Origin of the sequence: Fusobacterium sp. SYSU M8D902 (assembly GCF_040199715.1) — a bacterium.
Lineage (GTDB): Bacteria > Fusobacteriota > Fusobacteriia > Fusobacteriales > Fusobacteriaceae > Fusobacterium_A.
Genome location: NZ_JBEFNA010000017.1, coordinates 1 through 50827, shown reverse-complemented (window position 1 = coordinate 50827; position 50827 = coordinate 1). Strand labels below are relative to the sequence as shown.

The following is a 50827-nucleotide window of genomic DNA, read 5'->3' as shown; positions in this document are numbered from 1 at the left end:
ATTTCTTTAATAAGTTCTTTAGGTAATAAAGACATAAAAAAACCTCCCTTGATATTAATTAAATTATACTTATAATTTATCAATAATCAAGAGAGATTTTTATTTACACAAAATTTTTTATACTATCGCGAGATATATTAAACTTACTCTTTTATTCTTTGAATAAAAATTAATTCTAGTTTATTCTATTTTTTTATCTTATGTTATCTAGTAAAAAGACTTTTAAAATAATTTTGAGCATTCTCAAAATCTTTTTCATTAGGGTGGGATTTAGCCCCTTCAATTCTTTCCAATCTCTCAGGTGTTAAAGGATGAACTAATTTTAGAGGGAATTTTCCCATTTTTTCAACAAGTTTAGGATCAATTTTTCCTCTACATAGGAATCCACCAAGAAGGTTATTATTTTTATTACATAATTCTGTAACTCTTTCAAATACTTTTTTTCCGTGATCTGATTCTGGTTCAGCCCCTAATGTTCCAATAAATGCTATCTCTTTTTTAGAGAGTTTTTTAATAAATTCTCTAGTTCTTTTGTCAGCAGTACCCTTATCAACCCAAAAACCAATTATAAATCTATTAAAGCTATCTATATCCAGCTCTTTTATATCAGAAATAGAGACAATACTCTTTTCTCCTTCGATAATTTCATAGACTTTTTCACATACCATTTTTGTATTCCCTGTTAAAGAGGAATAAACCACCAATGTATTCATTTTTACCCCCATATAATTATTTATTATCAATCATTGATTCAACTAAAGTTGCAGTAATGCTATTTCCCCAAAATACACCGTCTAAAGTATATTCCATTGTATCATCAGTTAGTACTATTAATCCTTTTTTCTCAAAGTCCTTTAAAATATGATAGATTTTATCATAAGACTCTTTAGCTAATTCTTTGATCTCGCTAAGATTTATTTTTTTATACTGTAATATACCTGAAAGTTTTTTTACTCTAAATTTTAACTCATTATCATAAGCATAGAAAGTTATCAATTTATTTAGATGGAAAAATTCATAATTAGAAACTCTTCCACCAGCACCTACACCAATAGCAATTAGATCGGAAGATGAATTGACATTTTTAATGTATCTGTATTCATCTTTACCATTTGTTATTTTAGTATGCTCTAATATTGAGTAGCCATTTGAAAGAGTAATATCTAAAAATTTATCGTGTAACTCCTTATCTCTTGCTAAATTATATCTAAAGATAACTTTATTTTCAGATCTATCTTTTGAAATTTGAGATCCCTCTTGTATCATTAAGGAATAGAAACTAACACTATCTACACCTAATTCACAAGCAAGTTTTGCATCAGTTTCAATCTCTTCATCAGTTTGGTCAGGATAGTTATAGATGATGTCAATACATATAAGTCCTTTAAATCTTTCTCTGATCTCTTTTATTCTATTAGTGATATACTCTTGTTCATAAGTTCTATTGAGTAACTTTCTTCCTCTGTTAGAAAAAGTTTGTATTCCGATACTTATTCTATTAACTCCATATTTCTCCATTATTTCTAATTTTTCCCAAGTTAAATTGTGTAAAGTTGTTTCAAAAGTAAATTCACAATTATCAGAAATATTGAAATTTTCTCTTAAAGTAGAGAGTATCTTTTCAAGTTGGTGAGCTTTATATATTGTAGGTGTTCCACCACCAAAAAATATTGTTGTGATATTTTTCTCTTTTATGTAGTTTTTTTCTCCATATTTTTTAAACTCTTTGCAAAGATAATCTGTATAGTCATTAAGATCATTATCAATCTGTTTTCTATTCATATTACAAAATGAACAAATTTTATCACAATATGGAGTATGTACATATATTCCACCCTCTTGTGTGATAGGGTTCTCTTTTAATATTTTATTAAATGTAAATGGTGTTACTATTTTTCTACCCATTTTTTTATCAATAATATTTTTTACATCATGGTGTGATTTATATCTTATATCAAACATTTGGTGCACTCCTTCTTATTTTTAAATTGATAGCTTATTAGATAACAATATGAATTAATTTATTATAATACTCTATTAGATATAATACATTAATTAAAAAAATATGTCAATGACTAAAAATTTAAATAGGAAATATTTGAAATTAAAAATAATTATCTAGTTAAAAAATTAAGAAATAGAAATAAAACTAGAATAAAATGGCACATATAGCATAAAATTTAAAGGATATTAAAAAAAATTAACGAATAATATCATAGAAGGGAGAGTTTAAATTACTTCTTAATTCAATAAAAAGTATTAGACTAAAGCAGGAGGGAGTATGAAAATAGTAACAAAAGAGTGGGCTCAAAAATTTGAAGAAGCAGAGTATTTAAATGATATTTTAGATGGATTAAAAGAGATACAGGAAAAAAATGGATATACAGATAAAGAGATGGATGAAGATTTAGATGTAGCACTTTGGAGAGCTTATGTCTACAATAATATGGATAGTTATGATTTTTATGAACTCTCAGAAAAAACTCTTGCCAGAGTAAAGGACAAGGGGGTAAAAAGTGGCATCTGGTGTTATAGGTACTCTTGTGCACTAGTCTATCTTAGAAGATATGATGAAGCATTAGAGTATAGTAGATTAGGAACAGAAGTTGAGCCAGATTATCCATGGGGGTGGTTACAACTAGGTAGACTTTGCTACAAATTTAATTTGTTAGATGAAGCTTTTAAGGCAATTGATAAAGGACTAGAACTTGTACCAAATGATTATGAGTTTTTAACTTTAAAAGATGATATAGAAAATGATAGAGGTTATGTCTATACAAATTCTCATTACATAAATGAAGAGACTGATAAAAATTCCCAAGATAGACTTATAAGTATTGATGATGAAAGAGCATATAATGAGTTTTTAAATAAGAGCGAGTTGGAAAAGAGATTAGATATACTACATAAAGAGGACAAAAATCAAGAGATAATAGATATAATAACAAGTTTACCTAAAGAGGAGCTAAATTATATTATTTTAGGAAAACTAGCAAGGGCGTATAACAATAATGATCAGTATGAAAAAGGATTGGAAGTTTTACTCTCTTTGAAAGAGGAGGGAGAAAAGGACTCTCTTTGGAATTTTCGTGCTGGTTACTCTTGTTACTATTTGGGAAAACTTGAAGAAGCAGAGAGCTATTTTAAAAAAGCTTTAGAAATAAATCCTAATGAACCTGATGCAGAGATGCTTTTAAGATATACCTATTCTGATTTAGGAAACAGAAAATTTGAAGAGGGTGATAATGAGGGTGGAATAGATTTTTACAAAAAAATGTTGGACACTATAAAAAATGATAGGGATCTAATATATGTAAAGTCTGAATTGGCTTGGGCATATGATCATATAGGTGAGTATGAAAACTCTTTACAATGTTTAGATGAGGTTACGAAGTTGGGAAGAGATGACATTTGGGTACATTCAGAATTAGGGTTTTGTTTAGGTGGATTAAAGAGATTTGATCAAGCTATTCTAGAGTTTGAAAAAGCAATAGAAATGGGAAGAGCAGATGAATGGGTATTTGAGAGATTGGCTGTTTGTTACAGAGAGATAGAAAATTACGATAAGGCTTTGGAGAACTATGAGAAAGCTTTAGAGATTGAACCAGATGAAATATATGTAATCTCTGAATTAGCTTGGATCTATGACAATGTAAAAAATGATACTGCTAAAGGATTAGAATATCTACAGAGAGCAAAAGAGTTAGGAAGAGATGACATCTGGATAAACTCTGAATTTGGGTGGGTGTATAACCATAGTCAAAAAAATCAAGAGGCTTTAGAATTTTTAGAAAAGGCAAAAGAGTTGGGTAGAGAAGATGGTTGGATATATTATGAACTAGGTTATGCCTTAGTTAGATTGAATAGAGTAGATGAGGGACTAAAAAATTATTTAAAAGCAAAAGAGCTAGGAAAAGATGATATAGGAACGAATGTTGAGATAGGATACTGGTTAAATGCTACAGATAAATCAGAAGAAGCTTTACCATATTTAGAGAAGGCTAGAGAGTTAAGAGGTGAGGCTGATATTTGGATTGATTCTGAATTGGGATTTACTTTTGATAGATTGAAAAGATATGAAGATGGTTTGGTATATTTGAAGAAAGCTGAGGAATTAGGAAGAGATGATGAGTGGTTATTTTCAGAGTTAGGTTTCTGTTTAAAAAATCTTGAAAATTATGAAGAAGCTTTAGAGTATTATTTAAAGGCAGAAGAAAAGGGAAGAACAGATGAATGGCTCAACTTAGAAGTGGGAGAGATATTGGGAGAGTTAGAGAGATATGAAGAGGCTATTATAAGATTACAACATCTTCTTTCTCTTGAAGATTCAGACAAGACATTTATAAACTCTCAGATAGGATATTTTTATGGAAGGTTGAATAATGCACAAGAAGCTTTAAAATATCTATACGAAGCTGAAAAGTTGGGAAGAGATGATATTTGGCTCTACTGTGAAATAGGTTGGAATTTAGCTGACGAGTCTATAAAGAAATATGAAGAGGCATTGGAGTATTTAGATAGAGCTGTAAAATTAGGAAGAGATGATGTTTGGATCAATGGACAGTTAGGATTTATCTATAGTAAATTAGAGAGATATGAGGAAGCTATTACTTATTTTGAAAAGGCTAACTTTATGGATACAGAGGATAGTTGGTTGATTTATCAATTGGGATCAATCTATAGAAAAAGTGGTGAAGTTCTAAAGGCTATAAAAATATTGGAAGATTCTTTAGAAAAGAATCAATTTAAAGGTTGGGTAGAACTAGAATTAGCTTGGTGTTATGCTCTTATAGATGAGAGAGAGAAGGCACAAAAATATTTAGACGAAGCTCACTTATATATAGAAGGAGAGATTTTAAACTCAGAAGAGTTGAAAAAAGATGTAGAAAATATTAAGAAACTTATTCAATCAATGACTCTATTATCATAAAACTAAGAAAACTCTAGCTTTCGCTAGAGTTTTTTTGTATAATTAATATTATATAGGAGTTTACTTTGCCATATTTAAGTCATAAATAAAAAGTATACTCATATTGAAAAATAGGATGAAAGGAGTTAAATATGAATATAAGATTTTTTGGAAATATAGATTTGAACGAAGATTATCACGAGACTGAGATTCATCTATTGGAAAAAAATATCTCTTTAGATCTAAATTTAGAAGAAGTTTTAGGGAAAAAAGATTGGATATTAGAATATGATGAATATGTCTCAAAACTATCTAGTTATAAAGAAAATATAGAAAAAAGATTGAATGGGGATTTTGATGATTGGGGAGTTACAAAAGAGTGGATAGATTGGCATATAGAAGAATTTGATAAAAGTACTGTAGAAAAGCTTGTAAAAAATTTAGATAACAATATGCAACTAGATGAAAAACTTTTAACAAGAGTGAATTTAGTAAGAGTAGGAATATACCCAGGATATGAAGATTATGCTATATGGGATTTTATGCTTGATGGGAAGATTAGTGACCAAATTTTAGTAGTGATTACTAACAATAGAGGAGAAATTTTAGATATAACTTGGGAAAGTTAAGGAGGACTTATGGAAAATAAAAATTTAATAAATGGATTTATACTTTTTAAGGATAAAAATTGTGATTTTACTGCAATTCAGAGAAATTTAAAAGCTGATTGGAATATAGAGTTAAATAGTGAGATAAAAGATGGGGCAACAGTATTTAATGTAGGAAATACTATGGTCACACTTGCAATGATACAGGCACCAGTTCCAAATAACGAAGCAGAAGAAAATGCTAAAAACAATATTTTTTGGGAGAATGGAGTACAGTTAACATCTGAGCATCAATCACATATGATAGTAACTGTAAGTGGTGGAAAGGATAGTGTAAAGAGTGCAAAATTATTTGTAAAAATAGCATCTAGCATCTTAAAATTAGAAAATACAATTGGAATATATAAATACCCTACTGTTATCCCTTCTGATATCTATATTGAAGTTGCAGATGAGATGAAAGATGATGGATTCCCTGTTTTGAATATGGTGTATATTGGAATGTATAGAAGTGATAATGGAATTTGTGGTTATACAGAGGGACTTAAGTATTTTGGAAAAAAAGAGATAGAAGTTTTAGATACAGATGTTGAAGTTTTTGAATTATATGAGTTTTTAATAGATATAGCAAATTATGTAATTACATCTGATGTAAAATTAAATGACGGTGAAACAATTGGATTCTCTGCAGAGCAGAAGCTACCAATAACTTTATCTGAAGGGGTAGCCTTAGAGGAAGATACTTTGAAAATTGAGTTCAATAATGAAAATAAAGGGGAGTAAATAATGGCAAATATAAGTGAAGATAAATGGTATGATACATTTGAAGAGTACTCAATAAAATTTGGTGAAGTAAGACCTGATTACAAAAAATTAAAAAAAGAGGAAGCTGAGATGGGAGCTCTATTTAATATGGAGTTAGATATGCACAATGGTGGATTTTTACAATTTTATTGCAATTGGGGATATGAGGCCTATATCTATGCTTTGAGAGGATTGGAATCTATTGGAGCTTTAGAAACTAAAAAAATCTTAGAAAAGCAGTATGGAGTCATTGCTAAGTTGAAAGATGATAAGAGAATAGATGAGTTATGGGCGATTCCTGAATTTTTAAAAGAGAGTGAATTAGATAAGATTGAGAGTTTGGATGAGGAGTACTGGGAGGATAAAGAGAGTATAATGGATAGAATGTATACTCACTATATAGAAGAAAAGTAGTGTTAAATATATATTCAGAAAGGGAAGATAAGTATGTGGATTTGGTTTTTTATAGGAGTGGCCTTTATTGTAGTTGAGTGTTTAGGCTTTGGATTGATTTCAATATGGTTTGCTATAGGAGCTTTTGTAGCAATGTTCTTTACAGATCTTCCAGTGGATTATCAATTTTATATTTTTATAGCTGTATCAGCTTTATCCTTACTTTTAATAAGAAAAACAGCAGTTATTCATTTAAAAGGAAAGGGGAAAGAGCTAGATAGAATTACAAAAGCTAAGGTAAAAATTGAAAATCTAGAAGAGAGAGGAAATAGGGATATATACATTGTAAAACTAGATGGGAAGATCTGGGAAGCTATTTGTGATGAGAAGTTAGAACTTAATGAGATTGCTCAAGTAGAAAAGATTCAAGGGAATAAATTAGTTTTAACTAAATTAAAAAATTGTACCAATGAATAATTTATCTTAAGGAGGAAAAGATTATGTTTTTTATATTTTTAATTATCTTAATAACAATAATACTTTTAGCAGTACATGTAAGGATTGTATCACAGTCACAAGCTTATGTAATTGAAAGACTTGGAGCATATCTTACTACTTGGAGTGAAGGATTGAATATACTTATTCCATTTATAGATAGAATTGTAAAGAAAATATCATTAAAGGAGCAAGTAATAGATTTTCCACCACAACCTGTAATTACAAAGGATAATGTAACTATGCAGATAGATTCTGTTGTTTATTACCAAATTACTGACCCGAAACTATATACTTATGGTGTTGAAAGACCTATACAGGCTATAGAGAATTTAACAGCCACTACTTTGAGAAATATAATAGGAGAATTGGAGCTAGACCATACTTTGACATCAAGAGATACTATTAATACAAAAATGAGATCTATACTTGATGAAGCAACAGATCCTTGGGGGATCAAAATAAACAGAGTGGAATTAAAAAACATCATACCTCCTGCAGAGATTCAAGATGCTATGGAGAAGCAGATGAAAGCTGAAAGAGAGAGAAGAGAGTCAATATTGAGAGCTGAAGGACAGAAAAAATCATCTGTACTAGTTGCAGAAGGAGAAAAGGAAGCAGCTATATTAAGAGCTGAAGCTAAAAAAGAAGCTGAGATAAGAGAGGCTGAAGGAAAAGCAGAGGCTATATTAAAAATTCAAAGTGCAGAAGCAGAAGCGATTAGACTTTTAAAAGAGGCTGGAGCAGATAAGTCGGTTCTTACATTAAAAGCTATGGAAGCATTTGCAAAAGTAGCAGATGGAAAAGCAACTAAGATAATTGTTCCAAGTGATCTACAAAATATTATGACTTTGAGTGAGCTTTTTAATGAAAGTAAAAAAGAGGTTAAATAAAAATTAATAAAAAAGTTCGATTAACCAAAAGGCTGATCGAACTTTTTTTAACTATTTTAAATTAGAAATAGCATTAAAAATATTATTTAAAGCTTGTTCTAGAACTGCTCTAGGGCAGGCAAAATTTAATCTGATATAACCACTTCCCTCTTCTCCAAACCAAGTACCATAATCTATAGCAATTTTAGCTTTTTTTTCAAAGAACTCTAACATATCCTCATCTTTTAAAATTTTCGAAAAATCTATCCAAGCAAGATATGTACCTTCAGGTAGATGATAGTTGATCTCAGGAAGTTTTTCTTCTAGGAATGTTTTTATAAAATGTCTATTGGAATCTAAGTATTCAATAACTTGTTCTAACCACTCTTCACCATAAAGATATCCAGCTTTTACCCCTTCTATTCCAAATGAGTTTGGAGTTTCCATTCTAATATTACTCAAATAACTCTGGAATTTGTCTTTTAAATCTTTGTTTGGGATAAAGATTAAAGAAGTTTGTGTTCCAGCAATGTTAAATGTTTTAGTAGGAGCTGTACAGATAAAAAGTTTATTAAAGAATTTTTTATCTAAATTTAAAAATGATGTAAAGGTAGATTCTTTAAAAATCAAATCTGAATGTATCTCATCAGAGATAATGAAAACATTGTGTTTTAGACAGATATTAGCAATTTTTTCCAATTCCTCTTTTTTCCAAACTCTTCCAACAGGATTGTGAGGATTACAAAGAATAAAAAGCTTAATATTATTATCTACAATTTTTTTCTCAAAATCTTCAAAATTCATAGTATAATAACCAGCATTGTCAACTAATGGATTTAAAATAACATTTCTTCCACACCCTTCTGGAATAAGTTTAAAAGGCGGATAAACAGGAGTTTGAATAAGAATATTATCTCCAGAATTAGTAAAGTTTTGAATAATGAGACTGATAGCTGGAACAACTCCATTAGTATAAACAATCCAATCTTTTTCAACTGAGCAGTTTTTTCTTCTTCTATTCCATTGAATAATAGAGTTATAATACTCTTCATCAGGAAGTGTATATCCTAAAACACCATGATCAATAACTTTTCTCATTGAATCTAATATAGGTTCAGCCACTTTAAAATCCATATCTGCAACCCAAAGAGGAAGTAGATCTGTATGTCCATTAAAAATAGTTTGATATAGTTTTGGATTCCATTTTTTAGAATTAGTTGTTTTTCTGTCAATTATCTCATCAAAATTATATTTCATAAAATTACCTCCCAATATGTATCTAATGAGATTGTAACATATTTTTATGAGAAAAAATAGAATAAGTTAGAAATAAAAATAAAAATGTAGTATAATAGTGATACAGAGAGAATAGGAGGTTTTTATGGACGAAATAAAACAACTTGTTGAGATTATAAAGAATAGTAATTATATAGTTGTGTTTACAGGAGCAGGGGCGTCTACAGACTCAGGTTTGGCAGACTTCAGAGGAAAAGATGGTTTGTATAAACAGAGAGATTTTATGGGCTTTGAGCCTGAAACTATTTTAAGTCATGATTTCTTTTTTTCTCATAGAGATATTTTTGATAGATATTTAGAAGAGAAATTATCAATTAATAATATAAAGCCTAATATGGGGCATAAAGTTTTAGCAGAGCTAGAAAAACTTGGAAAGGTAAAAAGTGTAATTACACAAAATATTGATGATTTACATCAAGAGGCAGGTAGTAAAAATGTTTTGGAGTTACATGGTACATTAAAAAAATGGTATTGTATAAAATGTAACAAAAGAGATACAAAACCTTTTATTTGTGAGTGTGGTGGAATTGTAAGACCAGATGTGACTCTTTATGGAGAGATGTTAGACGAAGAGGTTACAAAATTAGCTATAAAAGAGATAAAAAAGGCTGACACACTTATTATAGTTGGAACAAGTTTGACTGTATATCCAGCAGCTTATTATGTTGAGTATTTTACTGGTAAAAACTTGGTAATTTTAAATGAAACACCAACTTCACAAGATGATAAAGCAAATTTAGTAATAAGAGAGAAGTTTGCAAAGGTAATGGAAGAGGTATATAAAAACTTTTAAATAAATAAAAAAGGGGAGTTAGTTATGAAAAAAGCAATAATTTTATTATCAATGATTGTTTTAGTAGGTGCTTGTACAAATATACAGCCACAAGGACCAGTACAAGTAGATAGTGTTAAGGAGATAGTTGAAAAAGAGTATGAATTGGTAAATCTATTCCCAGGTCAAGGTTTAACTGTTGGTTTTGATGAAGAGGGAAGAATATTTGGATATTCAGGTTTAAATAGATTTTTTGGTAAGGCTGAAATAAGTAATGGAAATATAGTTGTTACTGATTTAGCTTCTACAAGAATGGGTGGACCAAAAGAAGCTTTAATTAGAGAAGATCAATACTTGTCACTATTAAAAGGAATGAAAAAAATAGAGCAAGAAAATGGTCAATTAGTTTTAACAAATGAAAAAGAAGAGAAGCTTATATTTAAAAAAAGATAGAGTATTAGAGAGGAAGTTATGAAAAGATTACAAGATCAGATAAAGTTTTTAATGGAAATTGATAAAGTAAAGGGAATATTAAGACAATCAGTTATTCTTGGAGATGTAAATAGAAGAGAAAATGATGCTGAACACAGTTGGCATATGGCTCTTTGTGCTATAACATTAAAAGAGTATGTGGAATTTGAGAATATAAACTTAGAAAAAGTTTTAAAAATGATATTACTACATGATATAGTTGAAGTATATAGTGATGATACTCCAGCCTTTAGTCATTATGATAAAGAAGAGAAATTTCAAAAAGAGTTGGTTGCAGCTCAAAAAATATTTGGATTACTTCCAGAAAACCAAGATAAAGAGTATTTTAAATTGTGGTTAGAGTTTGAAAATATGGAATCTGATGATTCAAAATTTGCCAATATTTTTGATAGATTTCAAGGATTTATACAAAATTTATCTTCTGATGGGCATACTTGGAAAAAATGGAGTGTTACAGAAGAGATGGTAGTAAAGAGATTAGAGCCTATAATCAAATATGCACCTAAGTTATACAATGGATTTGTTCGTGTTGAGATAGACAAGTATATTGAAAGAGGTATAATCAAAACATGTTAAAAATCTATGAAAAACTATCATAGAAACATAATAGAGTTGGTGGATTGTTTTAAGAAAAATTAAGGGGTTTTTTGGAGGAATTTTATGGGATTATTTTCTGTATTTAATAAAAAATATATTGAAAAAGAGGAAAAATTAAACAAGAAAATAGCAGAGCTTGAAGAAGTTATATCAAGAAAAGATAAAGAGATTTCAGATTTGATAAATGAGTTAGATAGATTAAATCAAAGCACAAACAATGTGATGAATAATAAACAACTTGAGTTGATAGAAAAGAATATAAAAGAGGCTAGAGAGGAAAACAGTAGATTAAAGGGTGTAATAGAAAAGTATAATTTATCATCTAGAAAAGAAAAGTATTATTATAAAGTAGATGTTGAAAAATTTTATTCAGCCTCTAAGTATAAAGATGTTGTGATAGCTTTAACAAATACTGGAATTACTTATATTCAAGAGATGAATTTGGAGACCTTTGATAATTTACCAAAAGATATAAAAAATTTAGAAGAAGCAAGAATAAAGTTTCAAAAATTCATAGGAAAAGATTTTATTGAATGGGAGATAGTAACTTATTTGAATAAGGGAGAGAGATTATCTAAGTTTTATAGCAAAAGTAGAAAGCTTATGAATATTTTCAATGAGAGTGATATGGAGTTTATGGAAGATATAATCACTTTTGATTTTAAAAGATTAAGTGAATGTGGTTTTAAAGATGAGCAAATAGATGAGTTTGTAAGTAAAAGAGATGAATATTATAGAGAGAGAAGAGTAATAATATAGAAGGAGCAGATTATGAAAAATATTCTTGTAGGAGTTACAGGAGGGATAGCAGCTTATAAGTCAGCAAATGTAGTGTCAAAACTTAAGAAAAAAGGTTATAATGTAAAAGTTATTATGACAGAGAATGCGACAAAAATAATAGCACCATTGACTTTGGAGACATTGTCAAGAAATAGAGTATATGTAGATATGTGGGATAAAAATCCACATTTTGAAGTTGAGCATATTTCACTAGCTGACTGGGCAGATTTAATATTAGTAGTTCCAGCTACTTATAATATTGTTGGTAAAGTAGCTAATGGAATAGCAGATGATATGCTATCCACAGTTATTTCAGCTTGTAAAAAACCTGTGTATTTTGCTTTAGCTATGAATGTAAATATGTATGAAAACCCTATTTTAAGAGAAAACAGAGAAAAATTAAAAAAATATGGGTATAAATTTATTGAAGCAGATGAAGGTTTTTTAGCTTGTAATGTAAATGCTAAAGGAAGACTAAAAGATGAAGATGAGATAGTGGAGATTATAGAGAGAGAGAATAAAGATGTTGAAAAGAGATTGTTAAATAAAAAAGTTTTAATTACAGCTGGAAGAACAGAAGAAGCAATAGATCCAATAAGATATCTCTCTAATAGATCAAGTGGACAGATGGGATATTCCTTGGCAGAAGCTGCAGCAAAAATGGGTGCTGAAGTAATATTAGTTTCAGGTCCTACAAATTTGAATAAGCCAGATGGACTAAGAGAGTTTATTCAAGTAAGAAGTGCTCAAGAGATGTATGAAGTTTGTATGGAGAAATTTGAAAAAGTGGATATAGCAATAGCTTGTGCTGCTGTAGCTGATTATAGGCCAAAGACATACTCAAATGAAAAAATAAAAAAGCAAGATGGAGATTTAACAATAGTCTTAGAGAGAAATCCAGACATTCTTTTAGAAATGGGAAAAAGAAAAAAGGATCAATACTTAGTAGGATTTGCAGCTGAAACACAGAACTTAATAGAAAATGCATTAGGAAAATATAGAAGAAAAAATTTAAATATGATTATAGCTAATGATGCTAGTAATATGCAAAAAACTACAAATAAAGTATATATAGTTAAGGGAGAGAATAGCATAGTAGAAGTTTCTGAAAAGGAGAAAAACGAATTAGCTTATGATATATTAGCAGAGATAAAGTTATAAAACTATTGCTTTCATACCAAATTTGTGTTAAAATAGGATATACTACAATGAACTAAGTCGCATGTATGCGACTTAGTTTTTTATGGAGGAGAAGAGATGAAAAAGAAAGTAGGACTATTTTATAAAAAGAATGGTAGTTTTAACAATGCAGTTTTAACTATAGATAAAAATATAATAGATGCTTTAGGAATAAGTAAAGAAGAGAATAAAGTTGTATTTTCAATGGAAAATGGAATAATAACTTTAACAAAGGGAGAGACTCAAGAGGAAAAAGAGAGTAAGGATATTCATGGGGATATTGTGGAATATAGAAAAACTATTGGTGTTAATTTTAGTAAGGTATATAAGGATAAGGATTATTATGTGGCAAAGTTAAATATACCTTTTGGAATAGTTGATACTTTAAAGATAACAAAAGAAAATAATGAAGTAAATATAACTATTGAGAAGGATAGGGTTATAATAGATAGAGAAGAGAGACTGGGGAAAGTATACACACTAAAAGTTAATAAGGGTGGAATTGGAAAAACGTTTTTAACAGTGCAGATAGCTCATGGGTTAACAATGAAAGGGAGTAAGGTAATGATACTTACATCTGACTCTCAAAATAACATTATTGATTTCACTATTCCAGAAGAGAAACAAGAGAGTTTAGAGATGAAAAAAGGTTTGAGAAGTTGGGTTATGACTGGTAAAGGGGATAAGATAAGATTAAGAAAGAATTTAGATTTTATTCCATTGGAAAGTTCAGTTTTTACAGAGAGATTTTTAGAGAAATTACCAATTTTTATTGAACATTTAAAAAGAGAGTATGACTACATATTGATAGATAGTATTCCAACAATGAAAATAGATACAGAGTTTGTAAAATGTTCAGATAAAATTATAATACCAGCTTTTTGTGATATTCCAACTTTGAAGGGAATAATAAATGTAATTGAAGAAGCTGGAGTAGATAAGATACATGCTATTTTAGTAAATTTACATAGAGCGACAATGACACAAAAAAATATATTAGAGAAATTAAAAAGTATAATTGAAGAAACAGATATTATCTTTCCTGAACCTATAAAGGAGATAGCTTTAATTGAGAGTTTGGTAAAAAAAGGAAAAACTGTTTGGGAGAGCAAGGCAAAAAGCATATATGATGCACAAGAAAGTTTACTAGATATTGTAATGGAGATGTAGTATAGGAGGAAAAATGAGTACAGCTGAAGAAAGATTTCAGGCAATGATGGCAAAAAGAATAAAAAATAAAAAAGATGAGGATAAAACTACAAAACTAGAAAAAAAAGAGATACAGATAAAAAGTTTAGAAGAGATATTTCCAATAGATAATAATGTATTTTTAGGTCTAACAACTGATTTAGATTTAATTGAGTATTTAAAGAAGAAATCGTTAGAAATGTTAAAAATTCAGGGGAATAATGTAATTCTATTGGGAAAAAATTTGACTGAAGTTTTTCAAGAGTTAGGAAGAAAAGGAAGCCCAGAGGGGTTATATATAAAATATTTAGAGCTAAATGGGTATAAAAAAGATACTGCATTGAGATTGAGAAAAAGATACGAGTTATTTAGTAACACAGATTCAAAAATTGTGAAAGAGATAATTAGTGTATTACCAATTAGAAGTATGGAGTTACTATATAAAAAGCAGGACAAAATACTAAAAAAATTGGAAGAGAACGACCAAGTACTAACATATAAAAAGATGTTAGATATAATAAATGACAGTAATGAGTTAATTGAGATCAAAGAAAAAAATGAGAAGATGATATATAATTATAGTGTTGAGAAGATAGATGATTTATATCAAAAAATTAATGATAGATACAATGAATTAGATAATAAAAGTAAAGAGAAGATAGATAAATTATTATTTGAGATAGAAAAAATATTAAAATAATATTAGGAGTAGATTATGTATAAGATCTTAAAAAAGAAATGGTTAAGTGAAAATATTTGTTATATGGATATAGAGGCTAAAGAATTGGCATATGGAGCAAAGCCTGGGCAATTTTTAATTGTGAAAACAGATGAGTATGGAGAGAGAATACCACTGACAATATGTGATTATGATAAGGAAGTAGGAAGTGTTACCATTGTTTTTCAAGTAGTTGGTGATGAAACAAAAAAAATGTCTGACTACAATGAGGGGGATTATTTTCAAGATGTTGTGGGACCTCTAGGACAACCAAGTGAATTTTTAGATAAAGAATTAACTGAATTGAAAGAGAAAAAGTATATATTTATAGCAGGGGGAGTAGGAACAGCACCAATCTATCCTCAAGTAAAGTGGTTTAATAAGAATGGAATACCAGTAGATGTAATAATAGGGGCTAGGACAAAGGAGCTAATAATATTAGAAGAAGAGTTAAAGAAATTAGCTAATGTATATATTTGTACAGATGATGGAAGTTATGGAGTACAAGGAAATGTTACTCAATTATTAGAAAAATTAATAGTTGAAGAAAAGAAAAAATACGATCAAGCAGTTGTAATAGGTCCTATGATAATGATGAAGTTTACCTCTATGAAGTGTAGGGAGTATAATTTACCAAATACAGTAAGCTTAAATCCATTAATGGTAGATGGGACAGGAATGTGTGGTGCTTGTAGAGTTACTATAGATAATAGAGTTAAATTTGCTTGTGTTGATGGACCGGAATTTGATGGAGATAAGGTTGATTATGATGAAGCTATTAGAAGACAAAAAATGTATAAAACAGAAGAGGGCAGAGAGATATTAAAGATAGAGGATGGAGAAACACATCACAATGATTCTTGTCCCATATATTTAGAATTAGATGAAATAAAGGGCAGAGTTCCTGTTAGAGAACAAAAACCAGAGATAAGAAATAAAAATTTTGATGAAGTTTGTTTAGGATATAGTATAGATGAAGCCCAAAAAGAAGCTGAGAGATGTTTGAATTGTAAAAATCCATTATGTATTAAAGGATGTCCAGTTTCAATTGATATACCTAATTTTATTCAAAAAATAAAAAATAGAGATATTAAAGGAGCGAGTGAAGTTATAGGAAAATATTCAAATTTACCAGCTATATGCGGAAGAGTTTGTCCTCAAGAAACTCAATGTGAAGGAAAGTGTATATTGGGAATCAAGGGTGAAGCAGTAGCAATTGGTAAATTAGAAAGATTTGTTGGAGATTGGGCTATAAAAAATAAAACTATCATAAAAAGAGAGAAAACATCAGAGCAAAAAGTAGCAGTAATTGGAAGTGGACCAGCAGGACTTACAGTGGCAGGTGACTTAGCAAAATTGGGATATAGTGTTACTGTTTTTGAAGCACTACATAAATTAGGTGGAGTATTGAGCTATGGAATACCAGCTTTTAGATTACCAAAAGAGGATATAGTAGATAAGGAGATAGAAAAACTTAAAGATTTAGGAGTAGAGTTTTATACAGATGTTTTTATAGGAAGAACATTTACAGTAGATGAACTATTGGAAAGAAAAGGTTATTCAGCAGTATTTATTGGAAGTGGAGCTGGATTACCTAGATTTATGAATATTCCTGGAGAAAATTATAATGGAGTAATATCAGCAAATGAATTTTTAACAAGAGTGAATTTGATGAAAGCTAATAAAAAAGAGTATGCTACTCCAATAAAAATGGGGAAAAAAGTATTTGTGGTTGGTGGTGGAAATGTTGCTATGGACGCAGCTAGAACAGCTAAGAGATTAGGTGCAGATGTAACTGTACTCTATAGAAGAGGAGAAGAGGAGTTACCAGCTAGAAAAGAGGAGGTACATCACGCAAAAGAAGAGGGAATAAAATTTAACTTTTTAGTTAATCCAATAGAGATAGTTGGAGATGAAAATGGTTGGGTAAAAGAGGTTAAATGTGTAAGAATGAGATTAGGAGAGTTAGATGAAAGTGGAAGAGCAAAGTTTTCTGTAATAGAAAATAGTGAGTTCACTTTGGAAGGTGAGACAGTAATAATGTCTTTAGGTACTATCTCCAACCCATTAATAGGAAATACTACAAAAGATTTAGAGTTAAATAAGTGGGGATGTATCTTAGCTCAAGATAATGGTGTTACTTCAAGGGAAGGAATATTTGCAGGAGGAGATGTAGTTACAGGAGCAGCCACAGTTATATTAGCTATGGAAGCTGGGAAAAAAGCTGCAATTGAGATTGATAAATACTTAAAAATGAAAAAATAGTTGACAGATGCAATAAATGGGTATATAATCAAAACAGAATTGAATACAATTGCTAGGGGAGCTTATGAGTAAGCTGAGAAGGAGAGTGTCCTGACCCTTGGAACCTGATATGGATAATACCGGCGTAGGGAAGCAAAAGATATAATAATAATTATTATAATTAGCTCTATACATAGGTGTATAGAGCTTTTTTTATTAACTAGGAGGATAAAATATGTATTGTACACAAATGGAAGCAGCAAAAAAAGGGATATTTACAAAAGAGATGGAAATTGTTGCAAAAGATGAAAATATGTCAAAAGAGGAGTTAATGGAAAGAATAGCTAAGGGTTCAATTGTAATTCCAGCTAATAAAAACCATAAAAATATCTATCCTAGAGCAGTAGGGGAAGGAACTAGAACAAAAGTAAATGTAAACTTAGGAGTATCTGAAGATTGTTGTGATTACTGTGGTGAGATGGTAAAAGTAACTAAGGCTATAGAGTATGGAGCAGATGCAATAATGGATTTGAGTACATTTGGAGATACTCAAAAATTTAGAAAAGAATTAGTTGAAAAATCATCAGTAATGTTAGGAACAGTTCCAATGTATGATGCTGTTGCAAAATTAGGTAAGAATATAAAGGATATGAGTGTAGAAGACCTATTTAGAGTTGTTGAGATGCATTGTGAAGATGGAATAGATTTTTTAACAATTCATGCTGGATTAAATAGAACTTGTGTAGATAGATTAAAAAATAATAAAAGATTAACTAAAATAGTAAGTAGAGGAGGATCAATTTTATTCCAATGGATGATATTGAATGATAAAGAGAACCCTTTCTATGAGCATTATGATAGATTACTTGAAATCTGTAGAAAATATGATGTGACTTTAAGTTTAGGAGATGGGTTAAGACCAGGAAGTATAGCTGATTCTACAGATGCACCACAAATACAAGAGCTTTTAATTTTAGGTGAGCTTACAAAAAGAGCTTGGGAAAAAGATGTTCAAGTAATGATAGAGGGACCAGGACATATACCTATGAATGAAATAGTAACAAATATGCAAATAGAGAAGAAATTATGTCACAATGCTCCTTTTTATGTATTAGGACCATTAGTAACAGATGTAGCACCAGGATATGATCATATTACTGCAGCAATAGGTGGAGCAATCGCTGCTGCTAATGGAGCTGACTTCCTATGCTATGTAACTCCAGCTGAACATTTAAGATTACCTACACTTGATGATATGAAAGAGGGAATTATGGCTTCAAGAATTGCTGGACATGCAGCTGATATAGCCAAGGGAATAAAAGGAGCAAAAGATTGGGATAACAGAATGAGTAAACATAGAGGAGAGTTAAATTGGCCAGGAATGTTTGAAGAGTGTTTAGATCCAGAAAAAGCTAAAGCATATAGAGAATCTTCAGCACCAATTGAAGAGGAAGTATGTACAATGTGTGGAGATTTATGCCCAATGAAAAGATGTAATGAAATTTTAGACTAAGGAGATTGTATGGAGATTATATTAAATGGTGAAAAATATATTTTACCAAAAGAAGATATGAGTGTCCAAGAGATAATAGATGAACTTTCTAGTAAATGGCAGATAGATTTGTCAGGAGCTGTAGTGTTAGTAAATGATGAAATTGTCAAAAAAAATGAATGGAAAAATGAAAAAGTAGCTAGTAATTATCATCTAGAAGTTCTTTCTTTCGTTTCTGGTGGATAATTTTATAACTAATAATATAGGACAAAAATTATAACATTTGGAGGAAAAATGGAGAAATTTATATTAAAAGGAAAAGAATTTAAAAGTAGATTATTAACAGGTACAGGAAAATTTTCAGATAAGAATTTAGTAGCTCCTATGTTAGAAGCGAGTGGATCACAGATAATTACAATGGCTTTGAGAAGAATAAATTTTCAAAATCCTAAAGAGAATATATTAAACTATATTCCTAAACACATTACTTTATTGCCTAATACATCTGGAGCAAGAACAGCTGAGGAAGCAGTAAAGATTGCAAGAATAGCTAGAGAAGCTGGTTGTGGAGATTTTATAAAGATAGAGATAATTAATGATAACAAATATTTGATGCCTGATAACTCAGAAACAATAAAAGCTACTAAGATATTAGCTGATGAAGGATTTATAGTATTACCATATATTATGCCTGATCTAATAACAGCTAAAAGATTAGAAGATGCAGGGGCAGCAGCAGTTATGCCTTTAGGATCACCTATTGGATCAAACAGAGGAATTTTGACAAAACCATTTGTTGAGATGCTATTAGAAAATAATAGAGTTCCTATTATAGTTGATGCAGGAATAGGAAAACCTTCTGATGCAGCTTTGGCAATGGAGATGGGATGTGATGCTGTATTAGTAAATACAGCAATAGCAACTGCACAAGATCCAGTAAAAATGGGAAGAGCTTTTTCATTAGCAGTTGAAGCTGGAAGAGAAGCTTTTTTAGCTCAATTGGCTGAAGAGAAAAAGTATGCAAGTGCATCATCACCACTAACAGGTTTTCTATTTAGAGGTGAGTAATTAAATGAGTTATTATGATGAATTAATAAAGTGGAAAGATTTTGATTTTAATAGATATTTTGAATCAGTTACAGATGAAGATATTTTAAATAGTATAGAAAAAGAGAGACTATCTGTCTATGATTATTTGAACTTACTCTCTCCAAAAGCCCAAAAACATATTGAGAAAATGGCTGTAAGAGCATCTAAATTAACAAGACAATTTTTCGGAAATGTAGTAAGCTTATATTTACCAATATATGTTTCAAACTATTGTACAAGTAATTGTATATATTGTGGTTTCTCTAAAAAAAATCATATTTTAAGAAGGCATATGAAATTTGATGAAATAGAGAGAGAGGCAGAAGAGATAGCAAAATCAAGAATAGAAAATATACTATTATTGACAGGAGAAGCAAAAGGATTAGTCGATAAAGAGTATTTAAAAGGTGCAATAGATAGATTAAAAAAATACTTTTCATCAGTTTCAATAGAGGTTATGCCTTTAGATGAAGAGGATTATAGATATTTAGTAGAAGATGGATTGGATGGGTTAACTGTATATCAAGAGACTTATGATGAAAAAAGATATGCAGAAGTTCATCTATCAGGAGAAAAAAAGAACTTTAGATATAGATTGGATACCCCAGAAAGAGGAGCAAAAGCTGGAGTAAGATCAATAGGAATAGGTGCATTACTAGGACTTGGAGATATTAGAAGTGATGCTTTTAAGACTGGATTACATTTAAAATATCTAGTTGAAAACTATCCAAATAGTGAATTTAGTATATCTTTTCCTAGAGTTAATGAGGCAGAGGGAAATTTAAAAGATAGCTATGCTGTAGATGATATAACATTTGTACAGATAATATTAGCTAATAGAATCTTTCAACCTAATGTTGGAATAAACCTTTCTACTAGAGAGAGTGCATATATGAGAGATAACTTGCTACCATTAGGAATTACTAAGTTTTCAGCTGGATCAAGAACAGAAGTTGGAGGATATTCACATGAAAATGAGTCTACAGCTCAATTTGATATTACAGATAGCAGAAGTGTAGAGGAGATTGTGGAAGCAATTAGAAAGCATGGATTAGAGCCTAAATATAAAGACTGGGAGACATTAGTATGAAGATAGGAATTGCTGGTGTTGGAGGAATTGGTTCAAATGTAGCTATGCATCTAGTTAGATCTGGACTTACTGATCTTAAATTTGGAGATTTTGATAGGATAGAGGAGAGTAACCTCAATCGCCAATTTTATTTTAAAGATCAGATAGGAGAGTATAAAGCACAGGCTTTATACAAAAATCTTACCAAAATAGCACAAGGAAATTATCAGTTTGAAATTATAAAATTTGATAGAGATAATATAAAGGAATTTTTTAAAGAGTGTGATATTATTGTTGAAGGATTTGATAAGAAAGAGTTCAAACAGCTATTTGTAGAGGAATTATACAATACTAAAAAATTGTTAATTACAGTATCAGGTATAGGTGGAATAGATACTTCTCAAGTTCAAATTATAAAAAAGATGAAAAATTTATATTTGGTAGGAGATCAATATAGTGATATTTCAACATATAAAACATATTCACATAAAGTGAATTTAGTAGCTGGAAAAGTAGTTGAGATCATATTAGGAGAGTTAGATAATGAGAAAGAGAATAGAAATTCCTAAAGGAATATATGGAATTACAGGAGATAATTTTTCTAATGGAAGAAGTAATTATTTTTGCGTTAAAGAGATGATCGCTGGTGGAATAAAGATAGTACAATATAGAGCTAAAACAAAATCTACTAGAGAAAAAATAGAGGAAGCTAGAGAAATAAGAGAGTTATGTAAAAAAAATAACGTTTTGTTTATAGTAAATGATAATGTGGATATAGCTTTATTAGTTGATGCTGATGGAGTTCATATAGGACAAGATGATATGCATCCTGATGATGTCAGAAAACTTTTGGGAGATGATAAGATAATTGGATTATCTACACACTCAGAGGAACAGGGGATGGAAGCTTATAAAAATATGAATGTTGATTATATAGGTGTTGGACCAATATATCCTACTACAACAAAAGATACTAAACCAGTTGGATTAGAGTATTTAGAATTTACTGTAAGAGAATTAAAGCTCCCATTTGTAGCTATAGGAGGTATAAAAGCACACAACATAGATACTATCATATCTAAAGGAGCACAGCGTATTTGTCTTGTTAGTGAAATTGTTGGAAATGATAATATTTCAGAATTTGTAACAGAATTACAAAAAAAGTTCAGTTAGGAAAACAATAAAAAATATAGAAATATGTAAATTAAGGAGAGGTAACTTCAAAAATCACCTCTCCTTTCTTTTATATTTTTCTAAGTATTATTTTATTTATATTGTATAATTTTTTATCTCTCTCAATTAAAGTCCTATAATTATATGTATAAAATATAACTTTAAAAAAATAAAAATAAAACAGCCATAGTAAATTATGACTGTTTCTTTCTAACAATATATTATATTTTTTTATCATACTCTGTTAGCTGATTATAATTCATTGTGGTAATAACTTTTTTTACATATTTTTCTTTTTCTTCAGAGTAATTAATTAAACCTGTAGCAATTATTTGAGGCAATTGATTTTCATTAACCAGTTTTCTCAGATTTTTATAAGCTGAATTTCTTGAAAGATTTAAAACAAAGTCATCAACAGAATCTTTTATTGTTAAATATCTTTTTAGATGAGGGACAAAACCATTATCTCTGATTCCTTTGGCAGGTAATCTTGGCTCATTTGGATCTGTAGACCACATTCCAAAGATATTATTTGCTTGTCTAAAGAATCTAGAAGTTCCCCAACCACTTTCAATAGCTCCTTGAGTTAGAATAAGTGAAGTAGGGTAAATAATCAATCTAGAAGAAAGTTGCTCCCAATTTCCATACTCAACTCTATATTTTTTGAAAATATTTTGTGCGTATATTTTTTCAGCGGCATTCAAATCAGCTTTTTTAGATAGTTTTTTTATAATATCGCTATCATTTTGGATTTCAGCATTAACAACATTAATACTTGGTAATAAAATATCAATAAAGGTATTCTTTTTTTGAGAAGGGGATAACTTTCTTAAATCGATATTTACAGTTGTAAAAGCATATAGTCCTTCATAAGCTCTCCATTTTTCTATATCATCTAGACTATTTACTGTTACTTTTTCATAATTTATTTCTTTTAAAATTTCTTCAGAAAAAGCAAAGTTAGTAAGAATTAGAAAAAAAATAGAAATAAAAATATTCTTTAATTTCATAAAGTACTCTCCTTTTAAAATAATCAGTGTATAGTATACCAAAATAATTGAAATAAGTAAAGTACTAAATTTAACCACAAGCAATAAGTCCTATAATTATTAAGATAAAAATTAATTTAAAAAAGGAAAATTTCCTTTTCTAAACTAACTAAAAAATTTTAAAATAAATAATTCTACCCCAATCTCAATATCTAAATTTCCACTTTTAATCTCATACTCTAAATTAGATATCTCTTTTAATCTTTTTCTCAGAAACTGTTGTTCAAATATATCAAAATTCTTTATCTTCAAAAATATTGTATATGGATGAGGGTATCCTTTATCAGTTAAAAAATACTCTTTTATATCTTCATAAACTACCTCATTAAATTTTTTATAAGAGATATTTTTATCTATTTTTTTATCTGACATAATTGAATTTAATTTTAAAAGAAATATAAGTTCATCACTCATTATATATATAAAATTTGTATATAATTTTTCTTTTTGGATAAAGTGTAACAACTCATTTTTTTTCTGATTAAAGATAAACTCCTCAATTAAATTTTTTAAATTAAACTCTTCTGCAATAGAGAGAATAGGTTTAACTTTATCTAAGTTGAAAAGCTCTCCATTTAAAAAGCTTTTGACTTTTTCAACTTCATTTTTAATTTTAAAAAAATCATTTCCTTCTAGTTCAATAAATTTTTCAGCTTCATATTCAGAGATATTAAGTTCTTGCTGAACATAGAATATAGCTGATTTCTTTTCATTCTCTTTTCTGAAACAGATAATTTCAGCAATCTCTTTAAAACTATCCAAAGCTTTTTTAGATAATGGATTTTTGATTTTACCAAAATCATTTAAAAACTCTTCATATATGATAACAATCTCCTTTTGATTAAGATTATATAATTTTAGAGACTTTGCTATATTTTCTATATTTTTAAAGGATTCGGCTCTTTTTAAGACTATTAACTCCTTTGGAGAAAAGATAGAGTTGGTAGAGACTGAGTCAAAAAATTGTGTAATCTCATCTAATGAGGCATCAAAAGTTTTTTCAGGAATAGAGGGGTTACTATTTCTTATTTTTGAAATAATCTCCTCATATTTGATTTGTAAAGGAGCTGTATCTCCATGTAAAAAATATATCATAAATTCACCCTTTTAAATTTAATTTTATATTAAATAATATCACAAATTCTAAAAAAAAAAAAGCAGAATAGAAAATAAAAATCTGATATAATATTAAGATAAAGAGAATTTTAAATAAAATGAAAGGACGAGAAGTATTTGAAGGTAAAAAATATAAGAAAAATTTTTATAAATTTTCTCTATGGTATTTTATGGTTTATTCCAATATATTATTTTGCTACTGATTTTTTTCAGATATCAAGTTTAGAGATTTTAAAAGATAACTATATTAAGGAAGTAGTGTTTTTTTCAATTAAGCAGGGATTTTCTTCAAGTGTAGTATCCTTACTTATAGGATTGATACCAGCTTATTATGTAAGTTATCACAATAATAGTCTTTCAAAGGCTATACAAGGATTGATTTTTATTCCTTTTTTCTTTCCTGTAATTTCAATAGTTACAATATTTTCTATAATATTTAATTTACCAATATTAAAAGATATGGGGATTTTATATAGTTTAAAAGGAATAATATTAGCTAATGTATTTTACAATTCACCAATATTTGTTAAATATATAAGTGAAGGATTAAAAAAAATACCTAAAGAGTTAAGTGAAGCAATGAAAATAGATGGAGCTGGTGGAGTAACTATATTTTTTAAAGGACAGTTGCCACTTATATTACCACAATTATTTAGAGCCTTTATTTTGGTTTTTACTTATTGTTTTTTAAGTTTAGGGATTATTCTTTCACTAGGGGGAATAAAATATTCTAATATAGAGGTTGAAATTGCAAATACTCTCATGGGGGGAGCAGATTTTTCAAAAGCTATGGTATTAGGAGGTGTACAATTTTTAATACTACTTATTCTCAATGCTTTTGGAATATTTGTAAAGGAGTATGAAATTACGGGAGATCAAGAGTTGAAACAGACAAATATATTATTTGAAATATATTCAATAATTTATATGTTATTTCAATATGGTGTAGTGCTATTTTCTTTCCTTTTCTCCTTTATTAATCAATTTACTGGGAAGTTTACACTAAAAGCATATTTTAATCTTTTTTCTAAAGAGTTCAATCAAGAGTATAGTATTGTAGCTAGTATATTTAGTTCCATAGCTATTTCAACTGTTGTAAGTATTGTATCTGTTTTTTTCATATATCTAATTATAAAAAACTACAATAGAATAACTGATATGATAATATTTTCAAATATGGGAATTTCTGGTGCCTTTCTTGCAATAACACTCTATTATATGAATGTATTATTTGATATTCCACTAGTTATTTTGTTAGGAATAGGATACTTAATTGGAGCTATTCCAGTGGGGTACTCATTTATGTATCAATATGTAAAAAAATTTCCTACTGAAATTCTAGAAAGTAGTGAGATAGATTGTAAAAATTTTTATCAAAGATTTAGATATGTGGAGTTTCCAATTTTAAAAAACATATTTATCTCCTCTTTTCTCCAAATCTTTGCAATAATTTTTGGAGAATTTACTATAGCATATACTATGCAGTTAGGAGATATAATTCCAATAGCTTCATTGGTAAATTACTCTTTAGTGGCTAATAAAAAATATATGGAAAGTTCTGCTTTTTCAGCAGTAGTTTTATTTATTGTTTTAATTACTTTCTTATTAGGGGAGTATTTCAAAGAAAAAGAATAATGAGATATATAGGAGGAAAAGATGATAAAATTTGCAATAATAGGAACAAGTAGTATAAGTGAAAAATTTATTACTGCGTTGAAAGAAACAAAAGGGTGTGAAGTTTATGCTCTTCTATCAAGAGATAAAAATAGAGGGGAAATTTTTGCAAATAAATTCAATATAAAAAAAGTTTATCAAGATATAGATGTGATGCTAAGTGATATGAATATAGATGCTGTATATATCGCGTCACCTAATGGAATTCATTTTCAACAGGCAAAATTAGCACTTGAGTCAGGTAAACATGTAATTTGTGAAAAACCTATAGTAACTAAAGTGGAAGAGTTTAATATTTTAGTAAATATAGCAATATCAAAAAAATTAACTTTTATGGAAGCAATGCGTCCAACAGTTAATCCAAACTTTCAAATTATAAAGGATAATTTATATAAAATAGGAGCTATCAGACAGGTTTTTATAAAATATTGTCAGTACTCTTCTAGATACGACATATTAAAAGAAGGAAAAATTACTAATATCTTTGATAAAAGTCTAGGTGGAGGATCACTTTATGATATAGGAGTGTATCCATTACATTTTGCTTTAGCAATGTTTGGAGAACCAGAGGAGTATTTTGGGTATAATTATCTATTAAGTAGTGGAACAGATGGGTGTGGGACAGTACTATTCAAATATTGTGACAAAGTTGCAAATATCTCATATTCTAAAATAACTGATGAAAAAACTCCTTCTGAGATATTGGGAGAAGAGGGTTCTATTGTAATAGAAAAAATCTCCCAAGTGAAAGGAATAAAGATAAAATATAGAGATGGAAGAGAGGAAGACATTGAATTACCAATTTATAAAAATGATATGAGATATGAAGTAGAGGAGTTTATAAAACTTATAGCTGAAAAGAGAGTAGAGTCAGAATTAAACAGTTTTTCAACTTCGAGAAAATGTGTGGAGATAATGGAGAGATTGGCCAATAAATAGGAGAGGAATATGGTTGATGTAATTGATAGAAGAAGTAAATCCAAAGCGACACTAGCATTAAAAAATGAAAATGATATATTTTTAAAAAGAAGTATTAGAAAATTAGAGAGTAGAGAGGTAGAGAGTGTTAATACCTCTCTTTTATCTAATAATTATAGTTTAAATTATAACTTACTTTTGAATGAGGAACAGAAAAAAGCATTATTATCAACAGAGGGACAGTATCTAGTAATAGCAGGTGCTGGTTCTGGAAAAACAAGAACAATAGTTTACAGAACTGCTTGGTTGATAGAAAATGGGATAAAAGAGGAAAAGATACTGATGATTACCTTCACAAGAAAAGCAAGTGAAGAGATGAAGAGCAGATTGAAAGAGATTTTAAAAAGAGATGAAGTAAAAGTTACAATAACAACATTTCACTCTTTTTGTGCTAGGTTGATTAGAAAATATGAAAATATATTTAAACTTATAGATTTTGAGATAATAGATGAAGAGAGAAGAAAAAAGATATTTGAATATTTAATTAAAAAAATGGATTTGAATAGAAAATATAAAGATAATTTTTACACAGTTGATGAATTGAGTGAAGGATTAAGTAAGGTTCAAAATAGAAAACTAAAGGTAGAGGAAGTTTTTGAAAAAGAACAGATGAAAGATGATATCTATAAGTTAAAGTCCGAATATAAAAAATACAAAAAAACAAATAATATATATGAATTTGATGATATGATAGATGTTGTATTACAAAATTTTAAAGATAATAGAGAGTTTAGGGATTATATAAAAAATAAAATTGATTATCTCATTGTAGATGAATATCAAGATAGTAATATTTCGCAGATGGAATTATTAAAAGAGTTAATAGGAGATACAGGAAATCTTATGGTAGTTGGAGATGACTATCAGAGTATATATGGATTTAGGGGAGCAAATTTTACTAATATTTTAAAATTTGGAGATGATTTTCCAAACTCAAAATTAATAAAATTGAAAATGAATTATAGAAGTAGTGATGAGATCATAGAGTATACCAATAGAATTGCTAATAAATTTAATTTAAAGTATAATAAAACAATAATAGGAACAGATGTACATTGTGAAAAAGTTCATAAAAATTCGTTTAAAAATATTGAAGGGGAGGGAGATTATATCTGTAAAAAAATTTTACAACTAAAAGATAAAATCCCTTTAGAGGAGATTGCAATACTATATAGAAATAGATATATTATAAAAGCTTTGGAAAAACTTTTGAAGGAATATGGAATAGAATACCACAAAAAAGAGGAAGAGAGTAATGGAGTTGCACTGTATACAGTGCACTCAGCTAAAGGTTTGGAATGGGAAGTAGTTTTTATACCCACTCTTTTGGAAGGGGTATTTCCAAATGGAATAGATAGTGAAAATTTAGAAGAGGAGAAAAGATTGTATTATGTGGCTTGCAGTAGAGCTAAAAAATATTTATATCTAAGTTATCCTAGATATTATTATGAAAAGTTAGGTTATTTTGATAAAAGGTCAAGATTTCTCAATTATTAAGAAAATAAATATAAGAATTTTATAAAAATATTAATTATATATATTCTAAATATTTCTCTTTTCTTGACTAAAATGTTTGAGATATAGTATAATATGTAGGAAAAGTCACGACAAGTAAAGGTTTTAAATAAGAGAAGTTAAGTGAAAATCTTACACGGTCCCGCCACTGTAATGATGACGAGAACACATAGTCCACTAAGAAATTGGGAAGGAGTGTTAGTAGGGTGAATCTAAGTCAGGATATCTTATTTAAAATTATTTAACTATCCTGCGTGGACGGGAGGAGAAAAATAAAGATGAGAGAATAGGCACAATAAAAGAGTTGAAATATTAATAGTTATAAATATAGCTAATTTTTAAGTTACACTCTTTTTATTGTGTTTTTTTATTTTCGGGGGAGAAGAAGATGAAACATAGAAATATTATGGTAGTCGGTACATCATCAGGAGCTGGAAAAAGTATTACAGTTGCTGGTTTGTGTAGAGCATTAACAAAAGATGGATATAGAGTTTCTCCATTTAAATCACAAAATATGGCATTAAATTCATTTGTAACTAAATCTGGATTGGAAATGGGTAGGGCTCAAGTGGTTCAAGCAGCAGCTTGTGGTATTGATCCAGAAGCGTATATGAATCCTATACTTTTAAAACCAACAACTAATAGAAAAATACAGGTTATAGTCAATGGAAAATCAATTGGAAATATGAGTGGAATAGAGTATGGAAAATTTAAAACATCTTTAAAACCTGAAATTATGAGATCATATAATTATATAAAAGAGAATTTTGATATAAGTGTAATTGAAGGAGCAGGAAGTCCTGTTGAAATAAATATAAAGGGCGAGGATATAGCAAATATGAAAATGGCTGAGATGGCTGATTCTCCAGTTATATTAGTAGCCGATATAGATAGAGGGGGAGTGTTTGCTTCTATCTATGGAACAATAATGTTGATGACAGCAGAAGAGAGAGCTAGAGTAAAAGGTGTAATTATAAATAAGTTTAGAGGAGATATAAATATACTCAAGCCTGGATTAAAAGAGATAGAAGAGTTGACAGGAGTTCCAGTAATAGGAGTTATGCCATATAGTAATATTGATATTGAAGATGAGGATAGTGTCACAGAGAGATTTAAAAAGATGCAAAAGAAAAAAGGGATCAATATCTCTGTAATCAAACTTAGACATATATCTAATTTTACAGATATAGATGCTTTGAGAATAGTTGAAGATGTAAATATAAAATATGTTACCTCACCTGATGAAATGGGAGATGAAGATATAATAATTATTCCAGGTACAAAAAATACAATTGATGATTTAAAGGAGATAAAAGATAGTGGAGTTGCCACTGAGATTATCAAAGCCTCAAAAGCTGGAAAGAGTATCATTGGAATTTGTGGTGGTTTTCAGATGATGGGGGAGAAGATAAAAGATCCTTATGGAATAGAGAGTGAAATAAAAGAGATTCCAGGATTAGGTTTACTAGAGCTTGAGACTATAATGGAAAAAGAGAAGAACACTCTACAATATGAAGGTAAATTAGAAAATTGTTCAGGACTATTAGCTGGATTGAATGGAGAATCTATTAATGGTTATGAGATACATCAGGGAGTGACTATTGGAAAAGAGAGAAAGATTACTTCAGATGAAAGAGTTGTAGCTATAGAGAAAGGAGATACAATTTTTGCTACCTATCTTCATGGAATATTTGATAATGAAAAAGTAACTAGAACAATCTTGAATAAAGTTAGACAGAAAAAGGGAATCGAAACTCAATTAGAAGGTGTTACCTTTGCTGAGTATAGAGAGAAAGAGTTAGATAAGTTAGAAAAAGTATTTAGAGAAAATATTGATATGGAAAAAATTTATGAGATATTAGGTGAGTAAAGATGAATTTTATAATTAGATATAGTATAGCATATGTAATGGATCTTATTTTAGGAGATCCTCACTGGTTTCCACACCCTGTTAGATTTATAGGGAAATTGATAGAGAGTTTAGAAAAATTACTTTATAGATTTAGTTGTAAAAAATTGACAGGTGGAATTCTTGCTATATTAACCATTGGAATTACTTTTTTAGTATCTTACTATATAGCAAAACTTTCAATTTATTTAGAAATATTTTTTCTATACACAACTTTAGCTACTAAGAGTTTGGCAGATGAAGGTTTTAGAGTTTGCAAAATCTTAGTAGAGGGGGATATGGAAAAAGCTAAAAAAGAGTTATCTTATTTAGTGAGTAGAGATACAGGAAATATGGATGTAACACAGATCACTAGAAGTGTATTGGAGACTATAAGTGAGAATACAGTAGATGGAGTTATAGCCCCAATGTTTTTTGCATTTTTAGGAAGTTTTTTTTCAGTTGAAGGAGTTTCATTGGCATTGCCTTTTGCTATGGGATATAAAGCTATTAATACTTTGGACTCTATGGTAGGATATAAAAATGAAAAATATATGGATTTTGGAATGATCTCTGCAAAGATAGATGATGTAGCAAATTTTATTCCTGCAAGAATAGCTGGAGGATTTATAATTCCTATTGGAGCTTTTATTTTAAGAATGGATTATAAAAGAGCTTGGAAAGTATTTTTTAGAGATAGATTGAATCACTCTAGCCCAAACTCTGGAAATTCAGAAGCAGCTTTTGCTGGTGCTTTGGGAGTTCAATTTGGAGGGAAGACAAGTTATTTTGGAAAAGTTTATGATAAGCCAACTATAGGAGATAAGTTAAAACATTTTGGAATTCCTGATGTAAAAAGAGGAATAAGATTGTTGTATGTTTCTTCTTGGATAGGATTAGCAACTTTTATGATTGTGTCTCAGTTAATTAAAGCTTTTATTTAAAAATTAAGTGAATAAAGATAAAAAAGAGGAAGATAGATGGACTTACATGGTGGAAATATATATAGATTGAAGAGAGAGGGAAAAGGAGAACTTCTTGATTATAGCTCGAATATAAACCCTTTAGGTGTTCCAGAAGAGTTTAAGAAAAAAGTGATAGAGAATTTTGAACTATTAGAAAAATATCCAGATCCTGATTATATAGAGTTAAGAGAAAATATAGGAAGATATAATGGTGTAGATCTGAAAAATATTGTGGTGGGAAATGGAGCTACAGAGATACTGTTTCTTTATATGAAGAGCTTAAAACCTAAAAAAACTTTTTTGATTGCACCTAGTTTTGCTGAGTATAGAAGAGCATTAGAAAGTATAGATTGTGAAATAATTTATCATATTTTAGATGAGAAAAGAGATTTTAAATTAGATATTGATAAGTTCGTAGAGTCTATACCTCAATGTGATTTAGTTATAATTTGTAATCCAAATAATCCAACAGGAAATTTTCTTAAACTTGAAGAGATAAAAAAGATAAATGATCAATTGAAAAAGAGGGGAATAAAACTCTTTATAGATGAGGCATTTATCGAGTTTATAAGAGAGTGGGAGAATTTTACAGCTGTTAATTTAAAAGATAGTAATATTTTTGTAATGAGAGCTCTCACTAAATTTTTTGCTGTTCCAGGAGTAAGACTTGGTTATGGAATAACTTATGATAGTGAGATATTGGAGAAAAGCCAAAAGTATAAGGAGCCTTGGAGTATAAATAGTTTTGCCGATTTGGCTGGAAAAACTATGCTTTGGGATAGAGAGTATATAGAAAAAAGTGAGAATTGGATAGAAGAGGAGAAAGAGTGGTTTTATAATGAAACTTTAAAAATTAAAGGGATAAAATCCTACAAAACCAATAGCAACTTTATTCTTATAAAGCTAATAGACAAGACTTCTGTTGAAGTGAGAGAGAAGATGATACAGAGGGGAATATTAGTAAGAGATGCATCAAACTTTATAGGTTTAGATAAACACTTTATTAGATTAGCTATAAAAGATAGAGAGAACAATAAAATAGTTTTGGAAGCTTTGAGTGAGGTGGTAAGATGAAAGGATTTATGATAGCTGGAGTTAGTAGTGGTATAGGGAAAACTACTGTTTCAATGGGACTTATGTCACTATTTGAAAATGTGTCTCCATTTAAAGTGGGACCTGATTATATAGATCCAGGATTTCATCAATTTGTGACAGGAAATAAAAGCTATAATTTAGATCTATTTATGATGGGAGAGAAAGGAGTAAAATACTCTTTTTATAAACATCATAAAAATATCTCAATAGTTGAGGGGGTAATGGGACTCTATGATGGAGTGGATCACTCTCTTGATAATAATAGTTCAGCACACATCTCAAGAGTCTTAGGGCTACCTGTTATATTAGTAGTAGATGGTGGTGGTAAGAGTACAAGTATTGCTGCTCAGGTTTTGGGATATAAGATGCTTGATAGTAGAGTAAATATAGCTGGTGTAATTTTAAATAAAGTAAGTGAAGCTATGTTTAAGCATTATAAAGAAGCTATTGAAAAATATACTGGAATAAATTGTATAGGTTACCTACCTAAAGATGAAACACTCTCTGTTTCTAGTAGACATTTAGGATTACTTCAAGCAGAAGAGATAGATGATCTAAAAGATAAGAGCCAAAAATTAAAAAAAGTTTTAGAGAAGACAATAGATGTAGAAAAACTTTTAGAGATAGCTGAAATTGGAGAACCTGAAGATGTTATCAATCCATTTGAAGAGATGAAGGATAGGTATTCTGGTCTTAAAATAGGAGTTGCTAGAGATAGAGCATTTAGTTTTTATTATAATGATAATTTAGAGTTATTAGAGCATTTAGGAGTTGAGTTGATTCCCTTTTCTCCGATAACTGATAAAGAGATACCAGATGTAGATATACTATATTTTGGTGGAGGTTATCCTGAAAATTATGCACAAGAACTATCTGAAAATAAGAGTATGATAGAGAGTATCAGAACTTTTTATAGAAGAGAGGGTAAAATCTATGGAGAGTGTGGTGGCTTTATGTATCTAACTTCTGGAATAAAGCTTTTAAATGAGAAATATATTCCAATGTGTGATATAATTAAGTGCAGTATAGAGATGAAAGATAGATTAGATATATCTCGTTTTGGATACATCAATGTGTATGAAGATGAAAAAGAGTTAGGAAAAGGGCATGAGTTTCATTACTCTAAGATATTTAAGATAGAACATGAAAGTAGAGAATATAGAGCAGTGAAACCTAATGGAAAAGAGTGGGCTTGTATTTTTAAAGAGAAAAAATGCAAAGCTGGGTACCCTCATATACATTTTTTTAATAGTTTAGATTATTTAAAAGAGATATTAGATTAAAAACAAAAGGAGAGATAGATGAGTACATATATAAAAGTTCCGCAAGATATTGAAAAAAGAAGTTTTGAAATAATAGGTGAAGAACTAGGGGAGAAAAGAGATAAATTTGATGAAAAAACACTTCCAATAGTAAAAAGAGTTATACATACAACAGCAGATTTTGAGTATGCAGATTTAATTGAATTTCAAAATGGAGCTGTAGAGAGTGCTATGGAAGCATTAAAAAATGGTTGTAAAATATACTGTGATACAAATATGATAGTTAATGGACTTAGCAAACTAATTCTTTCTAAATTTGGTTGTTCAGCTTACTGCCTTGTATCTGATGAAGAGGTTATAAAAGAAGCTAAAGAGAGAGGGGTAACTCGTTCAATAGTTGGAATGGAAAAAGCAGGTAAGGATGAAAAAACAAAAATATTCTTAATAGGAAACGCTCCAACAGCACTTTACCAGTTAAAGGAGATGATAGAAAAAGGAGAGATAGAAAAACCTGCTCTAGTAGTTGGAGTACCAGTTGGATTTGTAGGAGCAGCAGAATCAAAAGAGGATTTTAAAAAATTAGGACTTCCGTACATAACAATTAATGGTAGAAAAGGAGGAAGTACAGTAGCAGTATCAATTCTTCATGGTATTCTTTATCAAATGTATAAAAGAGAGGGATTTTAAATGGCTGAGGAGTTAAAATCTGGTTATACTACTGGAAGTTGTGCAGCAATTGGAGTAAAAGCAGGGTTAGAAGCTCTGTTAAATAATAATTATCTAGATGAAGTAAATTTTACAACATTAAATGGACAAAATATATTAGTTCCAATATATAGATTGAGAGTTAGAAAAAATTTTGTAAGTGTAGCTGTTACTAAGTATGCTGGTGATGATCCAGATGTAACAAATGGAATACAGATATGTACTAGAATAAAATTAGTAGATGAATTACCAGAGATAGAAAGAGGAATCTCATTTAAAAACTTTATTTTAGTAGGTGGACGTGGAGTAGGGACAGTTACAAAATTAGGATTACAGGCAAAGGTAGGAAAGTCTGCAATAAATCCTGGGCCACAAAAAATGATTGAAGAGGTAGCAGATGATTTTCTAGGTAAAATGGGAAAAAAAGCTGTGATTACCATATATGTTCCTGAAGGTAGAGAAAAAGCTAAAAAGACATTCAATCCAAAACTTGGGATTGTAGGTGGAATCTCCATATTGGGATCAACAGGAATAGTAAAACCTATGAGCGAAGAGGCTTTAAAAGATTCTATGTTTGTAGAATTAAAAGTTTTAAGAATGGCAAGAGATAGAGATTGGTGTATATTTACCTTTGGAAACTATAGTAAGAACTATTGTGAGAAATTGGGATTAGATCTAGAGCAAACAATAGTAATAAGTAACTATGCAGGATTTATGATTGATTCAGCTGTTAAATTGGGCTTTAAAAAGATATTATTTTTAGGACATATAGGAAAGGCAATAAAAATTGCTGGTGGAATATTTAATACACACAGTAGAGTTGCAGATGCAAGAGTAGAGATAATGGGAGCTAATGCTTTTCTATGTGGAGAAAGCTCAGAAAATATTCATAAGATACTAGAATCTAATACAGTTGAAGAAGCGTGTGATTATATTGAAAAAAGAGAGTTTTTTCCTTTTATAGCTGAAAAAGTAAAAAGAAGAGTAGAAGAGTATTCAAGAGGAGAGATACAGTGTGAAGTTCTCTTATTTTCTTTCAAAGGAGAAACTCTTGGATATACAGAGAAGTTCTATCAATTGGCAGGTGAGTTAGCTGGAAAAAATTAGAGTAGTTGGACTTGGTCCAGGAAATATAGATTATATAACTAAAAAAGGAATAGATACAATAAAAAGTAGTGAAATCGCAGTTGGAGGGGCAAGACAATTGATGGAGATCTCCTCTTTGCTCCCAGCTGACTGTTATAAATATACTTTGGAAAAGTTATCAGATTTAATAGTATATTTAAATCTGAATAGAGATAAAAAAATTACGATTATAGTTTCAGGGGATACAGGCTTCTATAGCTTACTTAGTTTTTTAAGAAGAAATTATAAAAATGAAGAGTTGGAAGTAATACCAGGAATATCTTCATATCAATATCTATTCTCTAGAATAGGAGAGGTATGGCAAGAGTATAAACTTCTAAGTGTACATGGAAGAGAAGCTGACTATATAGAGGAGTTTACTAAAGAAAAAGGAATTGTTCTACTTACCGATAATATAAATACTCCATATGCAATAGCAAAAAAGCTTTATGAGAATGGCTTTGCAGATGCAGAGATGGTAATAGGGGAGAGATTATCCTATTCAGATGAAAAGATAACTATATTAAAAATAGCTGAATATGAGAGTTTAAATAGAGAATTTTTAATGAATATTGTTATAATTAGAAAATAGAAGAGGAGGGAAAGATCTTGCACATATACGATAAGGAGTTTATACAAAGAGAGCTACCTATGACAAAACAAGAGGTAAGGGCTGTGACTATAGCTAAGCTTCAGTTAAAACCTGATTCAGTGTTGATAGATGTTGGAGCTGGAACTGGAACAATTGGTATAGAAGCAGCAACATATATGCCTTTAGGAAAGGTAATAGGTATAGAAAAAGAGGAAAAAGGTCTAGATACAATTAGAGAGAATGTAAAGAATTTTAATCTTGAGAATTATGAACTTATTCATGGAAGAGCTCCAGAAAATATACCAAATATCTCTTACGATAGAATGTTTGTTGGAGGATCAACTGGAAGTATGAGATCTATATTGGAGCATTTTAAAAAATATGCAACTGATGATGCTAGACTAGTTGTAAATACAATTACATTGGAAAGTTTGAACGATACAATGTCTCTATTGAAAGAGTATAACTTTAGCGATATAGAAGTTGTAAATATGATGGTTTCACGTGGTAAAAAAGTAGGACCATACACAATGATGTATGGAGAAAATCCTATTTATATAATAACAGTTAACAAATAAGGGAGGATATAAGTAATGACAAATAAGTTTTATGGAATAGGTGTAGGAGTAGGTGACCCAGAGCAACTTACCATAAAAGCTGTTAACGCTTTAAAAAAATTAGATGTAATAATCGTACCTGAGGCAAAAAAAGCAGAGGGGAGTACAGCTTACAACATAGCTAAAGAGTATTTAAAAAGTGATGTAGAGATAGTATTTATGGAATTTCCTATGTTAAAAAATCCATTGGATAGAGTAGAGGGAAGAAAAGCTAATACTAGAGTGGTTGAAAATCTATTAGAGCAAGGAAAAAACGTTGGTTTCTTAACTATTGGAGATAGCATGACATATAGTACGTATGTTTATCTTTTAGAAAATATGCAAGATAAGTATAAATCACAAGTTGAAACTATTCCTGGAATATCTTCATTTGCAGATATGGCTTCTAGATTTAATTTCCCAATAGTAATGGGAGATGAATCTTTAAAAATAGTTTCAATAAATGATAATACAGATATTGAGAAAGAGTTACAAGAGAGTGAAAATATAGTTTTTATGAAAGTTAGTAGAAATTTTGATAAATTGAAAGAGGCTCTTATAAAAACTAATAATATGAATAACATCATAATGGTATCAAATAGTGGAAAAGAGAGTGAAGAGGTTTTTTATGATATATCTAACCTCACTAAAGAGGATATACCATACTTTACAACTATGATATTTAAAAAAGGAGGATTTGAAGAATGGAAAAAGTTTTCTTTATAGGAGCTGGACCAGGAGATCCAGAATTAATAACAGTAAAAGGACAGAGAATAGTAAAAGAGGCTGATATTATTATATATGCAGGATCTTTAGTACCAAGAGAGGTAATAGATTGTCATAAAGAGGGAGCAGAGATATATAATTCGGCATCTATGACATTAGAAGAGGTAATGGATGTAACAATAAAAGGGATAAAAGCAGGGAAAAAAGTTGCTAGAGTTCATACAGGAGATCCAGCAATTTTTGGTGCTCATAGAGAACAGATGGATGTTTTAGACGAACATGGAATAGAGTATGAAGTAGTTCCAGGAGTAAGTTCATTTTTAGCTTCAGCTGCTGCAGTAAAAAAAGAGTTCACTCTTCCAGCAGTTTCACAAACAGTTATATGTACTAGATTAGAGGGAAGAACACCTGTTCCAGAGGGAGAATCATTAGAGAGTCTTGCTTCTCACCAAGCTTCTATGGCTATATTCTTATCAGTGCATATGATAGGTGATGTAGTAAAAAGACTTGCAACTTCTTATCCTATGACTACACCAATAGCTGTAGTACAAAGAGCAAGTTGGCCAGATCAAAAAATAGTACTAGGAACATTAGAAACAATAGAAAATCAGGTAAAAGAGGCTGGAATTTCTAAAACAGCTCAAATTTTAGTAGGAGATTTCTTAGGAAATGAGTATGAAAAATCAAAACTATATGATAAGACATTTACTCATGAATACAGAAAGGGAGTAGAATAAGAAATGAGATTAGCTATATGGAGTGTAACAAGAGGAGCAGGGAATTTAGCTAAGAAAATAGGAGTAAAGTTAGAGGCTGATATTTATACTTTGAAAAAATTTCAATTAGAAAATACTATACAGATAGAAAACTTTACAGATGAGCTCACTAAAAAATTTAATAATTATGATGGTCATATTTTTATTATGGCAACGGGAATAGTTATTAGAAAAATTAGTTGTTTAATAAAGAGTAAGGATATAGATCCAGCAGTATTGGTAATAGATGAAGGGGGAAATTTTGTAATATCTCTTCTTTCAGGTCATATTGGTGGAGCTAATGAACTTACTTATAAGGTTGCTAATACCTTTTCACTTCTTCCAATAATAACAACTAGTTCTGATGTTACAGGAAAGATAGCTATAGACACCCTATCTCAGAAATTAAACTGTGAAATGGAATCTTTAACTAAAGCTAAAGATTTAACATCTTTGATAGTTGATAATAAAAAAGTTGAAATTCTTTTACCAAACAATGTGAAAATAGGAGAAAATACTAACTCTTCAGGAGTTGTGATAGCTTCTAATAAAAAGAACATAGATATAATGAGAATATACCCTAAAAATTTAATAGTAGGTGTTGGTTGTAGACGTGGAACACCTAAAGAGGAGATATTTAAGGCTTTAGATCAGGTTATGAAAAAACACAATCTAGCTTATGAAAGTATAAAAAGAGTAGCAACAGTAGATATCAAGGCTGATGAATTAGGATTGCTCTCACTAGTAGAAGAACTTCAAAAAGAACTTGTGATAATTTCAAGAGAAGAGATAAAAGAGGTAGAACAAAGATTTAAAGGCTCTGAATTTGTAAAAAAACAGATAGGAGTAAGTTGTGTTTCAGAGCCTTGTGCTCTTTTAGCTTCAAATGGAAATGGAGATTTTTTAGAGCAAAAATATATTTATAATGGAATAACAATATCAATTTATGAGGAGAAATTTGGATATGAATAAAGGAAAAATATATGTAGTTGGAATTGGTCCAGGAAATATGGATGACATCAGTGTAAGAGCGTATAGAACTCTTAAAAGTGTAGATATAATAGCTGGATATATAACTTATGTTGATTTAGTAAAAGATGAATTTAAAGATAAAGAGTTTTATGTATCTGGAATGAAAAAAGAGATAGATAGATGTGAAAAAGTATTAGAGCTAGCTAAAGAGGGAAAAACAGTAGCTCTAATAAGTAGTGGAGATGCAGGAATATATGGAATGGCAGGAATTATGATTGAGGTTGCTCTTGGTAGTGGAATAGAAGTAGAGATAATTCCAGGAATTACATCATCAGTAGCTGGAGCTGCTCTAGTAGGAGCACCACTTATGCACGATCAAGCTATAATAAGTTTAAGTGATCTTTTAACAGATTGGGATGTTATCACTAAGAGAATAGATAGAGCTAGTGAAGGAGATTTTGTAATTTCACTATATAACCCAAAAAGTAAAGGAAGAACAGAGCAAATTGTAGAAGCTAGAGAGATAATGTTAAGACATAAAGCTCCAACAACTCCAGTAGCACTTTTAAGACATGTGGGAAGAGAGGATCAAAACTATACACTTACTACTTTAGAAGAGATGTTAGAGCATGAAATAGATATGTTTACTGTAGTTGTAGTTGGTAACTCTAAAACATATATAAAAGAGGGAAGAATGATAACACCTAGAGGATATCATCTATGATTTGGGTAGTAGGTGGCACCAAAGATTCAAGAGAGTTTCTTGAAAAGTTTTGTAAAGAAACCACTGATATTATTGTTACTACTGCTACTGAATATGGAGGAAAACTTTTAGAGAATCTACCTGTAAGAGTAGTATGCCAAAAATTAACTTATCCAATGATGCTAGATTTTATAGAGAAAGAGAGTATAGATAAGGTGATTGATCTTTCGCACCCTTATGCTGTTGAAGTTTCTGAAAATGTATTAAAAGCATCCAAAGATAAGAAAATAGAGTATTTTAGATTTGAAAGGGAGGAAATCTCTTTTCTCCCTAAACTCTATAAAGAGTTTGAAAAAATTGAGGATATCATCAAATATATAGCAGAAAAAAAGGGGAATATATTAGTTACTTTAGGTAGTAACAATATACCTTTTTTTTCTCAATTAAATAATTTAAATCAATGTTATTTTAGAATTTTACCTAAATGGGATATGGTAAAAAAATGTGAAGATCTTGGAATATTACCTAAAAATATAATTGCTATGCAAGGACCTTTTAGTAAGAGTATGAACAAGGCTATGATCGAACAATATGATATAAAATATATTATAACTAAACAAGCTGGAGACACCGGAGGGGAAAGAGAAAAGATAGAAGCTGCTGAAGAATCAGGAATAGAAGTAATTTTTCTTACTCGACCTAAGATAGATTATCCTAATTGCTACAACAGCATAGATGAATTATTATTAAATGTAGAAAAGAGGGAGTAAAATGAAAAAAATACTATTGTCGCTTATATTAAGTTCTTTTATTATAGGGTGTGGATCAGAGAAAAACTCAGAAAAAAATATGTTGAAAATAACAATACCAAAGGATATAGGAGAATTGAATCCTCATTTAATGGCAAGTCCACATTATGCTCAAGGATGGGTATATGAAGGATTAGTAACATTGAAGGATGGAGAGATAGCTCCTGTATTGAGTGAAAAATGGGAAATTTCAGAAGATGGAAAAGAGTATACATTTAAACTTAGAGAAAATGTAAAATTTAGTGATGGATCTAATTTTAATAGCAGTATTGTAAAGAAAAATTTTGAAGAAGTACTTATGAATAAAAAAGCTTTTTCATTTTTACAATCTTTAAAAGAGATAGAAAAAATAGAGATAATAGATGATTATACAATTAAATTTGTTTTAAAAAATCCATGTAACTCATTTTTAAAAGATCTTACATTTTCAAGACCACTTGTATTTTTAGGAGAAAAGGGATTTGTAGATGGACAACTAAGTGCCAAAGAGATTTCAGCTCCTATAGGAACAGGGATGTGGAGTTTAGATAAGTATGAGGCGAATCAATTTGCAATCTTCAAAAGAAATGAAAACTATTGGGGAGATAAACCGAAATTTGAGTATTTTAAAACATATGTTGTATCAGATATGGGAACAAGTGTAGCAATGTTAAGAGCTGGAGATATAGATATGATTTATGATAACTTTGACTCTTTAAATGTGGAAAATATTGAACAATTAAAAAAAGAGGGATTCAATGTTAAAATTTCAGAACCAAAACAGGTAACTAGCTTAAGTTTAAATACTGCTGGGAAAATTTTGGGAGATAAAAGAGTTAGACAAGCCTTAAATTATGCTACTGATAATCAAACAATCTCTAAGGAGATTTTTAAAGGAATTAGAAAACCAGCAGATTGCTATTTTACAGATGATGTGGAGTATGTTAAAAATACTGTGAAAAATTCATATGTATTTAATTTAGATAAAGCAAATGAATTATTGGAAGAGTCTGGTTGGAAATATGATAATAGTGGAGAGTATCGTCAAAAAAATGGTGAAATATTAGAAATAAAATTAAGTTTAGACAATAGTATAAAAAACGGGAAAATTTTAGCAGAGATATTACAGCAACAGTATAAAAAAGTGGGAGTTAAACTTAATATATCACAAGAAGAATCAAAATTATTTCGTCAAAATTGGACTAAAGGTGATTTTGATATAATAATGTTTAATTCTTGGGGTGGATCTTATGAACCTTTTGCAACATTGGCAGCTATGATAAGTGATGGAGATAAATTTAATATTGTTCAAAAGGGGATAGAGAATCGTGAGGAATTACATCAAGTCATGAGAGATTCTTTGATGGAGACTAATAAAGATAAACTTCAAAGTAATTTTGATTATATAGTTGAAAGTTTTTATGAACAAGCTATATATGTACCTCTTGTAACTACTGTTGTAGTGGCAGTATCAAGAGAAGACATAGAAGGAGTAGAGTTTTCTTCAATAAAAGAAATTATACCTTTACAGAATGTTAGAAGGAAATAGCAATGTTTAAGAAAATAATAAATATATTGATCTTATTTTTTATAACATCTTGTATCGCTTTTATGGTGACAAGAATTATTCCAGGAGATCCTAGAATAGCTTATCTAAATACCTTTAATCTTCCATTAACCGAAGATAATTTGAAATATATTGAAAGGGAGATGGGATTAAATATTCCAATATGGAAACAATACTATATTTGGTTAAAAAATATTCTTAATTTAAACTTAGGGAAATCATATATAAGTGGTTTAGATGTATATAATTATATGAAAGTTTCATTTATTTATTCGTTAAAATTAATGATTTTTTCAATTGGAATAATAATTTTTATAAGTTTTCCATTGGGTATTTTTTCAGCTGTAAAACAAAATACAGTTTTTGATAAGATTATAAAGTGGTTAAGTTTAATAGGAATGTCTTTTCCTAAATTTTGGTTAGGATATATATTTATTAGTTTATTGGGAGTAAAATTTAAATTACTCCCAATTTCAGGTGCTTATGCAAAAAATAGTATAATACTACCTGGAATAACTTTGTCTTTATCATATATAGGATATTATACACAACTGATTAAAGAAAATATTTTGATAGTTTTAAAGAAAGACTTTATAAAATATGCAAAATTAAGAGGAGTAAATAAAAAAAGGATATTGATAAACTATGCTTTATTAAATTCATTAACTCCTATAATAACTTCATTTGGAAAAACGATTGGAAGCTTATTAGGTGGAACTGTAATAATTGAGAATATATTTGCATGGCCAGGACTAGGAAAGATGATAGTAGAAGCTATTGATGGAAGAGATTATCCTATAATACAAGGATATATTTTTTTAGTCTCTACTCTCTTTATCATCTCAACAGAGATAAGTAGTTTAATTTGTTATTGGATTAATCCAAGGATGAAGGAGAAAGAGGAATGAGATATATAGTTAGTTTGTTTATGTTTATATCTATATTTGGTAAATTTTTATCTCCTAATGATCCAATAGCAATTAATTTACAAAAAAAATTATTATCACCTTCGTTTAAATATTTTTTAGGAACTGATTATTTAGGGAGATGTATTTTTTCAAGAATAATATTGGGAATACAGGTAACATTTTTAACAGCCTTGATTGTAACTATATTATCAGCATTATTAGGAATGTGTTTAGGAGTTATTGCTGGAAATTGTAATAGGAGAATAGAGAATATCATAATTAGAATTACAGATATCTTTGATTCATTTCCAAGTATAATAATTGTTCTTTTGATTGTAAATATAATGGGGAGTAGTGCTTTTAGTTTGGGTCTATCTCTCCTTTTAGTTTCTTGGACAAATTATTCTAGAATTTCAAGAAACTTGACGAAAGAACTTATGAGCTCAGAATTTATTATAATGAGTACTCTTTTAAATAAGCCTAAATGGAGAATTTTAAAAGAGGATTTGATTCCTAATATAACTCCACAAATTATGATAGTAGCTTTTAATAGTTTTGCAGGTGTTATTCTTAGCTTAGCTGGTTATTCTTTTTTAGGGTTTGGAGTAAGAGCTCCATATTCAGAACTTGGAATGATGATAAATGAAGGGAAAGATTATATATATAGTAGACCTGAACTGATGATAGGCCCAGGTGTGGTAATATTTATAATGGTAATATCTGTGAATTTATTAGGAAATGAGATAAAAAACCAATATGAAATAATTAAGGATTAGATATGGAAATATTAAAAATAGAAAATTTATCTGTGTGTATAAAAGAGAAAAAAATACTTAACTCAATAAATTTAATATTGGAAGAGGGACGGGTTTTAGGAATTGTTGGAAAAAGTGGAAGTGGAAAAACGACATTGATTTCTAGTATACTAAATATTCTTGATAAGAAGTGGAGTATAGAGGGAAAATTAGAATTAAATATTGATAAAGTAGCTTTAATCCCACAAGATTTTAATTCTGCTTTCAATCCTTTAATGAAGATAAAAAGCCATTTATATGAATTAATGGAAAATATTTCATATAGTGAAAAAAAGAGTAAAGCTATAAAAATTTTAAAAAGAGTAAAGATAAATAATCCTGAAACAGTTTTAAATTTATATCCTTATGAGCTGAGTGGAGGAATGTTGCAGAGAATAAATATTGCTTTTGCTCTACTTATGGAAAGTAAACTCATAATAGCTGATGAATTTACTAGCAGTTTAGATACAATTACACAAAATGAGATTTTAAAACTTCTTTATGATATACAGAAAAAAGAGAAAAAAACAATGATAGTAATATCTCATGACTTAAAAGTTATTTCAGATTTATCTGATGATATCTGTGTAATGAAAAATGGAGAAATAGTAGAATATGGGAGAAAAGATGAGGTTCTCTTTTCTCCTAAAAATGAATATACAAAAAAATTACTACATAATAAATTTTTAAAAAATGATTTAAATTTAGAGAAATTAGATAAAAAGATACTTTTATCAGTAGAAAATCTTTATAAAAGTTATGGAGATAAAGAGGTACTCAAAGATATAAATTTTAAAATCTTAGAGGATAGTAGTATTGGAATAATAGGTGAGAGTGGAAATGGTAAAACTACGTTGGCTAAGGTGCTTGTAGGACTAGAAAAACAAGATAGAGGAGAGATATATCTATATAATAAGCTTTTGAATAAAGAGTTTTTTAAAAATAATAGAAATATGATACAAATAATATTCCAAAATAGTGTAGGAGCATTGAATCCGTATAGAAAAATTAAAAATATTTTGGGAGATGTTACAAAAGATATTGATAAAATTAGTAAAATTTTATTAGAAGTTGGCCTAGAAAAAGAGAGCTTAGAAAAATATCCAAAGCAATTTAGTGGTGGACAGGTACAGAGAATATGTATAGCGAGAGCGTTGCTGTCAGAACCTAAATTGTTAATTTTAGATGAGCCTACAAGTAGCCTAGATAAATCTACTCAAATCCAAATTCTAAATCTCTTAAAAAAGATAAAGGTTGAAAAAAATATATCCTATTTAATAATTTCACATAATTTAGAAGTTATCGAATCTCTCTGTGATTCAATTTTAGTGATATATAGAGGAGAGATAATAGAAAGAATTAAAAATTCTGATGAAATTACTATAACAAATGAATACACTCAAAAATTATTTTCATTAGCTAAATAATGTGTCAATTTTGTGAAAAAAATCTTTGACATAACTCCTAATTTATCTTATAATAACTGTTAGAAGTTTTTAAAATAATATAATATTAGGAGGAAATGATAATGAAAAAAAATACTAATACACTTGCTATTAAGATGAGTATAGCTTTGGTGTTAGGTATACTTGCTGGATTTTTATGTATTTTTTTAAGAGAGAGATTGGGAGTAAATAGTCCAACTTGGAAATTTATAAACTTTTTACTATTCCAAGACATTAGTGCTAAGGGTGGAGAAAAAGCTTTAGGACTTTTCTATATAGTGGGACAACTTTTCATAAATTCGTTACAACTTGTAATTATACCAATGGTATATACTTCAATAACACTTGCAATATGTCATATAAGTGACACTAGAAAATTGGGACGTATTTCATATAAAACATTGGGATTCTTCTTAGTTTCATCTATATTTGCTTTAATCTTAGCTGGATTTGTAGGAATGGCTTTAAATCTATCAGGGGCATTTAATATTCACATAGAGTCAGGAGTAAATGTTGTAGCTGGTAAAACTGGAAGTAATCCATTGCTTATGTTAATTCAAATGGTTCCAAACAATATATTTGCTGCCTTTTCTCAAAATGGTGGAGTTCTAGCAACTGTTTTCTTGGCAGTTTCTACTGGATTATGTATAAACTCTCTAGGAGAAAATTCTAAATATGTAAAAGGGTTTTTACAAGAGATAAATGATATTGTAATTAAATTTTTAACATTTGTTATCAATGTTTTTGGACCAATAGCAATATTTGTACTATTGACAAGAACATTTGCTGCATATGGAGTAGAGCATTTAAAACCTGCTTTAATATATGTTGTATCTACAACTATTACACTATTTTTATTCCTTATATTTGGATATTCAATATTAATAGCAGTTTCTACTAAATTAAATCCATTACCTTTTGTAAAAAAAGCAGCAAAAGTAGCTTTATTTGGATTCTCAACATCTTCAAGTGCTGCTACATTACCATTAAATAAGAAAACAACAGTAGAGGAATTAGGAGTAAATAGCGATATAGCCTCTTTCGTTCTTCCTTTAGGAATGACAACAAATATGAATGGAACAGCTATAATGCAAGTTATTGCAGCTGTTTTCGTAGCAACTACAGCTGGATATGATCTAGGGCTATCAAATATATTTATTATTGGAATTTTAGCTCTTATAGCTTCAGTTGGAACACCTGCTGCACCAGGGGCAGGAGCAATAGTGTTATTTACAATCTTATCAGGACTTGGATATGTAAATGATACTGCTATATTGACATACTCATTGATACTTGCTATTAATAGACCAATTGAGATGTTAGTAACTTCTCTAAATGTAATTGGAGATAGTGCTGCAAGTATATATGTAGCTAAGAGTGAGCATATGTTAGATGAAGATGTATATAATAAATAGTTAAGTATTTAATACACTTGAAACTTAGTTTGAAAGTTTTGAGTGTATTTTTTTATGAAAATATTATGAATTTATAATAAATATTTTGAATTTTTTTTTAAGATATGATAGAATGAATAAATAAATTAAAAATATTTAGGAAAGAGGGATGTTTATGAAAATATCAAATAGAGCTTTAGAGATGAATTTTTCTCCAATAAGAAAATTAATTCCTCTTGCTGATGAAGCAGAGAAAAGGGGAATCAAAGTATATAGACTAAATATAGGACAACCTAATATAGTTACTCCAGATTCTTTTTTTGAAGGATTAAATAATTATAAAGAGAAAATAGTTACATACTCAGATTCAAAGGGGATATTAAAATTAAGGGAGAGTTTTGTAAAAAGTTATAAACTTAGTGGAATAGACATTGATGAAGAGGATATATTGATAACTCAGGGTGGAAGTGAAGCTATATTATTTGTTTTAATGGCTATTTGTAATGAGGGAGATGAGGTATTAATACCTGAACCTTTTTACTCTAACTATTCGAGTTTCTCTACATTTGCAGGAGCAAAGGTTAGAGCTATACCCACAACAATAGAGAATAGTTTTCATTTACCAACTCAAGAGGAAATTGAAAAATTAATAACACCAAAAACAAGAGCAATTATGTTTTCTAATCCTGTCAATCCAACAGGAACTGTATATACAAAAGAAGAGATTCTAATGATAGGAGAGATAGCTAAAAAACATAATTTATATATAATAGCTGATGAAGTTTATAGGCAGTTTGTCTATGATAATATAGATTATACTTCAATTATGAAGATGGATGATCTAAAGGATAGAGTTATACTAGTTGATAGTATTTCAAAACATTATAGTGCTTGTGGTGCGAGAATTGGACTTATTGCTAGTAAAAACCATGAGCTTATGAACTATATTTTGAAGTTTTGTCAAGCTAGACTTTGTGTTTCAACTATAGAACAACATGCTGCTGCAAATCTTATCAATACAATGGATAGCTACTTGGAAGATGTTAAATTAAAATACAAGAGTAGGAGAGATCTTCTATTTGGATATTTACAAAAAATTCCAGGTGTAGTGTGTTCAAAACCTGAGGGAGCTTTCTATATCTTTGCTAAACTTCCTATTGATAATGCAGAGAAGTTTGCTAAATGGTTATTGACTGATTATTCCTATGATGGTAAAACTATTCTCATAGCACCAGGGCCAGGATTCTATCAAACAGAGGGAAGAGGAGAACAAGAGGTAAGATTCTCATTCTGTACTAATATTGATGATATAGAGAATGCAATGATAGTCCTAAGAAGAGCTTTGGAAGAATATAACAAAAAAAATATTGACAATTAAAAAAAATTAGAGTATAATCAAGAAAATTAAAACAAAAGGAGGAAGAGTAAATGTTAAGGAATTTAAGGATAAGGAAAAATAAACAACAAAATAATATAGTTACCTTGTCTTTGAAATTGACTGAATTACATTTATCTTCTTGAAAAGATTAGAGATATTGAGATATATCTTTATGAGCATAGAGTTGATGACTTTTAAATATTTATTAAGTATTTGAAGTTAAGTTTTATTTTAGTATGTAATACAGACATTTTCGTGTCTGTATTTTTTTTATAAAAAAATAAATTTATATAATATATTTAAGGAGGAACAATGGAATACTTAACACTGTTAAAAGAGATTTTTATTGGAGGGGAGAGATATAAGTATATCTTGGATGGACTAGCATTCTCAGTTGGAACAACAGCTTTGGCAGCTATTATTGGAATAGCTTTAGGAATATTTATAGCCTTGTTACAACTTTCACATTTTTATCCATTTAAGCATACTAAGAACTGGAAAAAATTTAATCCTTTATCTAAAATAGCATTTGCTTATGTAGATTTAATAAGAGGAACACCAGCAGTAGTACAGTTGATGATACTTGCAAATCTAATATTTGTTGGAAGTTTAAGAGATACACCAATACTTGTAATTGCAGCAATATCATTTGGAATTAACTCAGGAGCTTATGTTGCAGAGATAATTAGAGCAGGAATAGAGGGACTAGATAAAGGACAGATGGAGGCAGCAAGAGCCTTAGGAATGAACTATGGACAAGCAATGAAAGAGATTGTAGTACCTCAAGCTATCAAAAAGATACTACCAGCTCTTGTAAGTGAGTTTATAACACTTTTAAAAGAGACTTCTATAGTAGGTTTTATAGGTGGAGTTGACCTACTTCGTTCAGCTAATATAATTACAAGTCAAACTTATAGAGGAGTTGAACCATTATTAGCAGTTGGATTAATATATTTAGTAATGACAGCTATGTTTACAAGATTTATGAGAAAAGTAGAAAAGGGGTTGAAAGTAAGTGATTAAGATAGAAAAACTTTTTAAAAGTTATGAAGAATTAAATGTACTAAAAGGGATAGATGCACAGGTAAATAAAGGGGATATTATAGCTATAATAGGACCTTCAGGAAGTGGAAAATCAACATTCTTGAGATGCATAAATAAGTTAGAAGAACCAACTAAGGGACATATCTATATCAAAGATCAAGATATTATGTCAGATGAAGTTGATATAAATGTAATTCGTCAAAATGTAGGTATGGTGTTTCAGCATTTTAACTTATTTCCACATAAAACAGTTATGGAAAATTTAACTCTAGCACCAATGAAGTTAAAAAATATATCACAAGAGGTAGCTGAAAAGAAAGCCATTGTACTACTTGAAAAAGTTGGGCTTAAAGATAAAGCTAATGTCTATCCAAACCAATTATCTGGAGGGCAAAAGCAAAGAATAGCAATAGCTAGAGCTTTAGCAATGGAGCCAGAGATTATGTTGTTTGATGAACCTACTTCTGCTCTTGATCCTGAGATGATAAAAGAGGTATTGGATGTAATGAGAGATCTAGCTAAAGAAGGAATGACTATGTTAATAGTAACACATGAAATGGGATTTGCTAAAAATGTAGCTAACAGAGTTTTCTTTATGGATGGGGGAATAATTTTAGAAGATACTACTCCTAATGAACTATTCTCTAATCCAAAACATAATAGAACAAAAGAGTTTTTAAATAAAGTTTTAAACAAATAGTAAGGAGAGTGTTTATTATGAAAAAAATGTTAAAAAATGTTTTAGTGGGATTGATGGTTTTATCTTTATCTAGTTTAGCTATGGCTAAAGAGAAGATATATGTGGGAACAAATGCGGAGTTTCCTCCTTTTGAGTATTTAGAAAAAGGGGAGATAGTAGGGTTTGATATAGAGATGATGAATGAGATTGGAAAGGTATTAGATGCTGATATAAAAATACAGGATATGGCTTTTGATGGATTATTACCAGCTCTACAGATGAAAAAAGTTGATGTGGTAATAGCTGGAATGACAGCAACTGAAGAGAGACAAAAAATGGTATCTTTTACACAACCTTATTATACTGCTAGTCAAGTTATTATAGTAAAAGAGGGAAATAACAGTATAAAATCATTTGATGATCTAAAAGGAAAAAGAGTTGGAGTTATGTTAGGATTTACAGGAGATGTAATAGTAAGTGATATGGAAGGAGTTAAGATTGAGAGATATAACGCAGCATATGCTGGTATAATGGCTTTAAAAGCTGATAAGATAGATGCTGTAGTTTTAGACTCTGAACCTGCTGAAAACTATGTAAAACAAAACTCAGGACTTCAAATAGCAGAGGCTGAAAGTGCTCAAGAGAAATATGCTATTGCTGTTAGAAAAAATGATAAAGAGTTATTAGAAAAGTTAGAAAAGGGATTAAATGAGATAAAAGCTAATGGAACTTATGACAAGTTATTAAAAAAATATTTTAACTAATAATAAATATTAAAGGAAAGAGAGAAGATGTTAGGAATTGACATTTTCTCTCTTTTATTTGACTAGAAAGTATTTAGAGTGCTATTATATCTATGAGTACTAGAATGTTTGGTGTATAATAGAATTCCAAGAAGTTGCAGCATAAAATTTCAATAAAAAATCCATTGTAAATTTACCCTA

General features: G+C 29.4%; 50 protein-coding genes, 1 pseudogene and 2 riboswitches. Of the genes and pseudogenes, 46 read left to right on the top strand and 5 right to left on the bottom strand.

Annotation, left to right across the window (positions count from 1 at the left end; genetic code table 11):
- Nucleotides 1–203 precede the first annotated feature (203 nt).
- Nucleotides 204–713 (bottom strand): flavodoxin family protein, encoded by a 510-nt coding sequence (locus ABNK64_RS07310; protein WP_349763966.1) that lies wholly within the window; start codon nucleotides 711–713, stop codon nucleotides 204–206.
- Between the two features lie 16 nt (nucleotides 714–729).
- The gene (locus ABNK64_RS07305) at nucleotides 730–1962 is read right to left on the bottom strand and encodes a coproporphyrinogen-III oxidase family protein (protein WP_349763965.1); all 1233 of its coding nucleotides are present in this window, start codon (nucleotides 1960–1962) and stop codon (nucleotides 730–732) included.
- A 319-nt stretch (nucleotides 1963–2281) separates the two neighbouring features.
- On the opposite strand from ABNK64_RS07305, the pseudogene ABNK64_RS11230 reads away from it, so the two are divergent.
- The 7 genes and pseudogenes from ABNK64_RS11230 to ABNK64_RS07275 form a co-directional block, all read left to right on the top strand.
- Nucleotides 2282–2866: pseudogene (locus ABNK64_RS11230) on the top strand (tetratricopeptide repeat protein); the annotation flags it as partial.
- A gap of 15 nt (nucleotides 2867–2881) precedes the next feature.
- Nucleotides 2882–4930 carry a tetratricopeptide repeat protein gene (locus ABNK64_RS07300; RefSeq protein WP_502878728.1) on the top strand — a complete coding sequence of 683 codons (2049 nt, stop codon included), beginning with the start codon at nucleotides 2882–2884 and terminating at the stop codon, nucleotides 4928–4930.
- Nucleotides 4931–5061: 131 nt separating this feature from the next.
- On the top strand, nucleotides 5062–5538 hold the full coding sequence (locus ABNK64_RS07295; RefSeq protein WP_349763963.1) for a DUF2004 domain-containing protein: 477 nt from the start codon (nucleotides 5062–5064) through the stop codon (nucleotides 5536–5538).
- Between the two features lie 9 nt (nucleotides 5539–5547).
- The gene (locus tag ABNK64_RS07290; protein ID WP_349763962.1) at nucleotides 5548–6300 is read left to right on the top strand and encodes a DUF4261 domain-containing protein; all 753 of its coding nucleotides are present in this window, start codon (nucleotides 5548–5550) and stop codon (nucleotides 6298–6300) included.
- 3 nt (nucleotides 6301–6303) lie between these two features.
- Nucleotides 6304–6735, top strand: coding sequence for a DMP19 family protein (locus ABNK64_RS07285; RefSeq protein WP_349763961.1), 432 nt, complete (start codon nucleotides 6304–6306; stop codon nucleotides 6733–6735).
- 33 nt (nucleotides 6736–6768) lie between these two features.
- Nucleotides 6769–7191 carry an NfeD family protein gene (locus tag ABNK64_RS07280; RefSeq protein WP_291256820.1) on the top strand — a complete coding sequence of 141 codons (423 nt, stop codon included), beginning with the start codon at nucleotides 6769–6771 and terminating at the stop codon, nucleotides 7189–7191.
- 23 nt (nucleotides 7192–7214) lie between these two features.
- Complete coding sequence (locus ABNK64_RS07275) at nucleotides 7215–8102, top strand: SPFH domain-containing protein (protein ID WP_291256821.1); 888 nt, start codon at nucleotides 7215–7217, stop codon at nucleotides 8100–8102.
- A 51-nt stretch (nucleotides 8103–8153) separates the two neighbouring features.
- Here the strand turns inward: ABNK64_RS07275 and ABNK64_RS07270 are convergent, their stop codons facing one another.
- Complete coding sequence (locus ABNK64_RS07270; RefSeq protein ID WP_349763960.1) at nucleotides 8154–9338, bottom strand: MalY/PatB family protein; 1185 nt, start codon at nucleotides 9336–9338, stop codon at nucleotides 8154–8156.
- A gap of 124 nt (nucleotides 9339–9462) precedes the next feature.
- Here ABNK64_RS07270 and ABNK64_RS07265 point away from each other — a divergent pair, with 124 nt between their 5' ends.
- The 14 genes from ABNK64_RS07265 to thiE all read left to right on the top strand — a co-directional run bounded on the left by ABNK64_RS07265 (nucleotide 9463) and on the right by thiE (nucleotide 22170).
- The gene (locus tag ABNK64_RS07265) at nucleotides 9463–10170 is read left to right on the top strand and encodes an NAD-dependent protein deacylase (RefSeq protein ID WP_349763959.1); all 708 of its coding nucleotides are present in this window, start codon (nucleotides 9463–9465) and stop codon (nucleotides 10168–10170) included.
- Nucleotides 10171–10194: 24 nt separating this feature from the next.
- Nucleotides 10195–10602 carry an META domain-containing protein gene (locus ABNK64_RS07260; protein WP_300342984.1) on the top strand — a complete coding sequence of 136 codons (408 nt, stop codon included), beginning with the start codon at nucleotides 10195–10197 and terminating at the stop codon, nucleotides 10600–10602.
- An 18-nt stretch (nucleotides 10603–10620) separates the two neighbouring features.
- The gene (locus tag ABNK64_RS07255; protein ID WP_291256825.1) at nucleotides 10621–11217 is read left to right on the top strand and encodes an HD domain-containing protein; all 597 of its coding nucleotides are present in this window, start codon (nucleotides 10621–10623) and stop codon (nucleotides 11215–11217) included.
- A gap of 84 nt (nucleotides 11218–11301) precedes the next feature.
- Nucleotides 11302–11997: a hypothetical protein gene (locus ABNK64_RS07250; protein ID WP_349763958.1), complete on the top strand. Its 696-nt coding sequence runs from the start codon at nucleotides 11302–11304 to the stop codon at nucleotides 11995–11997.
- Between the two features lie 12 nt (nucleotides 11998–12009).
- Entirely contained in the window at nucleotides 12010–13179 is a 1170-nt protein-coding gene (gene coaBC, locus ABNK64_RS07245; RefSeq protein ID WP_349763957.1) for a bifunctional phosphopantothenoylcysteine decarboxylase/phosphopantothenate--cysteine ligase CoaBC, read from the top strand.
- Between the two features lie 96 nt (nucleotides 13180–13275).
- Nucleotides 13276–14367 (top strand): ParA family protein, encoded by a 1092-nt coding sequence (locus ABNK64_RS07240; RefSeq protein ID WP_349763956.1) that lies wholly within the window; start codon nucleotides 13276–13278, stop codon nucleotides 14365–14367.
- A gap of 13 nt (nucleotides 14368–14380) precedes the next feature.
- On the top strand, nucleotides 14381–15085 hold the full coding sequence (locus tag ABNK64_RS07235; protein ID WP_349763955.1) for a hypothetical protein: 705 nt from the start codon (nucleotides 14381–14383) through the stop codon (nucleotides 15083–15085).
- A gap of 15 nt (nucleotides 15086–15100) precedes the next feature.
- Entirely contained in the window at nucleotides 15101–17368 is a 2268-nt protein-coding gene (gltA, locus tag ABNK64_RS07230) for an NADPH-dependent glutamate synthase (RefSeq protein WP_349763954.1), read from the top strand.
- 44 nt (nucleotides 17369–17412) lie between these two features.
- Nucleotides 17413–17516, top strand: a riboswitch (TPP riboswitch).
- Between the two features lie 66 nt (nucleotides 17517–17582).
- Nucleotides 17583–18860: a phosphomethylpyrimidine synthase ThiC gene (gene thiC, locus ABNK64_RS07225; RefSeq protein WP_291259759.1), complete on the top strand. Its 1278-nt coding sequence runs from the start codon at nucleotides 17583–17585 to the stop codon at nucleotides 18858–18860.
- 9 nt (nucleotides 18861–18869) lie between these two features.
- Nucleotides 18870–19085: a sulfur carrier protein ThiS gene (gene thiS / locus ABNK64_RS07220; RefSeq protein ID WP_349763953.1), complete on the top strand. Its 216-nt coding sequence runs from the start codon at nucleotides 18870–18872 to the stop codon at nucleotides 19083–19085.
- A gap of 48 nt (nucleotides 19086–19133) precedes the next feature.
- Nucleotides 19134–19907 (top strand): thiazole synthase, encoded by a 774-nt coding sequence (locus tag ABNK64_RS07215; RefSeq protein WP_291256833.1) that lies wholly within the window; start codon nucleotides 19134–19136, stop codon nucleotides 19905–19907.
- A 4-nt stretch (nucleotides 19908–19911) separates the two neighbouring features.
- Complete coding sequence (gene thiH, locus ABNK64_RS07210; RefSeq protein WP_300342998.1) at nucleotides 19912–21018, top strand: 2-iminoacetate synthase ThiH; 1107 nt, start codon at nucleotides 19912–19914, stop codon at nucleotides 21016–21018.
- Nucleotides 21015–21566 carry a sulfur carrier protein ThiS adenylyltransferase ThiF gene (gene thiF, locus ABNK64_RS07205; RefSeq protein ID WP_349763952.1) on the top strand — a complete coding sequence of 184 codons (552 nt, stop codon included), beginning with the start codon at nucleotides 21015–21017 and terminating at the stop codon, nucleotides 21564–21566. The genes thiH and thiF overlap by 4 nt, the downstream gene beginning before the upstream one ends.
- Nucleotides 21541–22170 (top strand): thiamine phosphate synthase, encoded by a 630-nt coding sequence (gene thiE, locus ABNK64_RS07200; RefSeq protein ID WP_349763951.1) that lies wholly within the window; start codon nucleotides 21541–21543, stop codon nucleotides 22168–22170. The genes thiF and thiE overlap by 26 nt, the downstream gene beginning before the upstream one ends.
- Nucleotides 22171–22391: 221 nt before the next feature.
- On the opposite strand, the gene ABNK64_RS07195 is transcribed toward thiE, so the two are convergent.
- Nucleotides 22392–23180 (bottom strand): glucosaminidase domain-containing protein, encoded by a 789-nt coding sequence (locus ABNK64_RS07195; protein WP_349763950.1) that lies wholly within the window; start codon nucleotides 23178–23180, stop codon nucleotides 22392–22394.
- A 144-nt stretch (nucleotides 23181–23324) separates the two neighbouring features.
- Nucleotides 23325–24314 (bottom strand): DNA polymerase III subunit delta, encoded by a 990-nt coding sequence (locus ABNK64_RS07190; protein ID WP_349763949.1) that lies wholly within the window; start codon nucleotides 24312–24314, stop codon nucleotides 23325–23327.
- 138 nt (nucleotides 24315–24452) lie between these two features.
- Here ABNK64_RS07190 and ABNK64_RS07185 point away from each other — a divergent pair, with 138 nt between their 5' ends.
- The 25 genes from ABNK64_RS07185 (at nucleotide 24453) to ABNK64_RS07065 (ending at nucleotide 50647) form a co-directional block, all read left to right on the top strand.
- The gene (locus ABNK64_RS07185) at nucleotides 24453–25970 is read left to right on the top strand and encodes an ABC transporter permease (protein ID WP_349763948.1); all 1518 of its coding nucleotides are present in this window, start codon (nucleotides 24453–24455) and stop codon (nucleotides 25968–25970) included.
- A 21-nt stretch (nucleotides 25971–25991) separates the two neighbouring features.
- Complete coding sequence (locus ABNK64_RS07180; protein WP_349763947.1) at nucleotides 25992–26948, top strand: Gfo/Idh/MocA family protein; 957 nt, start codon at nucleotides 25992–25994, stop codon at nucleotides 26946–26948.
- 9 nt (nucleotides 26949–26957) lie between these two features.
- A complete protein-coding gene (locus ABNK64_RS07175) occupies nucleotides 26958–28484 on the top strand; it encodes an ATP-dependent helicase (protein ID WP_349763946.1) in 1527 nt (508 codons plus the stop codon).
- 87 nt (nucleotides 28485–28571) lie between these two features.
- Nucleotides 28572–28750: riboswitch (cobalamin riboswitch) on the top strand.
- Between the two features lie 140 nt (nucleotides 28751–28890).
- Entirely contained in the window at nucleotides 28891–30372 is a 1482-nt protein-coding gene (locus ABNK64_RS07170) for a cobyric acid synthase (RefSeq protein ID WP_349763945.1), read from the top strand.
- A gap of 2 nt (nucleotides 30373–30374) precedes the next feature.
- Nucleotides 30375–31334: an adenosylcobinamide-phosphate synthase CbiB gene (gene cbiB / locus ABNK64_RS07165; RefSeq protein ID WP_349763944.1), complete on the top strand. Its 960-nt coding sequence runs from the start codon at nucleotides 30375–30377 to the stop codon at nucleotides 31332–31334.
- A 36-nt stretch (nucleotides 31335–31370) separates the two neighbouring features.
- A complete protein-coding gene (locus tag ABNK64_RS07160) occupies nucleotides 31371–32429 on the top strand; it encodes a pyridoxal phosphate-dependent aminotransferase (protein WP_349763943.1) in 1059 nt (352 codons plus the stop codon).
- Nucleotides 32426–33733: a cobyrinic acid a,c-diamide synthase CobB gene (locus ABNK64_RS07155; RefSeq protein WP_349763942.1), complete on the top strand. Its 1308-nt coding sequence runs from the start codon at nucleotides 32426–32428 to the stop codon at nucleotides 33731–33733. The genes ABNK64_RS07160 and ABNK64_RS07155 overlap by 4 nt, the downstream gene beginning before the upstream one ends.
- Before the next feature lie 18 nt (nucleotides 33734–33751).
- A complete protein-coding gene (locus ABNK64_RS07150) occupies nucleotides 33752–34399 on the top strand; it encodes a precorrin-8X methylmutase (protein ID WP_349763941.1) in 648 nt (215 codons plus the stop codon).
- On the top strand, nucleotides 34400–35524 hold the full coding sequence (gene cbiD / locus ABNK64_RS07145) for a cobalt-precorrin-5B (C(1))-methyltransferase CbiD (RefSeq protein ID WP_349763940.1): 1125 nt from the start codon (nucleotides 34400–34402) through the stop codon (nucleotides 35522–35524).
- On the top strand, nucleotides 35511–36134 hold the full coding sequence (gene cbiE / locus ABNK64_RS07140) for a precorrin-6y C5,15-methyltransferase (decarboxylating) subunit CbiE (protein ID WP_349763967.1): 624 nt from the start codon (nucleotides 35511–35513) through the stop codon (nucleotides 36132–36134). The genes cbiD and cbiE overlap by 14 nt, the downstream gene beginning before the upstream one ends.
- A gap of 17 nt (nucleotides 36135–36151) precedes the next feature.
- On the top strand, nucleotides 36152–36712 hold the full coding sequence (gene cbiT / locus ABNK64_RS07135) for a precorrin-6Y C5,15-methyltransferase (decarboxylating) subunit CbiT (protein WP_291259084.1): 561 nt from the start codon (nucleotides 36152–36154) through the stop codon (nucleotides 36710–36712).
- Nucleotides 36713–36727: 15 nt separating this feature from the next.
- Nucleotides 36728–37456, top strand: coding sequence for a precorrin-2 C(20)-methyltransferase (cobI, locus tag ABNK64_RS07130; RefSeq protein WP_291256849.1), 729 nt, complete (start codon nucleotides 36728–36730; stop codon nucleotides 37454–37456).
- Nucleotides 37435–38193, top strand: a complete 759-nt coding sequence (gene cobM / locus ABNK64_RS07125; protein WP_291256850.1) for a precorrin-4 C(11)-methyltransferase — start codon at nucleotides 37435–37437, stop codon at nucleotides 38191–38193. Before cobI ends, cobM begins: the two co-directional genes overlap by 22 nt.
- A 3-nt stretch (nucleotides 38194–38196) precedes the next feature.
- The gene (cbiG, locus tag ABNK64_RS07120) at nucleotides 38197–39183 is read left to right on the top strand and encodes a cobalt-precorrin 5A hydrolase (RefSeq protein ID WP_349763939.1); all 987 of its coding nucleotides are present in this window, start codon (nucleotides 38197–38199) and stop codon (nucleotides 39181–39183) included.
- Nucleotides 39176–39907, top strand: a complete 732-nt coding sequence (cobJ, locus tag ABNK64_RS07115; protein ID WP_291256852.1) for a precorrin-3B C(17)-methyltransferase — start codon at nucleotides 39176–39178, stop codon at nucleotides 39905–39907. Before cbiG ends, cobJ begins: the two co-directional genes overlap by 8 nt.
- On the top strand, nucleotides 39904–40656 hold the full coding sequence (locus ABNK64_RS07110) for a cobalt-precorrin-6A reductase (protein WP_349763938.1): 753 nt from the start codon (nucleotides 39904–39906) through the stop codon (nucleotides 40654–40656). The genes cobJ and ABNK64_RS07110 overlap by 4 nt, the downstream gene beginning before the upstream one ends.
- Nucleotide 40657: 1 nt before the next feature.
- Complete coding sequence (gene nikA, locus ABNK64_RS07105; protein ID WP_300343032.1) at nucleotides 40658–42223, top strand: nickel ABC transporter substrate-binding protein; 1566 nt, start codon at nucleotides 40658–40660, stop codon at nucleotides 42221–42223.
- A 2-nt stretch (nucleotides 42224–42225) separates the two neighbouring features.
- Nucleotides 42226–43149: an ABC transporter permease gene (locus tag ABNK64_RS07100; protein ID WP_349763937.1), complete on the top strand. Its 924-nt coding sequence runs from the start codon at nucleotides 42226–42228 to the stop codon at nucleotides 43147–43149.
- Nucleotides 43146–43925: an ABC transporter permease gene (locus ABNK64_RS07095; protein WP_349763936.1), complete on the top strand. Its 780-nt coding sequence runs from the start codon at nucleotides 43146–43148 to the stop codon at nucleotides 43923–43925. Before ABNK64_RS07100 ends, ABNK64_RS07095 begins: the two co-directional genes overlap by 4 nt.
- Nucleotides 43926–43927: 2 nt before the next feature.
- Nucleotides 43928–45370, top strand: coding sequence for an ABC transporter ATP-binding protein (locus ABNK64_RS07090; RefSeq protein WP_349763935.1), 1443 nt, complete (start codon nucleotides 43928–43930; stop codon nucleotides 45368–45370).
- A gap of 101 nt (nucleotides 45371–45471) precedes the next feature.
- Nucleotides 45472–46803, top strand: a complete 1332-nt coding sequence (locus ABNK64_RS07085; RefSeq protein WP_349763934.1) for a dicarboxylate/amino acid:cation symporter — start codon at nucleotides 45472–45474, stop codon at nucleotides 46801–46803.
- Between the two features lie 154 nt (nucleotides 46804–46957).
- On the top strand, nucleotides 46958–48160 hold the full coding sequence (locus ABNK64_RS07080) for a pyridoxal phosphate-dependent aminotransferase (protein ID WP_349763933.1): 1203 nt from the start codon (nucleotides 46958–46960) through the stop codon (nucleotides 48158–48160).
- A 312-nt stretch (nucleotides 48161–48472) separates the two neighbouring features.
- Nucleotides 48473–49183 (top strand): amino acid ABC transporter permease, encoded by a 711-nt coding sequence (locus tag ABNK64_RS07075; RefSeq protein WP_300343043.1) that lies wholly within the window; start codon nucleotides 48473–48475, stop codon nucleotides 49181–49183.
- Nucleotides 49176–49904, top strand: a complete 729-nt coding sequence (locus ABNK64_RS07070) for an amino acid ABC transporter ATP-binding protein (protein ID WP_291256861.1) — start codon at nucleotides 49176–49178, stop codon at nucleotides 49902–49904. The genes ABNK64_RS07075 and ABNK64_RS07070 overlap by 8 nt, the downstream gene beginning before the upstream one ends.
- 17 nt (nucleotides 49905–49921) lie before the next feature.
- Nucleotides 49922–50647 (top strand): basic amino acid ABC transporter substrate-binding protein, encoded by a 726-nt coding sequence (locus ABNK64_RS07065; protein ID WP_300343045.1) that lies wholly within the window; start codon nucleotides 49922–49924, stop codon nucleotides 50645–50647.
- Nucleotides 50648–50827: the final 180 nt, after the last annotated feature.

Coding starts and splice junctions, on each gene's coding strand:
- ABNK64_RS07170 (WP_349763945.1), top strand. CDS start 28,891: ATGAAACATAGAAATATTATGGTAGTCGGTACATCATCAGGAGCTGGA.
- ABNK64_RS07265 (WP_349763959.1), top strand. CDS start 9,463: ATGGACGAAATAAAACAACTTGTTGAGATTATAAAGAATAGTAATTAT.
- ABNK64_RS07095 (WP_349763936.1), top strand. CDS start 43,146: ATGAGATATATAGTTAGTTTGTTTATGTTTATATCTATATTTGGTAAA.
- cbiD (WP_349763940.1), top strand. CDS start 34,400: ATGGCTGAGGAGTTAAAATCTGGTTATACTACTGGAAGTTGTGCAGCA.
- ABNK64_RS07275 (WP_291256821.1), top strand. CDS start 7,215: ATGTTTTTTATATTTTTAATTATCTTAATAACAATAATACTTTTAGCA.
- ABNK64_RS07110 (WP_349763938.1), top strand. CDS start 39,904: ATGATTTGGGTAGTAGGTGGCACCAAAGATTCAAGAGAGTTTCTTGAA.
- thiS (WP_349763953.1), top strand. CDS start 18,870: ATGGAGATTATATTAAATGGTGAAAAATATATTTTACCAAAAGAAGAT.
- ABNK64_RS07295 (WP_349763963.1), top strand. CDS start 5,062: ATGAATATAAGATTTTTTGGAAATATAGATTTGAACGAAGATTATCAC.
- ABNK64_RS07100 (WP_349763937.1), top strand. CDS start 42,226: ATGTTTAAGAAAATAATAAATATATTGATCTTATTTTTTATAACATCT.
- ABNK64_RS07195 (WP_349763950.1), bottom strand. CDS start 23,180: ATGAAATTAAAGAATATTTTTATTTCTATTTTTTTTCTAATTCTTACT.
- ABNK64_RS07255 (WP_291256825.1), top strand. CDS start 10,621: ATGAAAAGATTACAAGATCAGATAAAGTTTTTAATGGAAATTGATAAA.
- thiF (WP_349763952.1), top strand. CDS start 21,015: ATGAAGATAGGAATTGCTGGTGTTGGAGGAATTGGTTCAAATGTAGCT.
- ABNK64_RS07310 (WP_349763966.1), bottom strand. CDS start 713: ATGAATACATTGGTGGTTTATTCCTCTTTAACAGGGAATACAAAAATG.
- ABNK64_RS07190 (WP_349763949.1), bottom strand. CDS start 24,314: ATGATATATTTTTTACATGGAGATACAGCTCCTTTACAAATCAAATAT.
- ABNK64_RS07160 (WP_349763943.1), top strand. CDS start 31,371: ATGGACTTACATGGTGGAAATATATATAGATTGAAGAGAGAGGGAAAA.
- ABNK64_RS07080 (WP_349763933.1), top strand. CDS start 46,958: ATGAAAATATCAAATAGAGCTTTAGAGATGAATTTTTCTCCAATAAGA.
- ABNK64_RS07175 (WP_349763946.1), top strand. CDS start 26,958: ATGGTTGATGTAATTGATAGAAGAAGTAAATCCAAAGCGACACTAGCA.
- ABNK64_RS07270 (WP_349763960.1), bottom strand. CDS start 9,338: ATGAAATATAATTTTGATGAGATAATTGACAGAAAAACAACTAATTCT.
- thiC (WP_291259759.1), top strand. CDS start 17,583: ATGTATTGTACACAAATGGAAGCAGCAAAAAAAGGGATATTTACAAAA.
- ABNK64_RS07085 (WP_349763934.1), top strand. CDS start 45,472: ATGAAAAAAAATACTAATACACTTGCTATTAAGATGAGTATAGCTTTG.
- ABNK64_RS07065 (WP_300343045.1), top strand. CDS start 49,922: ATGAAAAAAATGTTAAAAAATGTTTTAGTGGGATTGATGGTTTTATCT.
- ABNK64_RS07250 (WP_349763958.1), top strand. CDS start 11,302: ATGGGATTATTTTCTGTATTTAATAAAAAATATATTGAAAAAGAGGAA.
- ABNK64_RS07180 (WP_349763947.1), top strand. CDS start 25,992: ATGATAAAATTTGCAATAATAGGAACAAGTAGTATAAGTGAAAAATTT.
- ABNK64_RS07305 (WP_349763965.1), bottom strand. CDS start 1,962: ATGTTTGATATAAGATATAAATCACACCATGATGTAAAAAATATTATT.
- nikA (WP_300343032.1), top strand. CDS start 40,658: ATGAAAAAAATACTATTGTCGCTTATATTAAGTTCTTTTATTATAGGG.
- ABNK64_RS07090 (WP_349763935.1), top strand. CDS start 43,928: ATGGAAATATTAAAAATAGAAAATTTATCTGTGTGTATAAAAGAGAAA.
- ABNK64_RS07280 (WP_291256820.1), top strand. CDS start 6,769: ATGTGGATTTGGTTTTTTATAGGAGTGGCCTTTATTGTAGTTGAGTGT.
- cobJ (WP_291256852.1), top strand. CDS start 39,176: ATGAATAAAGGAAAAATATATGTAGTTGGAATTGGTCCAGGAAATATG.
- ABNK64_RS07215 (WP_291256833.1), top strand. CDS start 19,134: ATGGAGAAATTTATATTAAAAGGAAAAGAATTTAAAAGTAGATTATTA.
- ABNK64_RS07285 (WP_349763961.1), top strand. CDS start 6,304: ATGGCAAATATAAGTGAAGATAAATGGTATGATACATTTGAAGAGTAC.
- gltA (WP_349763954.1), top strand. CDS start 15,101: ATGTATAAGATCTTAAAAAAGAAATGGTTAAGTGAAAATATTTGTTAT.
- ABNK64_RS07240 (WP_349763956.1), top strand. CDS start 13,276: ATGAAAAAGAAAGTAGGACTATTTTATAAAAAGAATGGTAGTTTTAAC.
- thiE (WP_349763951.1), top strand. CDS start 21,541: ATGAGAAAGAGAATAGAAATTCCTAAAGGAATATATGGAATTACAGGA.
- cobI (WP_291256849.1), top strand. CDS start 36,728: ATGACAAATAAGTTTTATGGAATAGGTGTAGGAGTAGGTGACCCAGAG.
- ABNK64_RS07155 (WP_349763942.1), top strand. CDS start 32,426: ATGAAAGGATTTATGATAGCTGGAGTTAGTAGTGGTATAGGGAAAACT.
- coaBC (WP_349763957.1), top strand. CDS start 12,010: ATGAAAAATATTCTTGTAGGAGTTACAGGAGGGATAGCAGCTTATAAG.
- ABNK64_RS07075 (WP_300343043.1), top strand. CDS start 48,473: ATGGAATACTTAACACTGTTAAAAGAGATTTTTATTGGAGGGGAGAGA.
- cbiG (WP_349763939.1), top strand. CDS start 38,197: ATGAGATTAGCTATATGGAGTGTAACAAGAGGAGCAGGGAATTTAGCT.
- cobM (WP_291256850.1), top strand. CDS start 37,435: ATGGAAAAAGTTTTCTTTATAGGAGCTGGACCAGGAGATCCAGAATTA.
- thiH (WP_300342998.1), top strand. CDS start 19,912: ATGAGTTATTATGATGAATTAATAAAGTGGAAAGATTTTGATTTTAAT.
- ABNK64_RS07150 (WP_349763941.1), top strand. CDS start 33,752: ATGAGTACATATATAAAAGTTCCGCAAGATATTGAAAAAAGAAGTTTT.
- ABNK64_RS07260 (WP_300342984.1), top strand. CDS start 10,195: ATGAAAAAAGCAATAATTTTATTATCAATGATTGTTTTAGTAGGTGCT.
- cbiB (WP_349763944.1), top strand. CDS start 30,375: ATGAATTTTATAATTAGATATAGTATAGCATATGTAATGGATCTTATT.
- ABNK64_RS07235 (WP_349763955.1), top strand. CDS start 14,381: ATGAGTACAGCTGAAGAAAGATTTCAGGCAATGATGGCAAAAAGAATA.
- ABNK64_RS07290 (WP_349763962.1), top strand. CDS start 5,548: ATGGAAAATAAAAATTTAATAAATGGATTTATACTTTTTAAGGATAAA.